The organism is Streptomyces sp. NPDC048419, assembly GCF_043200415.1.
Taxonomy (GTDB): Bacteria; Actinomycetota; Actinomycetes; order Streptomycetales; family Streptomycetaceae; genus Streptomyces.
In genome coordinates, this window is the sequence record NZ_JBICXT010000011.1 from 1 (window position 1) to 50,668 (window position 50,668).

Sequence of the window (50,668 nt, forward strand, 5' to 3'; positions counted from 1 at the left end):
TTGACGCCCGGCACGGTGGTGAACTCGTGCAGGACACCGTCGACACGGATGGACGTGACCGCCGCACCCGGAATCGAGGAGAGGAGCGTGCGGCGCAGGGAGTTGCCGAGGGTGTAGCCGAAGCCCGGCTCCAGCGGCTCGATCACGAACCGGGAGCGGAACTCGTCGACGACCTCTTCGGCCAGCGAGGGACGCTGAGCGATCAGCATGAAGTGAATCCTTCAGTTCAGGGGCACCCACTATTTGATGCCCTGAGGTACTTCAAGGGTACGGGCGGTACGGCTCCATACAGTGCCGTACCGCCCGAGACCCCGAAACCAGCGGAGCGCTGCGCGTCAGACGCGGCGGCGCTTCGGCGGACGGCAGCCGTTGTGCGGGGTCGGGGTGACGTCCTGGATGGAGCCGACCTCGAGGCCCGTGGCCTGCAGGGAGCGGATGGCGGTCTCACGACCGGAACCCGGGCCCTTGACGAACACGTCGACCTTGCGCATGCCGTGCTCCTGGGCGCGGCGGGCGGCCGACTCGGCAGCCATCTGCGCGGCGAACGGCGTGGACTTCCGGGAGCCCTTGAAGCCGACGTGGCCGGCGGAGGCCCAGGAGATCACGTTGCCGGACGGGTCCGTGATGGAGACGATCGTGTTGTTGAACGTGCTCTTGATGTGCGCGTGGCCGTGAGCGACGTTCTTCTTTTCCTTGCGGCGCACCTTCTTGGCAGCGCCCTGACGACCCTTGGGGGGCATCTACAAACTCCTACGGGGAGGTGGTCGGTCCTACAGCGAAGACCGCTGATGAAGCGTTGTCCGCCGAGGACTACTTCTTGCCCGGCTTCTTCTTGCCGGCGATGGCGCGACGCGGGCCCTTGCGGGTGCGGGCGTTCGTGCTGGTGCGCTGACCGCGGACGGGCAGACCGCGACGGTGACGGAGACCCTGGTAGCAGCCGATCTCGACCTTGCGGCGGATGTCGGCCTGGATCTCGCGACGGAGGTCACCCTCGGTCTTGATGTTGTTGTCCACGTACTCGCGGATCGCGACCAGCTGCTCTTCGCTCAGGTCACGAACACGGGTGTTCGGGTCGATGCCCGTCTCCGCCAGCGTCAGCTGCGAAAGGGTCCGGCCGATGCCGAACACGTAGGTGAGGGCGACCTCCACGCGCTTTTCGCGCGGGATGTCAACACCGGAAACGCGTGCCACTTCAATGGCTCCTGGTGATCTTCGGAGGTCTTCCGCAGAACCGTTTCCCAGCCGCCGTACCAGGTACGAACTGGGTCCCCGGCCTCCGAGCCGGGGGTGTCAGGCGCCTTCGGCACCTGGGATCTGCGTATGAACAATTCAGCTCGCGTCGCGCGAATCTCTGCGATGTCGATGCAGAGGGATAGGTCGTGCGTCAGCCCTGGCGCTGCTTGTGGCGCGGGTTGTCGCAGATGACCATGACCCGACCGTGACGGCGGATCACCCTGCACTTGTCGCAGATCTTCTTGACGCTCGGCTTGACCTTCATGGGATTGAGGTTCTCCGGGTCAGTGCCACCACCCCGTGTGAGCGGGATGCGGGCAAGATCTACTTGTAGCGGTAGACGATCCGGCCACGCGTCAGGTCGTAAGGAGACAACTCCACCACGACCCGGTCGTCAGGGAGGATGCGGATGTAGTGCATACGCATCTTGCCGCTGATGTGTGCCAGGACCTGGTGGCCGTTCTGGAGCTCGACCTTGAACATGGCGTTCGGCAGAGACTCGACGACAGTGCCCTCGATCTCGATGGCACCTTGCTTCTTGGCCACGCTTCGCCCTTCGAATCGACTACCTTGATCGACTCTCGATGCTTTCCCTTACGGGCGCATGCGGACATGCGGGTGCACGAGAGCCGACGAGTCAGTCTACGTCAGGGCACCCGGAAAGACGAATCGAGCAAGTCTGCCCCAGCATGGAGATCGTTATGCGAGAGGATCCGGCGCAGCCGTGATTCCGAGCTCCGCCAGCTTCGCCTTGCCGCCGTCCGGGGACGTGAGGACCAGGGGGCCCTCCTCGGTCAGCGCGACCGAGTGCTCCCAGTGGGAGGACCAGGTGCCGTCCGTGGTGATGACCGTCCAGTCGTCGGAGAGGACCTCGGTCTTCGGGGTGCCGAGGGAGACCATCGGCTCGATCGCGAGGCAGAAGCCGGGGACCAGCTTGGGGCCCTTGCCGCGGCGGCGGTCGACGTAGTTCAGCAGGTGCGGGTCCATGTGCATCTCGGTGCCGATGCCGTGGCCGCCGTAGTCCTCGATGATCCCGTACTTGCCGCCGCCCGGCTTCGGCTGGCGGCGGATGTAGGTCTCGACGGCGCGGGAGACGTCGACGAGGCGGTTGCCCTGCTTCATCGCCGCGATACCGGCCCACATGGACTCCTCGGTGACCCGGGAGAGCTCGATCAGCTCCGGAGCGTGACCCGAGCCCACGAAGGCGGTGTACGCCGCGTCCCCGTGCCAGCCGTCGATGATCGCGCCGCAGTCGATGGAGATGATGTCGCCGTCCTTCAGGACGACCTCGTCGGACGGGATGCCGTGGACGACGACCTCGTTGACAGAGGTGCAGATCGTCGCGGGGAAGCCGCCGTAGCCGAGGAAGTTGGGCTTGGCGTCGTGCTCGGCGAGTACCTTGCGCGCGACCTGGTCCAGGTCCTTGGTGGAGGCGCCGGGCACCGCCGCTTCACGCGTCGCCGCGTGGATGGCGGCGACGACCAGCCCCGCCTCGCGCATCTTGGCGATCTGCTCGGGGCTCTTGATCTGCACCATGGGGTCCTGCGCTCTCCGTCACTTCGACTGCCGGTTACCAACACAACACTACGGCCGTGACGCCCCTTCGGGTGCCACGGCCGTAACAGGCGGACGACTACTTGCCCTCGTCCTCGCGCTTGAGTGCTTCCAGCGCCCGCTGCGTGACCTCGTCCACCGGGCCCAGGGAGGAGATCGTGACGACCAGGCCCTGCGCCTTGTAGTAGTCGATGATCGGCTCGGTCTGCGTGTGGTAGACCTCGAGCCGCTTGCGGACGGTCTCCTCGGAGTCGTCGTCGCGCTGGTAGAGCTCCCCGCCGCAGACGTCGCAGACGCCTTCCTTCTTCGCGGGGCTGTACGTCACGTGGAACACGTGCGCGGAGTCGTTACGGCAGATGCGCCGGCCGGCGATCCGCTTGACGACCTCTTCCTCGGGGACCTCGAGGTCGAGCACGGCGTCCAGCTTGATGGTCTCGGTCTTGAGCAGCTCGTCGAGCGCCTCGGCCTGCGAGACGTTGCGCGGGAAACCGTCGAGCAGGAAGCCGTTCTCCGCGTCCGGCTGCTCCATGCGGTCCTTGGCCATCGCGATGGTCACCTCGTCGGGGACGAGGTTGCCGGCGTCCATGTAGGACTTCGCGAGTTTCCCGAGCTCCGTCTGCCGGCTGATGTTCGCTCGGAACAGATCGCCCGTGGAGATGTGGGGGATCGACAGCTTCCCGGCAAGACGCGTGGCCTGAGTGCCCTTTCCAGCACCCGGCGGCCCGACGAGGACGATTCGCATCAGCGGAGGAACCCTTCGTAATTGCGCTGCTGAAGCTGGCTCTCGATCTGCTTCACCGTCTCAAGACCCACACCCACGATGATCAGGATGCTCGTCCCGCCGAAGGGGAAGTTACCGGATGCCCCGAACCCGACCAACGCCATCGTTGGTACAAGAGCGATCAGCCCCAGATACAGCGAACCCGGCCAGGTGATCCGGTTGAGTACGTAGCTGAGGTACTCAGCGGTCGGTCGGCCAGCCCGGATGCCCGGGATGAAGCCACCATACTTCTTCATGTTGTCGGCGACTTCTTCGGGGTTGAAGGAGATCGCCACGTAGAAGAACGCGAAGAAAACGATCAGCAAGAAGTAGCTGACCAGGTAAATCGGATGGTCGCCCTTGGTGAGGTTCTGTTCGACCCAGGTCTTCCAGCCGGCCTTGCTGCCGGAGAACTGAGCGACCAGGGCCGGGATGTAGAGCAGCGACGACGCGAAGATGACGGGAATCACACCCGCCTGGTTGACCTTCAGCGGGATGTAGGTCGACGTACCGCCGTAGGAACGGCGGCCGATCATCCGCTTCGCGTACTGAACGGGGATGCGCCGCTGGGCCTGCTCGACGAAGACCACCAGACCGACCATGACCAGGCCGACCAGGATGACGGTGCCGAACTCGATCCAGCCGCCCGCCAGGGTGCCCTGCTTCTTGATGGCCCACAGCGCGGAGGGGAAGGTTGCGGCGATCGAGATGAACATCAGGATCGACATGCCGTTGCCGATACCGCGGTCGGTGATCAGCTCGCCGAGCCACATCACCACGGCCGTACCGGCGGTCATGCAGATGACCATCGTGACGGTGGTGAAGATCGCCTGGTCCGGGACGATGCTGGACGCGACCGTGCAGCCGGAGAAGAGGGCGCCGCTGCGGGCGGTGGCCACCAGGCCCGTGCCCTGCAGGATGGCGAGCGCCACCGTGAGGTAACGGGTGTACTGAGTGATCTTCGCCGTACCGGCCGAGCCCTCCTTCTTGAGGGCTTCGAGTCGCGGGATCACCACGGTCAGCAGCTGGAGAATGATGCTCGCCGTGATGTACGGCATGATGCCGAGCGCGAAGACCGTGATCTGCAGCAGCGCGCCGCCGCTGAACATGTTGACCAGACCGAACAGGCCCTGGTTGCCGGACGCCTGGTCGACACAGCTCTGGACGGCCTGGTAGTTGACGCCGGGGATCGGGATGTGTGTACCGACCCGGTACACCACGATGATGGCGAGCGTGAAGAGCAGCTTCTTGCGCAGGTCGGGCGTCCTGAACGCCCGGGCGAACGCGGTGAGCACGGTGCCTCCTGCGACCCCCGCGCAAAGCGTCAAGGGTGACGGTCTTGAGGTTCGACGGATACAAAGAAGAACAGTGCTGGCTACCTTACCGGCGGCACAGCTTCCCGTGGAACGACCAACCGGGGATACCCCTTTGTGGGATATCCCCGGTCGGGATCGTTCAGGTCATCGAGTGGTCGCCTGAGTGACTCAGACGAGCTCGGTGACGGTGCCGCCGGCGGCGGTGATCTTCTCCTTGGCGGAGCCGGAGACGGCGTCGACCGTCACCTGCAGCGCCACGGAGATCTCGCCCTGGCCGAGGACCTTGACGAGGCTGTTCTTGCGAACGGCACCCTTGGCCACCAGGCCCTCGACGGTGACTTCGCCACCCTCGGGGTAGAGCGCGGCCAGCTTGTCGAGGTTCACGACCTGGAACTCGGTCTTGAACGGGTTCTTGAAGCCCTTCAGCTTCGGAAGACGCATGTGGAGGGGCATCTGCCCACCCTCGAAGCGCTCCGGAACCTGGTAGCGGGCCTTCGTGCCCTTGGTACCACGACCGGCCGTCTTACCCTTCGACGCCTCACCACGACCGACACGGGTCTTGGCGGTCTTGGCGCCCGGGGCGGGACGGAGGTTGTGGATCTTGAGCGGGTTGTTCTCCGCCATGATCAGTCGACCTCCTCGACCGTCACGAGGTGACGGACATGGCGCACCATGCCGCGGAACTCGGGGCGGTCCTCCTTGACGACCACGTCACCCAGGCGCTTGAGGCCCAGGGAACGCAGGGTGTCACGGTGGTTCTGCTTGCTGCCGATGTAGGACTTGACCTGCGTAATCTTGAGCTGCGCCATGATTACGCACCCGCCCCGGCGCGTGCACGGAGAAGAGCCGCGGGAGCGACGTCCTCGAGCGGCAGGCCACGGCGGGCCGCGACCTCCTCGGGACGCTGCAGGCCCTTGAGGGCCTCCACGGTCGCGTGCACGATGTTGATCGCGTTGTCGGAGCCGAGCGACTTCGACAGGATGTCGTGGATACCGGCGCACTCGAGCACGGCGCGCACCGGGCCACCGGCGATAACACCGGTACCGGGGGACGCGGGCTTGAGCAGCACGACGCCGGCAGCCTTCTCACCCTGGATCGGGTGCGGGATGGTGCCCTGGATACGGGGGACCTTGAAGAAGTGCTTCTTGGCCTCCTCAACACCCTTGGCGATGGCGGCCGGCACCTCCTTGGCCTTGCCGTAACCGACACCCACGGTGCCGTCACCGTCGCCCACCACGACCAGCGCGGTGAAGCTGAAGCGACGACCACCCTTCACAACCTTGGCGACGCGGTTGATCGCGACGACGCGCTCAACGTACGCGGTCTTCTCGGCGGCGGCGTTGCCACCGTCGCGACCCTTCCGGTCCCGCCGCTCGCCGCCACCGGCACCGCCACCGCGGCGCTGGGGTCCAGCCATTGGAATTACCTCTCTCTGTTTCCGCTAGCTACGGAACCGACTCAGAACTTGAGTCCGGCTTCGCGGGCGGCGTCCGCCAGGGCAGCGATGCGCCCGGCGTACTGGTTACCACCACGGTCGAACACGACAGCCTCGACGCCGGCAGCCTTGGCGCGCTCGGCGACCAGGGCGCCGACCTGCTTGGCCTGCGCGGACTTGTCGGCCTCGCCACCGCGGATCGACGTGTCCAGGGTGGACGCCGACGCCAGGGTGTGACCCTTGATGTCGTCGATCACCTGGGCCACGATGTGGCGGTTCGAGCGGGTAACGACCAGACGCGGACGCTCCGCCGTTCCGTTGATGTTCTTACGGATCCGGATGTGGCGGCGCTTGATCGCGGCGCGCTTGTAGGCGTCGCCCTTGAGGATCTTCTGTCCGTATGCCATGGCTTACTTACCCGCCTTTCCGACCTTGCGGCGGATGACTTCGCCCTCGTACTTGACGCCCTTGGCCTTGTACGGGTCGGGCTTGCGCAGCTTGCGGATGTTGGCCGCAACCTCGCCGACCTTCTGCTTGTCGATGCCCTCGACCTGGAAGCGGGTCGGGTTCTCCACCTTGAAGGTGATTCCCTCGGGCGCCTCGACGGTGATCGGGTGGCTGTAGCCGAGAGCGAACTCGAGGTTCGAACCCTTGGCCTGCACGCGGTAACCGACACCGCTGATCTCGAGCTTCTTCACGTAACCCTGGGTCACGCCGGTGATCATGTTCGCCACCAGCGTGCGGGACAGGCCGTGCAGGGCCTTGCTCTGACGCTCGTCGTTGGGGCGGGTGACGTTCAGAACGCCGTCCTCACCCTTGGCGATCTCGATCGGCGCCACGACGGTGTGGGTCAGCGTGCCCTTGGGGCCCTTGACCGAGACCGTCTGGCCGTCGATGGTGACGTCCACGCCGGCGGGAACCGTGATGGGGAGCTTGCCAATACGCGACATAGCTGTTTCCTCCGTTCCCTTCCGCTACCAGACGTAGGCGAGGACTTCCCCGCCTACGCCCTTCTTGCCGGCCTGCTTGTCGGTGAGGAGCCCGTGCGACGTGGAGATGATCGCCACGCCGAGGCCGCCGAGCACCTTCGGCAGGTTGGTGGACTTCGCGTACACCCGGAGACCGGGCTTGGAGATCCGCTTGATGCCCGCGATGGAGCGCTCACGGTTCGGGCCGAACTTCAGCTCGAGGACGAGGTTCTTGCCGACCTCGGCGTCCTCGACCTTCCAGCCCGTGATGAAGCCCTCCTGCTGGAGGATCTCCGCGATGTGAGACTTGATCTTGGACGCCGGCATCGTCACAGAGTCGTGGTACGCCGAGTTCGCGTTCCGCAGACGAGTCAGCATGTCTGCGATCGGATCAGTCATGGTCATGAATTGGCCTTCGGCCTCTCTCGCCGGGGTTTCCAGGTGCCCATCCCTCTCCTCGATCCGAGACGAGGCGGGTGCGGTGCGGTGGACCTACGGCGTAGTAAGTCGTACGGGCGACCGTCAGGCGCCCAACCCTCCAAGCCTAAGCCATGGAGGGGAGGGCGCCTGACACGCCCATTGCTTACCGAGAGCCCTGAGAATCCCTAAAAGGGGGATTACCAGGAGCTCTTGGTCACGCCCGGCAGCTCGCCACGGTGAGCCATCTCACGAAGGCACACGCGGCACAGGCCGAACTTGCGGTACACGGAGTGGGGACGGCCGCAGCGCTGGCAGCGCGTGTAGCCACGCACGCCGAACTTGGGCTTGCGAGCAGCCTTCGCGATCAGAGCCTTCTTCGCCATCTCGCTCACGCCTCCTTGAAGGGGAAGCCGAGGTGACGAAGGAGCGCACGGCCCTCAGCGTCGTTGGTCGCCGTGGTGACCACGGTGATGTCCATGCCCCGGGTACGGTCGATCTTGTCCTGGTCGATCTCGTGGAACATGACCTGCTCGGTGAGACCGAAGGTGTAGTTGCCACGGCCGTCGAACTGCTTGGGGGACAGACCACGGAAGTCGCGGATGCGCGGAAGCGCGAGCGACAGGGTGCGGTCCAGGAACTCCCACATGCGGTCGCCACGGAGCGTGACGTGGGCACCGATCGGCTGACCCTCACGCAGCTTGAACTGCGCGATGGACTTGCGGGCCTTGGTGACGGCCGGCTTCTGACCGGTGATGGTGGTCAGGTCGCGGATCGCGCCCTCGATCAGCTTCGAGTCACGGGCGGCGTCGCCGACACCCATGTTGACCACGATCTTGACGAGGCCGGGGATCTGCATGACGTTCTCGTACTTGAACTCGTCACGCAGCTTGCCCGCGATCTCCTCGCGGTACTTCGTCTTGAGACGCGGAGTGGTGGTGGTAGCCATCAGATGTCCTCACCCGTCCGCTTGGCAACGCGGATCTTGTTGCCCTCGTCGTCGAAGCGGTAACCGACACGCGTGACGACCTTGTTGCCGTCCTTCTCCACGACCAGCTGAACGTTGGACACGTGGACAGGGGCCTCGGTGGTCACGATGCCGCCGGCCTGCGAACCGCTGGCGGTCGGGCCGGCCTTGGTGTGCTTCTTGACCCGGTTGACACCCTCGACCAGGACGCGGTCCTCGCGGGGGTAGGCCGCGATGACCTTGCCCTGCTTGCCCTTGTCCTTGCCGGTGATGACCTGAACCAGGTCGCCCTTCTTGATCTTCATGCTTACAGCACCTCCGGCGCGAGCGAGATGATCTTCATGAACTTCTTCTCGCGCAGCTCACGCCCGACCGGGCCGAAGATGCGGGTGCCGCGAGGGTCGCCGTCGTTCTTCAGAATGACGGCGGCGTTCTCGTCGAAGCGGATGTACGAGCCGTCCGGACGGCGGCGCTCCTTGACGGTGCGAACGATGACCGCCTTGACGACGTCACCCTTCTTCACGTTGCCACCGGGGATCGCGTCCTTGACGGTGGCGACGATGACGTCACCGATGCCCGCGTAGCGGCGACCGGAGCCACCGAGCACACGGATGCAAAGGATTTCCTTCGCACCAGTGTTGTCGGCGACACGAAGTCGCGACTCCTGCTGGATCACGTCTATCTCCTGTTTGTCTGCCGGTTCCCGGCAGGGGCTCCCCCCAAGGGGGTGGCGCCCCTGCCGAGCCTGGCGGAACTGTCCTGCGGAGCAACTGCCCCGCAGGAATTGCTACTTGGCCTTCTCGAGGATCTCTACGACGCGCCACCGCTTCGTGGCGGACAGCGGCCGGGTCTCCGCGAGGAGGACACGGTCGCCGACGCCGGCGGCGTTCTGCTCGTCGTGCGCCTTGAGCTTGTTCGTACGGCGGATGACCTTGCCGTACAGCGCGTGCTTCACACGGTCCTCGACGGCGACGACGACGGTCTTGTCCATCTTGTCGCTGACGACGAGACCCTCACGGGTCTTGCGGAAGCCGCGCGCGGCCTTCGTCTCTTCAGTCACGTTGCTCTCGCTCATCAGGCGCTCTCCACCGTCTCGATGCCCAGCTCGCGCTCACGCATCAGGGTGTAGATCCGCGCGATGTCCTTGCGGACGGCCTTGAGCCGACCGTGGTTCTCGAGCTGACCCGTCGCCGCCTGGAAGCGGAGGTTGAACAGCTCTTCCTTGGCTTCGCGGAGCTTCGCCAGAAGCTCCTCGTCACCCAGTTCGCGCAGCTCGGACGCCTTGGTACCGGCCGACATCACGCTTCACCTGCCTCGCGCTTGACGATCCGGCACTTCATCGGCAGCTTGTGGGCCGCACGGGTAAGCGCCTCACGGGCGATCTTCTCGTTGGGGTACGACAGCTCGAACATCACGCGTCCGGGCTTGACGTTGGCGATCCACCACTCCGGCGAACCCTTACCGGAACCCATGCGGGTCTCGGCAGGCTTCTTGGTGAGGGGACGGTCCGGGTAGATGTTGATCCAGACCTTGCCACCACGCTTGATGTGACGCGTCATGGCGATACGAGCGGCCTCGATCTGACGGTTCGTCACATACGCCGGGGTGAGCGCCTGGATGCCGTACTCGCCGAACGCAACCGTCGTGCCACCCTTGGCAGCGCCGCTGCGTCCCGGGTGGTGCTGCTTGCGGTGCTTGACCCTACGGGGGATCAGCATTTCGGTCAGGCCTCCGTTCCGGTGCTCTCAGCCGGAGCGGACGCGGGAGCCTCGGCCTTGGGGGCCTCGGCGCCGGCAGCCTGCTGCGGCTTGCGACCGCGCCGCTCGCCACCACGGCCACCACGGGCCGGGCGGTCGGCACCACCACGGGCCGGGCGGTTACCCGCACGGGCCGCAGCGTTCTCGGCGCGGACCTCGGCGATGTTCTTGACGTCGCCCTTGTAGATCCAGACCTTCACGCCGATGCGGCCGAAGGTCGTCTTGGCCTCGAAGAAGCCGTAGTCCACGTTCGCGCGGAGCGTGTGCAGGGGCACGCGGCCCTCGCGGTAGAACTCCGAGCGGGACATCTCGGCGCCGCCGAGGCGACCGCCGCACTGGATCTTGATGCCCTTGGCGCCGGCCTTCATCGCCGACTGCATGCTCTTACGCATGGCGCGGCGGAAGGAGACGCGGGAGGAGAGCTGCTCGGCAACGGCCTGGGCAACCAGCTGAGCGTCGGTCTCGGGGTTCTTGACCTCGAGGATGTTCAGCTGGACCTGCTTGCCCGTGAGCTTCTCGAGGTCACCGCGGATGCGGTCGGCCTCGGCGCCACGGCGGCCGATGACGATGCCCGGACGAGCGGTGTGGATGTCCACACGCACGCGGTCACGGGTGCGCTCGATCTCCACCTTCGAGATACCGGCGCGCTCCATGCCGGACGTCATCATCCGACGGATGGCGACGTCTTCCTTGACGTAGTCCTTGTACAGCTTGTCGGCGTACCAACGCGACTTGAAGTCGGTCGTGACACCGAGCCGGAACCCATGCGGGTTAACCTTCTGGCCCATTACCGGGTTCCTTCCTTGCTGCTGACGACCACGGTGATGTGGCTGGTCCGCTTGCGGATCCGGTAGGCACGGCCCTGGGCACGCGGCCGGAACCGCTTCAGGGTCGGGCCCTCGTCGACGTACGCCTCGGAGATGAAGAGGCTGTCGGCGTCGGTGTGGTCGTAGTTGTGCGCGGCGTTGGCGATGGCGCTGTCCAGCACCTTGCCGACGGGCGCGGAGGCTGCCTGCGGAGCGAATCGCAGAACAGCCTGAGCCTCCGTGGCATCCATGCCACGGATAAGGTCCACCACGCGGCGGGCCTTCATGGGCGTAACGCGGATGTACCGCGCCTGGGCCCTGGCTTCCATGGTTGTCCCTCTCAGTTACTTACGTGTCTGAATGCGATCCGCTGCTAGCGGCGCTTCGACTTCCGGTCGTCCTTGACGTGACCCCGGAAGGTGCGCGTCGGCGAGAACTCGCCGAGCTTGTGGCCGACCATCGACTCGGTGACGAACACCGGGATGTGGGTCTTGCCGTTGTGCACCGCGATCGTGTGGCCGAGCATGGCCGGGACGATCATCGAGCGACGGGACCAGGTCTTGATGACGTTCTTGGTGCCGGCTTCGTTCTGGGCGTCCACCTTCTTTACGAGGTGGTCGTCGACGAAGGGCCCCTTCTTGAGACTGCGCGGCATCTAAACCCGCTCCTAGCGCTTCTTGTTCGTCTTGCGGCGGCGGACGATGTACTTGTTCGACGCCTTCTTGGGCGAACGAGTACGACCCTCCTTCTGACCCCAGGGGCTGACCGGGTGGCGACCACCGGAGGTCTTGCCCTCACCACCACCGTGGGGGTGGTCAACCGGGTTCATCGCCACACCGCGAACGGTCGGGCGGACGCCCAGCCAGCGCTTGCGGCCGGCCTTGCCCCAGTTGATGTTGCTCTGCTCGGCGTTGCCGACCTCGCCGACCGTGGCGCGGCAGCGCTGGTCGACCAGGCGGATCTCACCGGACGGCATGCGGAGGTGGGCCATCGAGCCCTCCTTCGCGAGCAGCTGCACGGAGGCACCGGCGGAACGGGCGAACTTGGCGCCACCGCCCGGACGAAGCTCCACGGAGTGGATCGTCGTACCGACCGGGATGTTGCGCAGCGCCAGGTTGTTCCCGGGCTTGATGTCGGCGCCCGGACCGTTCTCGATCCGGTCGCCCTGGCTCAGACCCCGCGGCGCCAGGATGTAGCGCTTCTCGCCGTCCGCGTAGTGGAGCAGCGCGATGCGCGCGGTGCGGTTGGGGTCGTACTCGATGTGCGCGACCTTCGCCGGCACGCCGTCCTTGTCGTGACGACGGAAGTCGATCACTCGGTAGGCGCGCTTGTGGCCACCGCCCTGGTGGCGGACGGTCACACGACCGGAATTGTTACGGCCGCCCTTGCTGTGCAGCGGGCGAACCAGCGACTTCTCCGGCGTGGACCGCGTGACCTCGACGAAGTCGGCGACGCTGGAGCCACGACGGCCCGGCGTAGTCGGCTTGTACTTGCGGATTCCCATTTCTCAGTCCTCGTCCGATATCGGACGATCCGACCCGCTTACGCGGTCGGACCGCCGAAGATGTCGATACGGTCGCCCTCGGCGAGGGTCACGATCGCGCGCTTGGTGGCGGCACGCTGGCCGAAACCCGTACGGGTCCGCTTGCGCTTGCCCTGGCGGTTGATCGTGTTGACCCCGGTGACCTTGACCGAGAAGACCGCCTGGACGGCCTGCTTGATCTGGGTCTTGTTGGCACTCGGGTCGACGATGAACGTGTACTTGTTCTCGTCGAGAAGCGCGTAGCTCTTCTCGGAGACGACCGGCTTGAGCAGCACGTCACGGGGGTCCGTGTACGACTTGCTCAGCGGGGTCTCGACGGTGTTCTTGCCCTCGGCCTCGTGGCGGCGCGCCTTGGCGACGCGCGCGGCCTTGGCCGCCTTGGCGGCCTTCGAGGCAATGCTCGGGTGACGCGTAGCCATCAGGCCTCGCTCCCTTCGGTGTCAGCGGCCTTGGGGCCAGACACGAAGGACTCGAAAGCGGCCTGGGTGAAGACCACGTCGTCCGAGACGAGAACGTCGTACGTGTTCAGCTGGCCCGGCTCCAGGATGTGGACCTGGGGCAGGTTGCGGGCGGACAGCCACGCGGCCTCGTCGGCGCGGTCGACGACCAGGAGCAGGTTCTTGCGCTCCGAGATCTTGCCGAACAGCGTCCTGGCGGCCTTCGTGGAGGGGGTCTCGCCCGCGATCACGCCGGAGACGACGTGGATGCGGTTGTGGCGGGCCCGGTCGGTGAGGGCGTGGCGCAGGGCCGCGGCCTTCATCTTCTTCGGGGTCCGCTGCGAGTAGTCACGCGGCTGCGGGCCGTGGACGACGCCACCGCCGGCGAACTGCGGGGCGCGGGTCGAACCCTGACGGGCGCGGCCGGTGCCCTTCTGGCGGTACGGCTTCTTGCCGCCACCACGGACTTCACCGCGACGCTTGGTCTTGTGCGTGCCCTGGCGGGCAGCGGCGTTCTGCGCGACGACGACCTGGTGGATCAGCGGGATGCTGATCTTCTCCACGCCGAAGATCTCCGCGGGGAGCTCGACGCTACCGGTCTTCTCGCCTGCAGGCGAAAGGATGTCAACAGTGCTCATCGGTACCTCAGGCCCCCTTGGCCGCGGTGCGGACCAGGACGAGGCCGCCGTTCGGACCGGGAACCGCGCCCTTGATGAGCAGCAGACCCTTCTCCGCGTCAACGGCGTGGACGGTCAGGTTCTGGGTGGTGACCCGCTCGTTGCCCATGCGACCCGCCATGCGGAGGCCCTTGAACACACGGCCCGGGGTGGCGCAGCCACCGATGGAACCGGGAGAGCGGTGCTTGCGCTGGGTGCCGTGACCGGCGCCGAGGCCCTTGAAGTTGTGACGCTTCATGACACCGGCGAAGCCCTTGCCCTTGCTCTTGCCGGTGACGTCGACCTTCACGCCCGCCTCGAAGACCTCGGCGGAGATCTCCTGGCCGAGGGTGTACTCGGAGGCATCCGCGGTGCGGATCTCGACGAGGTGACGGCGGGGGGTGACGTCGGCCTTGGCGAAGTGGCCCTTGAGGGGCTTGTTCACCTTGCGCGGGTCGATCTCGCCGAAGGCGATCTGGACCGACTCGTAGCCGTCCGAGTCATTCGTACGGACCTGGGTGACGACGTTCGGGCCGGCCTTGACGACGGTGACCGGAACAACACGGTTGTTCTCGTCCCACACCTGCGTCATGCCGAGCTTCTCGCCCAGGATGCCCTTGATCTGCTTAGCCATTCTCAGATCACCGGCCCTCAGAGCTTGATCTCGATGTCGACACCGGCCGGGAGGTCGAGTCGCATCAGAGAGTCAACGGTCTTGGGCGTCGGGTCGAGGATGTCGATCAGGCGCTTGTGCGTGCGCATCTCGAAGTGCTCGCGCGAGTCCTTGTACTTGTGCGGCGACTTGATGACGCAGTACACGTTCTTCTCAGTGGGCAGCGGCACCGGGCCCGCGACCGACGCACCAGTACGCGTCACCGTCTCGACGATCTTCTTCGCCGAGGAGTCGATGACCTCGTGGTCGTAGGCCTTGAGCCGGATGCGGATCTTCTGTCCCGCCATGGCTACTCAGTAGTCCTGTCTCTCGTAACGCTCTGGAACCCGGTGTTCCGTAGATCTCTGCCTCCGACCCACGCGGTCGGGTGTGTCGCGCTCTCGCTGACACAGATGTCCCTTGTCCGAACATCCCCGCTGGGAGAGCGCGGCCCTTTCGGAACCGCAGGCCGGGGACGAAGGGTCCACCGGGTGCCTGGCCGGCGCCGCACTGACACTTCCCGGAAGATTCCCGTACGTCCGTCCCAGCGCTGCCTTACGGCAGTTGGGACGACGAGTACTGTGGGACTCGCTTCCAGTCCTCCCGGCGGGAGGCGCGCAGCATCAACACTCGACCGAGCAACTCGGACAGTCTGCCATATGGGGCAGGGGCCTGGCCAATCGAGCCGGAGACAATACCCCGAGGGTGACGCAGGTCAAACCCGCACCCTCCCCGGACCCCCAGCGCGTTCATCCTTGTGAACAAGAATCCATCACTCGTCTATTGACGTGTCCATAGCAAGCGCTTACGGTCCCGTTCCAGAACCGAGAAAGCGCTTTCTCCCTGCACGGCAGCCCTGGTCTCTGACGAACCCGGAGGCACCACCATGCAAGTGAGACCCGTCATCGCGTGCGTCAGCCTGCTGGCAGGCGCGCTCGTCGCGCTGTCCGGCGCTCCGGCGCAGGCCGCGAGCTCCACCCAGTACGTGTCGCCCGGCGGCACCGCCGGCGCGGCCGGAACGCAGTCCGCCCCGACGACGCTCGCCACGGCGATCAGCCGCATCGCGCCCGGCGGCACCATCTATCTGCGCGGCGGCACCTACGCCTACTCCTCCACGATCACGATCCCGGCCGGCAGCGACGGCACCTCAGGCGCACGCACCACCCTGAGTGCCTACCCGGGCGAGACCCCGGTGCTCAACTTCTCGGCGCAGAGCGAGAGTTCGTCCAACCGTGGCCTCCAGCTCAATGCGAACTACTGGCACCTGTACGGCCTCACCGTCGAGCACGCCGGCGACAACGGCATCTACGTCGCCGGCAGCAACAACGTCGTCGAGCGCACGGTGACCGCGTACAACCACGACACCGGGCTGCAGCTCGGCCGGATCTCCTCCGGCACGCCGAGCTCCCAGTGGCCGTCGAACAACCTCGTGGTGAGCTCGGAGTCGCACGACAACGCCGACTCCGACGGCGAGGACGCCGACGGCTTCGCGGCGAAGCTGACCACCGGCACCGGGAACGTCTTCCGCTACGACGTCTCCCACCACAACATCGACGACGGCTGGGACCTCTACACCAAGACCGACACCGGCGCCATCGGCCCGGTGACCATCGAGTACTCGCTCTCCTTCGGCAACGGCACCCTCAGCGACGGCAGCCAGAGCGGCGACGGCGACCGCAACGGCTACAAGCTCGGCGGCGACGACATCGCCGTGAACCACGTGGTCCGGCACAGCATCGCCTACGGCAACGGCCACCACGGGTTCACCTACAACAGCAACCCCGGCACGATGACGATCTCGAACAACGCGAGCATCGACAACGCCGAGCGCAACTTCTCCTTCGACAAGGGCACGTCGGTGTTCCGCACCGACACCTCGTGCCGGTTCACCGTCGACGGCTCGAACGACAAGACGGTCGGCGACGCCGACAGCTCCAACCAGTTCTGGACCGGCACCAACGGCTCCCGCTGCTCCTCCTACAGCGGCACCCTCGGCTGGTCCTTCGCCTCGGACGGTCATCTGGCCGTGACGTTCGGCGGCAAGGTGGTGACGCCCTGAGGAAGGGCGTAGGGGCCCGCGCGACCGCCTCGTACGGGCCCCTACGCCTCTGCGCTGCGAAGCCGCGCGAAGGACGTGTCCAGACCCCGTTTCAGCAGTCTCGCCACCGGCCGCTCCACGAACCGGTGCACGAGCCAGCTCAGGACCAGGAACCCGGTGATCACCAGGGCGACCAGCAGTCGGGGGTCCGTGGTGTCCCGGAGCCGGCTGATCAGCGTCGTACCGGCGACGTAGTGGATCAGATACAGCGGATACGTGAGGCTGCCCGCGGTGACCAGCCACTTCCAGCGGATGCGGTCCGTCGCGCCGAGCGCGATCGCGACCATGGCGAGCAGGAACAGGGTGAAGAGCACCACGCATCCCCGCCAGCCGGAGACGTGCTCGAAGTCGTCGATCCTGAGCCCCAGTTCGCGCTGACCCATCAGCCAGGCCATCGCCAGGACGCCCCACAGCAGCAGGTCCTGGCCGAAGCGGTGCATGAGGTAGAGGGCGAGGCCGGCGATGAAGAACCAGGCGCCGTCCGGGTTGGCGGCCAGCGTCAGCAGATGGAAGTCCGCGACCGGCGCCAGCATCGCCGCCGCGCCCCACACGCAGCAGAAGATCACGACCTTGCGGTACGTCAGACCGGTGGCGACCACGGCCATGAAGAGCAGGTAGAAGCGGAGCTCGGACCAGAGCGTCCAGTAGACGCCGTCGACGCTGTCCACGCCCGAACCGGACTGGAGCATCGTGAGGTTCAGCAGGATGTCGCGCACCTTCAGCCGGTCCCAGACGCCGGGCACGACCACCACGAAGACCGTGGTGAAGACGATGCCGAACCAGTACGCCGGGTAGAGCCGGATCACCCGGGAGACGAAGAACTGCCGCGGGGTGCGCCCCCAGCACGACATGCAGATGACGAAACCGCTGATCACGAAGAAGATCTCGACGCCGATCCAGCCGTAGGTGGCGAGGTGGTACACCGTCGGCATGATCTCGGAGACCGGCCGGTCCCAGACCGCGTTGGCCGGCTGGTCCACACGCCAGCTGCCGGCGTAGTGGTGCACGGCGACCATCAGCGCGGCGACCAGCCGCAGACCGTCGATGGCGTACAGCCGTGGGCGCTCACGGCGCAGTGGGGCGGCGGTCCTGAGGACCTGCACCCTGCGCAGCTGCTGCGTCGGCCGGTCGACCATGACGGACATCGACGATCATCCCCTGTCTGACTGTTCGGGCCCCCTCACGCTAGGGCCTCACATGCGCCCCAAAGCAATCAGACAGGAACATTCGGCACATGGTTGACGGTGAGTTGGTGCAAGTCTCGACCAGCTGTCCCGCGGAGTTCGCCGAGCCTTCACAGGACAACCGAAAGGGCCCGTACGACCGAAGTCGTACGGGCCCTTCAGAGACCTGCCGGGTCAGCCCTTGCGGGCCAAGATCACTTGTTGATCTTGGTGACCTGGCCGGCGCCCACGGTCCGGCCACCCTCACGGATGGCGAACTTCAGGCCCTCCTCCATGGCGACGGGCTGGATGAGCTCCACCTTCATCTCGGTGTTGTCACCCGGCATGACCATCTCGGTGCCCTCGGGGAGGGTCACGACGCCGGTCACGTCCGTCGTACGGAAGTAGAACTGCGGGCGGTAGTTGTTGAAGAACGGCGTGTGGCGGCCACCCTCGTCCTTGGACAGGATGTAGGCCTGGGCCTCGAACTCGGTGTGCGGGGTGACCGAACCGGGCTTGATGATGACCTGGCCGCGCTCGACGTCCTCGCGCTTGATGCCGCGGAGCAGCAGACCGACGTTCTCACCGGCCTGGCCCTCGTCGAGCAGCTTGCGGAACATCTCGATGCCGGTGACCGTGGTGGTGGTCTTCTCCTGCTTGATGCCCACGATGTCAACGGTCTCGTTGACCTTGAGGACACCACGCTCGATACGGCCGGTGACGACCGTACCGCGACCGGTGATCGTGAAGACGTCCTCGATCGGCATGAGGAACGGCTTGTCGACGTCACGCTCGGGCTGCGGGATGTTCTCGTCCACGGCCTTCATCAGCTCGAGGACGGTGTTGCCCCACTCCTTGTCGCCCTCGAGGGCCTTGAGCGCCGAGACCTTGACGACCGGCAGGTCGTCGCCCGGGAACTCGTACTCGGAGAGAAGCTCACGCACCTCGAGCTCGACGAGCTCCAGGATCTCCTCGTCGTCCACCATGTCGGCCTTGTTCAGGGCGACGACGATGTACGGAACGCCGACCTGGCGGGCCAGGAGCACGTGCTCCTTGGTCTGCGGCATCGGGCCGTCGGTGGCGGCGACAACGAGAATGGCGCCGTCCATCTGCGCCGCACCCGTGATCATGTTCTTGATGTAGTCAGCGTGACCGGGGCAGTCGACGTGCGCGTAGTGACGCGTCTCCGTCTGGTACTCGACGTGCGCGATGGAGATGGTGATACCGCGCTGGCGCTCTTCGGGAGCCTTGTCGATCTGGTCGAACGCCGAGGCCTCGTTCAGGTCCGGGTACGCGTCGTGCAGCACCTTGGTAATGGCGGCCGTGAGGGTCGTCTTACCGTGGTCGATGTGACCGATGGTGCCGATGTTGACGTGCGGCTTAGTCCGCTCGAACTTCGCCTTCGCCACTGGGGTCCTCCTGTGGAGTGGTTCTGGTACGCCTTACTTCATCGGCGCCAGGTGATCTTTGCTGTTAGTGCCCGGGCCCCGGGGCATTCCCCCACGATTGGGGAGGAATGCCCCGGCAGGCTCCGGAGTCAAGCCTAAGGCGTGTGAACGCGGTGCGTTAACGCGGTGCGTTACTCGCCCTTGGCCTTCGCGATGATCTCCTCGGCGACGTTCCGCGGAACCTCGGCGTAGGAGTCGAACTGCATGGAGTAGCTGGCCCGGCCGGACGTCTTGCTGCGCAGGTCGCCGACGTAACCGAACATCTCCGAGAGGGGCACGAGGCCCTTCACGACGCGGGCACCGGCCCGCTCCTCCATGGCCTGGATCTGGCCACGGCGGGAGTTGATGTCGCCGATGACCTCACCCATGTAGTCCTCGGGCGTGGTGACCTCGACGGCCATCATCGGCTCGAGCAGCACGGGGCTGGCCTTGCGCGCGGCCTCCTTGAAGGCCTGCGAACCGGCGATCTTGAAGGCGAGCTCGGAGGAGTCGACCTCGTGGTAGCCACCGTCGATCAGCGTGACGCGCACGCCGGTCATCTCGTAGCCCGCGAGGATGCCGAACTGCATGGCCTCCTGCGCACCGGCGTCCACCGAAGGGATGTACTCCTTCGGGATACGGCCACCGGTCACCTTGTTCACGAACTCGTACGAGGCGTCGCCGCCCTCGATGGGCTCGATCGCGATCTGCACCTTGGCGAACTGACCGGTACCACCGGTCTGCTTCTTGTGGGTGTAGTCCACGCGCTCGACGGCCTTGCGGATCGTCTCGCGGTACGCGACCTGCGGCTTGCCGACGTTGGCCTCGACCCGGAACTCACGGCGCATACGGTCGACCAGCACCTCGAGGTGCAGCTCGCCCATACCGCCGATGATGGTCTGGCCGGTCTCCTCGTCCGAGTGGACCTGGAAGGACGGGTCCTCCTCGGCCAGGCGCTGGATCGCGACGCCCAGCTTCTCCTGGTCGCCCTTCGACTTGGGCTCGATGGCGACCTGGATGACCGGCGCCGGGAAGTCCATGGACTCCAGGATCACCGGGTTCTTGTCGTCGCACAGCGTCTCGCCGGTCGTGGTCTGCTTCAGACCCATGACCGCGACGATGTCGCCGGCGCCCACCGACTCGATCTCCTCACGCTTGTTCGCGTGCATACGGTAGATCTTGCCGATGCGCTCCTTGCGGCCCTTGACGGAGTTCAGCACGGCCGTGCCGGACTCCAGGCGGCCCGAGTAGACCCGGACGAAGGTGAGCTTGCCGAGGTGCGGGTCGCTCATGATCTTGAACGCCAGCGCCGACAGCGGCTCCTCGTCGGACGGCTTGCGCTTGACGACCGTCTCCGGGTCCTTCACGTCGTGGCCCTCGATGGCCTCGACGTCCAGGGGGGAGGGGAGGTAGCGCACGACCGCGTCGAGCAGGGGCTGAACGCCCTTGTTCTTGAACGCGGTGCCGCAGAACACCGGGGTGACCGTGGTGTCCTGGGACTTGCCGGACGCGATGGTGATACGACGGATCGCGGCGTACAGCTGCTCCACGGTGGGCTCGGTGCCCTCCAGGTACAGCTCCATGATCTCTTCGTCGTTCTCGGCCACGGCCTCGAGCAGCTTGCCGCGGTACTCCTCGGCGGCCTCGATGTGCGTGTCCGGGATGTCGACGGTGTCGTACATCTCGCCCTTGGTGGCCTCGGCGGACCACACGAGGGCCTTCATCGTCACGAGGTCGACGACGCCCTTGAAGTCGGCCTCGGCACCGATCGGCAGCTGCATCACGATCGGCTGAGCGCCCAGGCGGTCAGAGATCATGTCGACACAGCGGTGGAACTCGGCACCGGTGCGGTCGAGCTTGTTGACGAAGCAGATGCGCGGAACGCCGTAGCGGTCCGCCTGACGCCACACCGTCTCGGACTGCGGCTCGACACCGGCGACGCCGTCGAACACCGTCACGGCACCGTCGAGCACGCGCAGGGACCGCTCCACCTCGACGGTGAAGTCGACGTGACCCGGGGTGTCGATGATGTTGATGGTGTGGTCGACGTCTTCCATCGGCCAGTGACAGGTGGTGGCAGCAGAGGTGATCGTGATGCCACGCTCCTGCTCCTGCTCCATCCAGTCCATGGTGGCGGCGCCGTCGTGGACCTCACCGATCTTGTAGGAGACGCCGGTGTAGAACAGGATCCGCTCGGTGGTGGTCGTCTTGCCCGCGTCGATGTGGGCCATGATCCCGATGTTGCGGACCTTGGCCAGGTCAAGTGAAGTGGTAGCCATAAGGCTTCAGTCTTCTCTCGGTCTCGATGTGGGTAGCGACTACCAGCGGTAGTGCGCGAAGGCCTTGTTGGACTCGGCCATCTTGTGCGTGTCCTCGCGCTTCTTCACAGCGGCGCCAAGGCCGTTGGAGGCGTCGAGAAGCTCGTTGAGCAGACGCTCGGTCATGGTCTTCTCGCGACGGGCGCGGGAGTAGCCGACGAGCCAGCGCAGCGCGAGCGTGTTGGCACGACCGGGCTTGACCTCGATCGGAACCTGGTACGTCGCACCACCGACACGGCGGGACTTGACCTCGAGGGTCGGCTTGATGTTCTCCAGCGCGCGCTTCAGCGTGATGATCGGGTCGTTGCCCGTCTTCTCACGCAGACCTTCCATGGCGCCGTAGACGATGCGCTCGGCGGTGGAGCGCTTGCCGTTCAGCAGCACCTTGTTGATGAGCGACGTCACCAGAGGAGAACCGTAGACCGGGTCGATGATGACCGGGCGCTTCGGGGCGGGGCCCTTACGAGGCATTTCTACTTCTCCTTCTTGGCGCCGTAGCGGGAACGGGCCTGCTTGCGGTTCTTGACACCCTGGGTGTCGAGGGAGCCACGGATGATCTTGTAGCGAACACCCGGCAGGTCCTTCACACGGCCGCCGCGCACGAGCACGATGGAGTGCTCCTGCAGGTTGTGTCCCTCACCCGGAATGTAAGCGGTGACCTCGATCCCGCTGGTCAGACGCACACGCGCGACCTTACGCAGGGCCGAGTTCGGCTTCTTCGGGGTGGTCGTGAACACACGCGTGCAGACGCCACGACGCTGAGGGGAACCCTCGAGTGCGGGCGTCTTGTTCTTCTCGACCTTGTCCTGCCGGCCCTTACGGACCAGCTGCTGGATCGTAGGCACTACTTCTCCGGTTTCTGTGTGCCGAATGGTGAAGCTAACCTGGAACGTCGCCGACCCACGCGGTCGGGTGTGTCGAATCCGGCGGACTTCCGCCGCGAGGCGAAAAGAGCACAGATTACGGTGGCCGCTCACAGCTCGTTATGCGGTTTGAAGGCACGCACGAGAGCCAGGGCACACCCCAGGCACAAGGTCTGAGCGTACCTACCTCATTCGCTGCGGTCAAAACAAATGGGCCTCACCCGCATCGCCGTGCGTTCCATGTCAAGACCATGCACGCTTTGGATCTTCGATTCGCCGCGGCGGCGACCGTCATCCGGAGGCGAGAGCCACCGCGAGGAGCAGCGTCAGCACCAGCGCCCAGCCGGCGGTGGACAGCCAGCCCAGCACCAGTCCGGTCAGCACGAGGCCCTCGCCGGCCTCTCCGGTGCGCTCCATCTCGTTCCGTGCCGTGTGCCCCAGGATGACGGCCGGTATGCCCGTCAGGCCCATCGTCGGCAGGCACAGCAGGCCGCAGACGGCGGCTCCGATCGCCTTGGCGTTCGTCTGCCGCCGTACGACGGGCTGGAACGTCTGCGGCACGGCCACGGCGGCCGCAGGCTGCGGCACAGGGCCCGCGGGCAGGTCGGCGACGAGCACGGCCAGCTCCCCCACCGTGCGCGCCGCATAGGCACGCGCGACCCGCTTCTCGAACTCGTGATGCTCCAGCCGCCCCTCCCCGTACCCGGCCCTGAGCACGTCTACGGCCCGCTCACGGTCGGCGTGGGAGGCAAGCATGGACGGGGGGCTCTGGGCGTGCCACGGCTGCCACTGCGTCGGGTACGACACGGACACCTCCCCCAGAGGCGGCTGAATGCCTTCATCATGCTCCAACGCACCGTTTTCGGCATCGGTTCCCGCAGGGGTTCCTCGTCTCCCCGCCGCCGGCACGCCGAAGGGCGGCCACCCCGGAAGGTGACCGCCCCTCGACTCGGATCAAACCGCTCGCCTACTGGTTGTACGGACCGTAGTCGTAGTCCTCCAGCGGGACGGCCTGGCCGGAGCCGGTGCCGAAGGGCGAGTAGTCGATGTCGTCGTAGCCGACGGCCGAGTACATCGCGGCCTTGGCCTCCTCGGTCGGCTCGACCCGGATGTTGCGGTAGCGGGACAGACCCGTACCGGCCGGGATGAGCTTACCGATGATGACGTTCTCCTTGAGGCCGATGAGCGAGTCGGACTTGGCGTTGATCGCCGCGTCGGTGAGGACTCGCGTCGTCTCCTGGAAGGACGCCGCCGACAGCCAGGACTCCGTGGCCAGCGAGGCCTTGGTGATGCCCATGAGCTGCGGACGACCGGAGGCCGGGTGACCGCCCTCCTGGACCACACGACGGTTCTCGGTCTCGAACTTCGAGCGCTCGACCAGCTCGCCGGGCAGCAGCTCGGCGTCGCCGGACTCGATGATCGTCACACGGCGGAGCATCTGCCGGATGATGATCTCGATGTGCTTGTCGTGGATCGACACACCCTGCGAGTTGTAGACCTTCTGGACCTCGCCGACCAGGTGGACCTGGACGGCACGCTGACCCAGGATGCGCAGCACGTCGTGCGGGTTGGTGGCACCCACGGTGAGCTTCTGGCCCACCTCGACGTGCTCGCCCTCGCTGACCAGAAGACGGGCGCGCTTCGAGATCGGGAACGCCGTCTCGTCGCTGCCGTCGTCCGGGGTGACGACGATCTTCTTGGTCTTCTCGGTCTCCTCGATCCGCACGCGGCCGTTGGCCTCGGAGATCGGGGCGACACCCTTCGGGGTACGGGCCTCGAAGAGCTCGACGACACGCGGCAGACCCTGGGTGATGTCGTCACCGGCCACACCACCGGTGTGGAAGGTACGCATCGTCAGCTGGGTGCCGGGCTCACCGATGGACTGGGCGGCGATGATGCCGACCGCCTCACCGATGTCGACCAGCTTGCCCGTGGCCAGCGAGCGGCCGTAGCACATGGCGCAGGTGCCGACCTGGGACTCGCAGGTGAGGATCGAGCGGGTCTTGACCTCTTCGATCTCGTTGGCGACCAGCTGGTCGATGAGCACGTCACCGAGGTCCACGCCCGCCGGGGCGAGCACCTTGCCGTCGACCACGATGTCCTCGGCGAGGCAGCGCGCGTACACGCTGGTCTCGACGTCCTCCGCCTTGCGCAGGACGCCGTCGGCGCCACGGTCGGCGATCTTGAGGCGCAGACCGCGGTCGGTGCCGCAGTCCTCCTCGCGAATGATGACGTCCTGGGAGACGTCGACCAGACGACGGGTGAGGTAACCGGAGTCGGCGGTACGCAGGGCGGTGTCCGCAAGACCCTTACGGGCACCGTGCGTGGAGATGAAGTACTCCAGCACGGACAGTCCCTCACGGAACGACGCCTTGATCGGACGCGGGATCGTCTCGTTCTTCGCGTTCGACACCAGACCACGCATACCGGCGATCTGACGCATCTGCATCATGTTTCCTCGGGCACCCGAGTCAACCATCATGAAGATGGGGTTCGTCTTCGGGAAGTTCGCGTTCATCGCCTCGGCGACCTCGTTGGTCGCCTTGGTCCAGATCGCGATGAGCTCCTGCGTGCGCTCGTCCTTGGTGATCAGACCGCGCTCGTACTGCTTCTGGACCTTCTCGTCCTGCGCCTCGTAGCCCTTGACGATCTCCTTCTTCGCCTCGGGAACGACGATGTCGGAGATGGCCACGGTGACGCCGGAGCGGGTCGCCCAGAAGAAGCCGGCCGCCTTCAGGTTGTCGAGCGTCGCCGCCACGATGACCTTGGGGTAGCGCTCGGCGAGGTCGTTGACGATCTCGGAGAGCTGCTTCTTGCCGACCTCGTAGTCGACGAACGGGTAGTCCTCGGGCAGCAGCTCGTTGAAGAGCGCACGGCCCAGCGTGGTCTTCAGCCGGAAGCTGTCACCCTGCTGCCACTCGGGGTCGCCCTCCTCCTGCGCCGGAGGCGTCCAGCCGCGCGGCGGGATGGTGCCCACCGGGAAGCGGATGTCCACCTTCGACTGCAGCGAGAGCTCGCCGGCGTCGAACGCCATGATCGCCTCGGCCGCGGAGCCGAAGGACCGGTCCTCGCCCTTGACGTTGCGCAGCGCCCCGTCGGTGGTCAGGAAGAACAGACCGAGGACCATGTCCTGGGTCGGCATCGTGACCGGACGGCCGTCGGCGGGCTTGAGGATGTTGTTCGAGGACAGCATCAGGATGCGGGCCTCGGCCTGCGCCTCCGCGGACAGCGGCAGGTGCACGGCCATCTGGTCACCGTCGAAGTCCGCGTTGAACGCGGTGCAGACGAGCGGGTGGATCTGGATGGCCTTGCCCTCGACCAGCTGCGGCTCGAAGGCCTGGATGCCGAGGCGGTGCAGGGTGGGAGCACGGTTGAGCAGCACCGGGTGCTCGGCGATGACCTCTTCGAGGACGTCGTACACGACGGTGCGGCCGCGCTCCACCATGCGCTTGGCGCTCTTGATGTTCTGCGCGTGGTTGAGGTCCACGAGCCGCTTCATCACGAACGGCTTGAAGAGCTCCAGCGCCATGGCCTTGGGCAGACCGCACTGGTGCAGCTTCAGCTGCGGGCCGACGACGATGACGGAACGCGCCGAGTAGTCGACTCGCTTGCCGAGCAGGTTCTGACGGAAGCGGCCCTGCTTGCCCTTGAGCATGTCGGACAGCGACTTCAGCGGACGGTTGCCGGGGCCCGTCACCGGGCGGCCGCGACGGCCGTTGTCGAAGAGCGCGTCGACGGCCTCCTGGAGCATGCGCTTCTCGTTGTTCACGATGATCTCGGGCGCACCGAGGTCGAGAAGGCGCTTCAGGCGGTTGTTGCGGTTGATCACACGGCGGTACAGGTCGTTCAGGTCGGAGGTCGCGAAGCGGCCACCGTCCAGCTGCACCATCGGGCGAAGGTCCGGCGGGATGACCGGGACGCAGTCGAGGACCATGCCCTTGGGGCTGTTGCTCGTCTGCAGGAACGCGGAGACGACCTTCAGCCGCTTCAGCGCACGGGTCTTCTTCTGGCCCTTGCCGGTGCGGATGATCTCGCGGAGCTTCTCGGCCTCCTCCTCGAGGTCGAAGGACTCCAGGCGCTTCTGCAGCGCCGCGGCACCCATCGAACCGTCGAAGTACGTGCCGAAGCGGTCGCGCAGCTCGCGGTAGAGCAGCTCGTCGCCCTCGAGGTCCTGGACCTTGAGGTTCTTGAACCGGGTCCACACCTCGTCGAGGCGGTCGATCTCGCGCTGCGCACGGTCGCGCAGCTGCTTCATCTCGCGCTCGGCACCCTCGCGCACCTTGCGGCGCACGTCGGCCTTGGCACCCTCGGCCTCCAACTCGGCCAGGTCGGACTCGAGCTTCTTGGCGCGGGCCTCCAGGTCGGAGTCCCGGCGGTTCTCGACCTGCTGCCGCTCGACGGAGACGTGCGCCTCCAGGGAGGGCAGGTCGCGGGTGCGGCGCTCCTCGTCGACGTACGTGATCATGTACGCCGCGAAGTAGATGACCTTCTCGAGGTCCTTGGGCGCCAGGTCCAGCAGGTAGCCGAGGCGCGACGGGACACCCTTGAAGTACCAGATGTGCGTGACGGGGGCAGCCAGTTCGATGTGGCCCATCCGCTCACGGCGCACCTTGGCGCGAGTCACCTCGACGCCGCAGCGCTCACAGATGATGCCCTTGAAGCGGACACGCTTGTACTTGCCGCAGTAGCACTCCCAGTCCCGGGTCGGACCGAAGATCTTCTCGCAGAAGAGTCCGTCCTTTTCGGGCTTGAGGGTGCGGTAGTTGATGGTCTCGGGCTTCTTGACCTCGCCGTGGCTCCACTGACGGATGTCGTCAGCGGTGGCCAGGCCGATCCGGAGCTCGTCGAAGAAGTTGACGTCGAGCACTATGCGTCAATCCCTCTCAGGGTTGTAAGTCTGGGGGTCTGATACGGGGGTCCAGGGGCCGGCCGGAGGTTCCTCACCAGGGCCTCCGGCCGGACTCCCGTCAGACCTCTTCGACGCTGCTCGGCTCACGCCGGGACAGGTCGATGCCGAGCTCCTCCGCAGCGCGGAAGACATCCTCGTCGGTGTCACGCATCTCGATGGACATACCGTCGCTGGACAGCACCTCCACGTTCAGGCAGAGCGACTGCATCTCCTTGATGAGCACCTTGAAGGACTCGGGGATGCCGGGCTCGGGGATGTTCTCGCCCTTGACGATGGCCTCGTAGACCTTCACGCGGCCGGTGACGTCGTCGGACTTGATGGTCAGCAGCTCCTGGAGGGCGTAGGCGGCGCCGTATGCCTCCAGCGCCCACACCTCCATCTCGCCGAACCGCTGGCCACCGAACTGGGCCTTACCACCCAGCGGCTGCTGGGTGATCATCGAGTAGGGGCCGGTCGAGCGGGCGTGCAGCTTGTCGTCGACCAGGTGGTGGAGCTTCAGGATGTACATGTAGCCGACCGAGATCGGCTCCGGGAACGGCTCGCCGGAGCGGCCGTCGAACAACGGTGCCTTACCGGTCGGGAGCACCATGCGCTCGCCGTCGCGGTTCGGGATCGTGTGGTTCAGCAGACCGGCCAGCTCGTCCTCACGCGCACCGTCGAAGACGGGGGTGGCGACGTTGGTGCCGGGCTCGACCTTGTCGGCCGCGATGGCCTGCAGTCGCTGCGCCCAGTCGTCCGCGAGGCCGGAGACGTCCCAGCCGCGGCTGGCGAGCCAGCCGAGGTGGATCTCCAGGACCTGTCCCGGGTTCATTCGGGACGGGACACCCAGCGGGTTCAGGATGATGTCGACCGGAGTTCCGTCCTCGAGGAACGGCATGTCCTCGATGGGCAGGATCTTCGAGATGACACCCTTGTTGCCGTGTCGGCCGGCGAGCTTGTCACCGTCGGTGATCTTGCGCTTCTGCGCCACGTACACGCGCACCAGCTGGTTCACACCGGGGGGAAGCTCGTCGCCCTCCTCGCGGTCGAAGACGCGGACGCCGATGACCTTGCCGGTCTCGCCGTGCGGCACCTTCAGCGAGGTGTCACGCACCTCACGGGCCTTCTCACCGAAGATCGCGCGCAGCAGGCGCTCCTCCGGCGTCAGCTCGGTCTCGCCCTTCGGGGTCACCTTGCCGACGAGGATGTCGCCGGCGATGACCTCGGCGCCGATGCGGATGATGCCGCGCTCGTCGAGGTCGGCGAGGACCTCCTCGGAGACGTTCGGGATGTCCCGGGTGATCTCCTCGGGGCCGAGCTTGGTGTCACGGGCGTCGACCTCGTGCTCCTCGATGTGGATCGAGGAGAGGACGTCGTCCTGTACGAGGCGCTGCGACAGGATGATCGCGTCCTCGTAGTTGTGACCCTCCCACGGCATGAACGCCACGAGCAGGTTCTTGCCGAGGGCCATCTCGCCGTTCTCGGTGGCCGGACCGTCGGCCAGGACCTGGCCCTCGATGATCCGGTCGCCCTCGTTGACGATGACCTTCTGGTTGACCGAGGTGCCCTGGTTGGAGCGGGCGAACTTGGCCAGGCGGTACGTGATGTACGTGCCGTCGTCGTTGGCGGTGGTGATGTAGTCCGCGGAGACCTCCTGGACCACACCCGCCTTCTCGGCCTTGACCACGTCGCCGGCGTCGACGGCGGAGCGGTACTCCATGCCGGTACCGACGAGCGGGGACTCGCTCTTGATCAGCGGCACGGCCTGACGCATCATGTTCGCGCCCATGAGGGCACGGTTGGCGTCGTCGTGCTCGAGGAACGGGATCATGGCGGTCGCGACCGACACCATCTGGCGCGGCGAGACGTCCATGTAGTCCACGTCGTCACCGGCGACGTAGTCGACCTCGCCGCCACGGCGGCGGACCAGGACACGGTTCTCGGCGAAGCGCATGTCGTCCGAGAGCGTGGCGTTGGCCTGCGCGATGACGAATCGGTCCTCTTCGTCGGCCGTCAGGTAGTCCACCTCGTCGGTGACCTGACCGTCGACGACCTTGCGGTACGGGGTCTCGACGAAACCGAACGCGTTGACCCGGCCGTAGGAGGCGAGCGAGCCGATCAGACCGATGTTCGGGCCTTCGGGCGTCTCGATCGGGCACATGCGGCCGTAGTGCGAGGGGTGCACGTCACGGACCTCGAAGCCGGCCCGCTCACGGGAAAGACCACCCGGGCCAAGGGCCGACAGGCGGCGCTTGTGGGTGAGACCCGACAGCGGGTTGTTCTGGTCCATGAACTGCGACAGCTGGCTGGTGCCGAAGAACTCCTTGATGGAGGCGACGACCGGCCGGATGTTGATCAGGGTCTGCGGCGTGATCGCCTCGACGTCCTGCGTGGTCATGCGCTCACGGACGACGCGCTCCATACGAGCCAGACCCGTGCGGACCTGGTTCTGGATGAGCTCGCCGACGCTGCGCAGACGACGGTTGCCGAAGTGGTCGATGTCGTCGGTCTCGACGACAATGTCCGTGCCGCTGTCCCCGGTGGTCTCGGTCTCGCCGGCGTGCAGCTTCACCAGGTACTTGATCGTCGAGATGATGTCCTCGACGGTCAGGATGCCCGCGTCCAGCGGAGCGTCCGCACCCAGCTTCTTGTTGACCTTGTAGCGGCCGACCTTGGCGAGGTCGTAGCGCTTGGGGTTGAAGTACAGGTTCTCCAGCAGCGTCTGCGCGGCCTCACGCGTCGGGGGCTCGCCCGGGCGCAGCTTGCGGTAGATGTCGAGCAGCGCGTCGTCCTGGCCCTGGGTGTGGTCCTTCTCCAGGGTGGCGCGCATCGACTCGTACTCGCCGAACTCCTCGAGGATCTGCTCGGTGGTCCAGCCGAGAGCCTTCAGGAGAACGGTGACGGACTGCTTGCGCTTGCGGTCGATGCGGACACCGACCATGTCGCGCTTGTCGATCTCCATCTCCAGCCAGGCACCCCGGGACGGGATGATCTTGGCCGAGAAGATGTCCTTGTCGGACGTCTTGTCGATGGAGGAGTCGAAGTAGACACCCGGCGAACGGACCAGCTGCGACACCACGACACGCTCGGTGCCGTTGATGACGAAGGTGCCCTTGTTGGTCATGAGCGGGAAGTCGCCCATGAAGACCGTCTGGGACTTGATCTCGCCGGTCTCGTTGTTGGTGAACTCGGCCGTGACGAAGAGCGGGGCCGCGTACGTGAAGTCGCGCTCCTTGCACTCGTCGATGCTGTTCTTCGGCGGCTCGAAACGGTGGTCGCGGAACGTCAGCGACATCGACCCGGAGAAGTCCTCGATCGGGGAGATCTCCTCGAAGATCTCCTCCAGACCGGACTTGGTGGGGACATCCTGACCGGACTCCAGAGCCTCCTCGACCCGACTCTGCCAGGCGGTGTTGCCGAGCAGCCAGTCAAAGCTCTCGGTCTGCAGCGCGAGCAGGTTGGGAACCTCGAGAGGCTCCTTGATCTTTGCAAAAGAGATGCGCAGCGGGGCAGTGCTGGCGGCATTGTTCGTATTCGCGGTCGAGGCATTGCGCGAGGCGGCCAAGAGGGGGTCCTTCCGAGGGCTCGGACTCACTACGCGCGTACCGGTCCCTCTCCGACGCACAGAGACAGATTCCTCTGAAATGACGGCTTGGCCAGGTCAGAGGTGTTCTGATCGTCGGTGCTGAGGCGAGGGCAGACCCCTGGTGACGGGCAGGGGGCAGCTAACAGGCAGCGCAAAGGGTCAGTGTAGCCACTTGGCACACTGATGTCCAGCCCCGATTTTCTGTGACCCTCGTTGTCCTCAACGCCCTCGGCATGCCTGCCCTCGATGCACGTTGATACTGCCCTCTTCGTCGCCGATCCATGCCTCGGATTCGGATCCTTGTGACGACGCGTCCTGAGAATTGCGCGCTGCGTGCGGTTCGTCAAGGCCCCCATGGCCCAAACCACATGCCACCTGGGGTGCTTGGAGGCACGACGAAGATCACCATACTCCGCACACCCACCGGTGCAAGGCAGCCGCCGCCCGACGCCCAGGAACGCCGAAGAGCGACCACCCGGATGGATGATCGCTCTTTCGCGCTCAGGCGTTACAGGCTCTGTGAGCCTGAAAGGTCTTACTTGACCTCGACGGAGGCGCCGGCGCCCTTGAGGGACTCGGCGGCCTTCTCGGCGGCGTCCTTGGCGACCTTCTCGAGAACGGGCTTCGGGGCGCCGTCCACGAGGTCCTTGGCCTCCTTCAGACCCAGGGAGGTCAGCTCACGCACGACCTTGATGACCTGGATCTTCTTGTCGCCGGCACCCGTGAGGATGACGTCGAACTCGTCCTGCTCCTCGGCCTGGTCGGCGCCGGCACCGGCACCACCCGCGGGGGCGGCGACGGCGACCGCGGCGGCGGCAGCGGTGACGTCGAACTTGTCCTCGAACGCCTTCACGAACTCGGAGAGCTGGATGAGGGTCATGCCCTCGAACTCGGCGAGCAGTTCGTCCTGGGTGAGAGCCACGATGGCTTTCCTTCCACTAATTCGGCTGGTGCCGTATGTACATGTCTGGCGGGCGTACGTCCGGCCCGCTACGACCGCTTCCTCGGGCCCTGGGCCTCAGGCGGCGGTCATTTCGCGAGCCGAGTTACTCGGCACCGCCCTGCTCGTCCTGCTTGGCGCGAAGGGCGTCCACGGTGCGGACGAGCTTCGACGGGAGCGCCTGGAAGACCTGAGCAGCCTGCGTCTGCTTGCCCTTCATGGCACCCGCCAGCTTGGCGAGCAGAACCTCGCGGGACTCGAGGTCCGCAAGCTTCTTGATCTCGTCGGCGGACAGCGCCTTGCCGTCAAGGACACCGCCCTTGATGACGAGGTTCGGGTTGTCCTTGGCGAAGTCACGAAGACCCTTGGCCGACTCCACCGGGTCACCGGTGACGAAGGCGACCGCCGTCGGACCGTTGAACAGGTCGTCGAGCGTGTTGATCCCGGCCGCGTTGGCCGCGATCTTGGTCAGCGTGTTCTTCACCACGGCGTACTCGGAGTTCTCACCGAGCGAACGGCGCAGCGTCTTGAGCTGGGCCACGGTGAGACCCCGGTACTCGGTCAGCACAGCGGCGTTCGAGCTGCGGAACTTGTCCGTGAGCTCGGCTACCGTGGCAGCCTTGTCGGGCGTCGGCATAGAGCGTCGGCCTCCTTCCGGGTGATGAGGACCGCTCAAAAGGAGGCTGGGAAAACGAAACGCCCCGGCGCAGGCGCACGGGGCGTAGCTCGACCGATATCCCCATGGAGTGGGGTTCCGGGAGCACTTCCACAGTCACCTGCGCGGGTCGTCCGCCATTCAGCGGATCCTTCGGCCACCGGGCCCTCTTGCGAGCGCACGGCAACGACCAGCGGTCTTTGGCTTCTGTAGGAGAGTACGTGACCGGCTCGCCGTCAGGCAAATCCGGTCCTACGGCGCTCAGCCGCTCTGGGCCTGCTTCATCATCTCGGCCAGGTCGGCGGTGTCCTTGGCGGGCGGGGCCGTGACGGTCACCGGCTTGTTGTAGTCGAGGAAGGTGATGGTCATGTCCATCGGCCCCTTGTCGGCGTCGCCGCGCATCCGGAACTGCTTGGTGTGGTCGTCGCCATCGATCCACATGTCCATGGTCATCGAGTCGATGCCCATCTTCTGGTACTGCTCGAGGCTCTTCTCGCGCTGCTCACGGACGGTCTTGTTCTCACCCTTGAGGGAGGCCTTGAGATCGGCGACGGTGACCGTGCCCTTGTAGTGGGTGGTCTTCACGCCCTCGACGGTCTCGGTGCCGACCTTCTTCACGTCCTTGGAGCCGGTGAGGAAGGTGGATTCGCTGGCCGGGTTCTTGTCGGCCTGGCCGGCGCCCAGCTGGTCGGCGTTCAGCTCCTTGTCGGAGCCGAGGGCGGACATGTCGAACTTGATCCAGCTCTTGCCGTCCATCTCCTTGGACATCTCGGCGTTCCCGCCGATGTACATGGCCTTGCCGACGAGCCGGATCTCGACCGGACCGTCGGTGGCCTGGTCCTGCGCCGTCATCTTCATGCTCATGGCCAGCGGCTTCATGCTCATCGCCGCCTCGCCGGAGACCTGCCCCTCGCCGGGGACCTTGCCGGTCATCCGGTAGCGCAGAGACGTGATGTCCTCGGTGTTCTTGGCGGCCTTGGCGACGGCCGCCGCGGGCGTCATCGCCGGCGACTGCTCCGCCTTGTCGCCCTTCTGGCAGGCGACCGCTCCCCCGGCGAACAGCAGGGCCACGAGGCCGGCACCCATCGCTCTGCGACGTACCGGACCACGAACGGCAGACTCCATCGATTCCCCCCAAAGGAATACATGGCTGATACACAGTAAGGACGCGAGCCTAACCCCAAGAGGTGGCAAAGGTCATCTCAATTCCCGTGTGAATCACGCGCACCAACCGTCTCAGGAGCCACTGCCATTCAGGTTCTGCTTCTTCAGCAGCTCCCTGAAGTCCTCGGTGTCGCCCGCCGGCGGCCTCCTGGCGGACGCCTTCACGCCGTAGTCGCTGTAGTACGCGGTCTGGCTGTACTCACCGGCCGACATCCGGCCCTTCTCCGTCTTCTTGACCAGCAGGTCCTTGCCGTCGACCCATATGTCCACGCTCTCCGTGCTGACGCCGGCCTGGGTGAGCTGCTTCCTCAGTCCGGCCAGCTGGCTCGCGGAGAGGCTGGAGTTCTTGCCGGCGAGGTCGGCGACGTCCACCGTGCCCGAGTAGTGCGTGGTGTCCACGCCGCGCACCGTCTCGCTGCCGACCTTCTTGACGTCCCCGGAGGCGAGCAGCAGCTTCACCGACTGGTTGGGCGTCGTGTTCTGCATCTGGTCCTTGAGGTAGGCGCCGGAGCTGCCGCCGAGTTCGGCGAGGTCGTCGTAGCCGTACCGGATCCAGTGCTTGCCGCCCGCCTGCTGGGCGAACTTCTCGCCCATCTTGGCGTAGTAGGCGTCGGGCAGATAGCGGGCCTGCATCGAGGTGGTGCCGAGCCGGCGCATGGTGTCCGCCATGGTCCCGCCGGTGTACGTGATGGTGAGGTTGCCGGTGAGTCCGTCGGCCCAGCCGAGGGCGCCGTCGGCCGTCATGGACATCAGCGAGCCCATCGTGGTCGTCGACTCGACCTTGGCGGAGTCGGCGCCGTCGGTGGACTTCTCGGCACTACGCAGCGCGGCCATGGGGCTGACGTGCGTCGCGCCCCGGCCGGACGCCTTGTCGTCCTTGCCGCCCCCCGAGGAGTCCGAGGAGCTACAGGCCGCCACCCCCGACAGTGCGGTCAACACCGCGACGGCAAGGCCCACTTGGCGCGCTGTCGTGCTCTTCATCCGTCCCCCACCCCTATGCGGTCACTGTGCCTGCACGCTAACGCAGGGCACAGACACGTATCAGGAAAAGGGACGGGCCCCGCACCTCGAAAGGTTGCGGGGCCCGTCCGGAAACTCGCGTACGCGCGGCTGCCGTCAGAATCAGACGGCGGCCGGGTCCTCCTCGACGAGGAGGTTGCGGGTGCGGTTCGAGTCGACCGGAATGCCGGGGCCCATCGTGGTGCTGATGGCGGCCTTCTTGATGTAGCGACCCTTGGCGGCGGACGGCTTCAGACGGAGGATCTCCTCCAGCGCGGCGCCGTAGTTCTCCACCAGCTTGTCGTCCTCGAACGACGTCTTGCCGATGATGAAGTGCAGGTTCGAGTGCTTGTCGACGCGGAACTCGATCTTGCCGCCCTTGATGTCGTTGACGGCCTTCGTCACGTCCGGGGTCACGGTGCCGGTCTTGGGGTTCGGCATGAGACCACGGGGACCGAGCACGCGGCCGAGGCGGCCGACCTTGCCCATGAGGTCCGGGGTGGCGACGACGGCGTCGAAGTCCAGACGGCCCTTCGACACCTCGTCGATCAGCTCGTCGGCACCGACGATGTCGGCGCCCGCGGCACGCGCGGCCTCGGCACGGTCACCGGTCGCGAAGACCAGGACCCGGGCGGTCTTACCGGTGCCGTGCGGAAGGTTCACGGTGCCACGGACCATCTGGTCGGCCTTGCGCGGGTCGACACCCAGGCGGAAGGCGACCTCGACGGTGCCGTCGAACTTGGTCGTGGAGGTCTCCTTGGCGAGACGGACGGCCTCGAGCGGGGCGTAGAGCTTCTCCCGGTCGATCTTCTCGTCCGCAGCGCGGAGAGACTTGCTGCGCTTGCTCACTGCTTCTCCTGGTGATTCTTAGGAGTCGTGGTCCGGGCCGAGCAGGCCCCGCCACTTCTACTGGTTTACGGGGGAGTTGGGGCTCAGCCCTCGACCGTGACGCCCATGGAACGCGCGGTGCCCGCGATGATCTTCGCGGCGGCGTCCAGGTCGTTGGCGTTGAGGTCGGGGAGCTTCGTCGTGGCGATCTCGCGGACCTGCGCCTCGGTGATCTTGGCGACCTTGGTCTTGTGCGGCTCGCCGGAGCCCTTCTCGATGCCCGCGGCCTTGAGGATCATCTTGGCGGCCGGCGGCGTCTTGGTGATGAAGGTGAAGGAGCGGTCCTCGTAGACCGTGATCTCCACCGGGATCACCCAGCCACGCTGCGACTCGGTCGCGGCGTTGTACGCCTTGCAGAACTCCATGATGTTGACGCCGTGCTGACCCAGCGCGGGGCCGACCGGCGGAGCCGGGTTGGCGGCACCGGCCTGGATCTGGAGCTTGATGAGCCCCGTGACCTTCTTCTTCTTGGGAGGCATTACTCTCCGGGTCCTTTCGGTTCGGGTCCTGCCTGTCTCCGGGGACCACCCGAACGCAGGCATACCGCACAACGATAACGGGTATGGATGTGCGGCCAAAAACCGAGCAGGTCAGGCGTGCTGCGAACAGCCCACCTGACCTGGTCGGAAGCTCTTTTCCGGAAGAAGCTAGTTCTTCTGGATCTGGTCGAAGGAGAGCTCGACCGGCGTCTCGCGGCCGAAGATCTCCACCAGGCCCTTGACCTTCTTCGAGTCGGGGTTGATCTCGTTGATGGTCGCCTGGAGCGTGGCGAAGGGGCCGTCGGTGACGGTGACCGAGTCGCCGACCTCGAAGTCCAGCACCTGGACCTCGACCTTGCGCTGCGGGGCGGGCTTGCCCTCGGCCTCGGCGGCCTCGCGGGCGGCCTTCTCCTCGGCCTCCGGGGCGAGCATCTTGACGATCTCGTCCAGGGTCAGCGGGTAGGGGTCGTAGGCGTTGCCCACGAAGCCGGTGACGCCGGGGGTGTTGCGGACGACGCCCCAGGACTCGTTCGTCAGGTCCATGCGGACGAGGACATAGCCCGGGAGCTTGTTCTGCTTGATCGTCTTGCGGTCGCCGTTCTTGATCTGGACGACCTCTTCCTGCGGCACCTCGGCCTGGAAGATGTAGTCCTCGACGTTCAGCGAGACGGCGCGCTGCTCCAGGTTGGTCTTCACGCGGTTCTCGTAGCCGGCGTAGGTGTGGATGACGTACCACTCGCCGGGCAGGGTGCGAAGTTCCTCGCGGAGGGCCACGACGGGGTCGACCGGCTCGGTCTCCTCCTCGACGGCCTCTTCCTCGGCCTCGGCAGCGTCGTCGTCGGCGGCCTCGCCATCGGCGGCTTCCTGCTCGTCCACGACCTGCAGAGCGGCTTCCTCGGCGGGCTCGCCCGCCTCGGCCTCGGCAGCCTCGAACTCGTCCTGCTCGTCCGCGCCCTCGACGATGTCCAGCTCGTCGTCCACGGACTGGTCCGGCTCGATGGCGTCGTCGTTCAGGTTCGTGTCAGACACGGTGGCTGCTTCTTCCTGGATACATAGGGGTGGAACATGCGAAAGGGGCGCCGGGTACCTCGGCGCCCTTCGCTCTCGGCTCAGCCGAAGACGTACTTGGCCGCGTGGTTGAGTCCATAGTCAATCACTGTGACCAGGCCGATCATGATGACGACGAAGACGATCACCACACTGGTGTACGTCGTCAGCTGGTTACGCGTCGGCCAGACGACCTTGCGGAGCTCGGCGACGACCTGGCGGTAGAAGAGGGCAAGCCTCTTGAGCGGACCCTTCTTGGCCCGCTTGCCGCCCTTGCGGGCCTTCTTCGGCTCCTGCGCCTCGTCCTGGGCGTCAGGCGTGTCGATGGAGCCCACGGCGTCCGCCATTCGTCCTCACCTGTTCCCGGGTCGTGGCCGTGCCGCGCCCGGTCTGAGCCGCACGGCGTTGCAATGCTGTACGTACATGGGCACACCTGGCGAAGGTGTGTGTAGCAGGGCCGGAGGGACTTGAACCCCCAACCGCCGGTTTTGGAGACCGGTGCTCTACCAATTGAGCTACGACCCTTTGCGTGTCCCCCAACGTACCGCATCCGGACGGGTGCTCGGTGTGCACCGCCCGCGGCGCGGCAGCTGATGGCCAACGAGGTGAGAGTGTACGTGGTCCGAAGCGCCCCGTCGAACAGAAAGCGCCCGTGGGGGCCTTGGGAGAACGGGATCGCCGGGAAAGGGGCGGAAGATCACCCAGGCCATCGATGGATTCCGGACGGGTGTTCAGTGACAGACCCCTGGATGTTCAGTCTGTGAAACCCGCGTGCCGCGCGGGTTTCCGGTCTGAAACGATGGGCCCCATGAGCGCTGCAACCCCTCCCACCGAGCGCCGGGTCTCCGCCCGAGTCGGCGCGATCTCCGAGTCCGCCACCCTCGCCGTGGACGCCAAGGCCAAGGCCCTCAAGGCCGCCGGGCGTCCGGTGATCGGCTTCGGCGCCGGTGAACCCGACTTCCCGACTCCGGACTACATCGTCGCGGCCGCGATCGAGGCCTGCAGTAACCCGAAGTACCACCGGTACACCCCGGCCGGCGGTCTGCCCGAGCTCAAGGCCGCGATCGCAGCGAAGACGCTGCGCGACTCCGGCTGGGAGCCCGACGTCTCGCAGATCCTCGTCACCAACGGCGGCAAGCAGGCGATCTACGAGGCGTTCGCCGCGATCCTCGACCCCGGCGACGAGGTCATCGTGCCGGCGCCGTACTGGACGACGTACCCGGAGTCGATCCGGCTGGCGGGCGGCGTCCCGGTGGAGGTCGTCGCCGACGAGACGACCGGCTATCGCGTGAGCGTGGAGCAGCTGGAGGCGGCCCGTACGAAGAAGACGAAGGTCGTCCTCTTCGTCTCGCCGTCCAACCCGACCGGCGCCGTGTACTCCGAGGCCGAGACCGAGGCGATCGGCCGCTGGGCCGTCGAGCACGGCCTGTGGGTGCTGACCGACGAGATCTACGAGCACCTGGTCTACGGCGACGCGGTCTCCGTGTCCCTGCCGGCGCTGCTGCCGGAGCTGCGCGACAAGTGCGTCGTGGTCAACGGCGTCGCGAAGACGTACGCCATGACGGGCTGGCGCGTGGGCTGGGTCATCGGCCCGAAGGACGTGGTCAAGGCCGCGACCAACCTGCAGTCGCACGCCACGTCGAACGTCTCGAACGTGGCGCAGGTGGCCGCCCTGGCCGCCGTCTCCGGCGGCCTGGAGGCCGTGGCGGAGATGCGTGAGGCCTTCGACCGCCGCCGCAGGACCATCGTGCGGATGCTCAACGAGATCGACGGCGTGGTCTGCCCGGAGCCCGAGGGCGCCTTCTACGCGTACCCGTCGGTCAAGGGCCTGCTCGGCAGGGAGATCCGCGGCAAGCGCCCGCAGGACACGGTCGAGCTCGCCGCGCTGATCCTTGAGGAGGCCGAGGTCGCGGTCGTCCCGGGTGAGGCGTTCGGCACGCCGGGTTACCTGCGGCTGTCGTACGCCCTGGGGGACGAGGACCTCGTCGAGGGCGTCAGCCGGATCCAGAAGCTGCTGGCGGAGGCCAAGGCCTGACGTTCGCGGCACACGGGGACTGATTCGCCGGTTTCGGCGGGTCGGTCCCTGTTTGTCTGGGTTCCTTTGGTTTCCTTTGGGTTTCTTTGTGCGAGCAAGACCACGTACGTGGAATCCGCTTTCGGGACGGCCGGGACGTGCGGCAGGATCCTGGAATGGAGCGTGTACGTGATGTCTCTGAGCTGCCGAAGGCCCATCTGCATCTGCATTTCACCGGGTCGATGCGGCCCAACACCGTCCTGGAGCTGGCCGACAAGTACGGCGTGCGGCTGCCCGAGACGCTGTCCGAGGCGCTGACCAGCGGGGAGCCGCCGAAGCTGCGGGCGACGGACGAGCGGGGCTGGTTCCGTTTCCAGCGGCTGTACGACGCCGCGCGCTCGTGCCTGCGGCAGCCGGAGGACATCCAGCGACTGGTGCGGGAGGCCGCCGAGGAGGATCTGCAGGACGGCTCGGGCTGGCTGGAGATCCAGGTGGACCCGACGTCGTACGCACCCCGTCTGGGTGGTCTGATCCCGGCGCTGGAGATCATCCTGGACGCGGTCGAGACGACCATGCGGGACACGGGCCTGGGCATGCGGCTGCTGGTCGCCGCGAACCGAATGAAGCATCCGCTGGACGCCCGCACGCTGGCCCGGCTGGCCGTGCGGTACGCGGAGCGGGGCGTGGTCGGCTTCGGTCTGTCGAACGACGAACGCCGCGGCATGGCGAGGGACTTCGACCGGGCGTTCGCGATCGCCCGCGAGGGCGGGCTGCTGTCGGCCCCGCACGGCGGCGAGCTGACCGGCCCCGCCTCGGTCCGCGACTGCCTGGACGACCTGCGCGCCCACCGCATCGGGCACGGCGTGCGGGCGGCGGAGGACCCCCGGCTGCTGGAGCGTCTGGCGCGCAAGGGCGTGACGTGCGAGGTGTGTCCCGCCTCGAACGTGGCCCTGGGTGTGTACGAGAAGCCGGAGGACGTGCCGCTGCGGACGTTCCTCGACGCCGGCGTCCCGATGGCGCTCGGCGCCGACGACCCCCTTCTGTTCGGCTCCCGGCTGGCCGCCCAGTACGACATCGCGCGACGCCACCACGGCTTCACGGACGGGGAGTTGGCGGAACTGGCCCGTCAGTCGGTACGGGCCTCGGCGGCACCGGAGGACGTGAAGGTGAAGCTGCTCTCGGGCGTCGACGCCTGGCTCAGCGCCCCGGCCGTCTGAAGTGGGCGTAGGGCGGATAGGGCTTGAAGCAGATCAGCACCTCGACGGGGTGTCCGCCGCCGGGCGGCTGGATCAGGCTCGGCAGCGCCGCCATCAGCGCGGATCGCCCGGTGTGGACGCGTTTCTGACGCGGCCCCCAGCCCGCCGCGTACGCCAGGGTCGTGGCCGCCCCGGCGAAGACGCCCCGGCTGCCGAACAGGAAGAACGTGCGGGCGTGCGTGGCGTGCCGCAAGTCCTCGCGGAAGTCGGCGCGGTCCCACTCCTCGCGCCATGACCCGGCGTCCCGGGCGGTGCGTGCCTCGTCGGTGCGTGCGGTCAGGGGCGTGCCCTGCCGCAGTCCGCGGCGCAGATCGGGCCACTTGCTGGGGCGCAGGCCGGACGAGTGGTGGGCCAGGACCAGGTCGACCGGCTCGCCCCAGCCCTCGTCGGCCGGGATCCCGTCACGCAGCGGCACATGGACGATCGTGCGGCGGGAGCAGGCGGCGAAGGAGAACAGGCCCGCGAGCCGGCTGAGCCCGTCGTGATCGCCCAGCAGCAGGCCGATCGGGTCCGGTGCGCTCAGGGAGGTGTGGCGCAGGGTCTCACGGGGCTGGACCACCCGGTGTTCGTGCGGGCCGAGGCGGGGGCGGAACTCGTGAAGCCTCAGGCGCATGGGGTGCCTGGGAGGTACGGCCGTGCGGCGTGACGAGGTGTGTCATGCCCCCAGCGTTCCGGTCAGGCCCGGGCCTCGGCAACGGAGATTCCGGCGGTCAGCGTGCGGGCCAGGCGCCGGGCGAAGTCGTCGGCCGGCGGCGGGCCGGTCTCCGTCGACTCGTACGCGAACGCCCGCTGGGCGCAGGCGCCCAGGAGCAGGGAGGCGGCGGCGAAGGTGTCGGCGTCGGGGCGGACGCGCCCGAGCTCCTGCTCGGCCCGCAGATAGGTGTCCAGCCCCTGGATCGGCTTGTGCGGACCCGTGCCCATCTCCCGCATCGCGTCGTCGTGCCGCCGCTTGAGCTGGGTCTCGGCATACAGGGAGGCGGCGATCGGGAAGCTCTGCTCGTAGAACAGGGCGGCCTGGCGGGTGATCTCGGTGAGGTTCTCCTCCAGCGTGCCCCGGCCGGGCTCGGCGGCGAGGCTGCTGAGCAGGGGCGTCAGCCGGGGCAGCCGCTCCGACAGGACCCGGATGAACAGGTCCTCCTTGCCGGCGAAGTACTTGTAGAGCGCCGCCTCGGAGCAGCCGGCCTCCCTGGCGATCTCCTTGGTGGTGGTGCGGGCCAGCCCGACGGTGAGCATCAGCTCGTGAGCGGCATCGAGGATGCGGACACGGGCCGGCTTCGTCTCCATGGCACGTCCAATCGGGCTTGACGGGTGGGTGAGTGTTTACCCACTCTAGTGGGAGGCAGGGGTGAGTGAATACTCACCCACCGACTGCGAGCACGGGAGCACTCATGAAACTCACCGTTTTCGGCGCCACCGGTGGCATCGGCCGGGAGATCGTCCGCCAGGCCCTGGACGCGGGCCACGAGGTCACGGCGGTGGTACGGGATCCGGCGCGGCTGTCCGTGACGGGCGAGCGGCTGGAGGTGTTCCGGGACGACCTGGGCGACCCGGAGGCCGTACGCCCGGCGGCGGCCGGCCGGGACGTGGTCCTGTCCGGGCTCGGGGCGCGCAGCCGCAAGGACGCGGGGGTCGCGGCCCGGCTCACGCGTACGGTCCTGCGCGCCATGGAGGCCGAGGGGGTGCGGCGGCTGCTCGTGGTGAGCGCCGGGCCGGTCGGGCCGGCGCCCGAGGGTGAAGGGCTGCTCGACCGCACCGCGCGCGGGATCGTCTCCGCGCTGCTCAAGGACGTCTACGCCGATCTGGGCGAGATGGAGGCCGAGTTGGCGCGCAGCGCCACCGACTGGACGGCCCTGCGGCCGCCGCGCCTGCAGAACAAGCCGGTCACGGGGGTGTACCGGACGGTGGTCGGCGGCTTCCCGGCCGGGGGCCGGTTCATCGCCCGGGCGGACGTGGCCCACGCGATGCTGGCGATGGCCGGGGACCCGGGGACGGTGAAGCAGGGGGTGGGCGTCGCGTATTGAGAGCGCCTACGACGGCGGTCTGCGACCGCGGCCGGCAAAGACGCTCCGCGCGGCCCCCTACAGGCTGACCCCGACCGTCACCGGCTCGTTGACCAGCGTGATCCCGAAGGCGTCGCGGACGCCGGCGACGACCTCGCGGGCGAGGGCGAGCAGGTCCTCGGTGGTGGCCGCGCCCCGGTTGGTGAGGGCGAGGGTGTGCTTGGTGGAGATGCGGGCGGGGCCGGCGCCGTAGCCCTTGGTGAAGCCGGACTTGTCGATCAGCCAGGCGGCGGAGGTCTTGGTGCGGCCCTCCCCCGCCGGGTAGGCGGGCGGCTGGACGCCGTCGCCGAGGCGCTCCTCCACGCGCGCGTGGAACGCGGCGAACTGCGCGTCGGTGAGGATCGGGTTGGTGAAGAAGGAACCGGCCGACCAGGTGTCGTGGTCCTCGGGGTCCAGGACCATGCCCTTGCCGGAGCGCAGCTTGAGGACGGTCTCGCGGGCCGCGGCCAGCGGCACGCGGTCGCCGGGCTCGACGCCGAGGGCGCGCGCGGTCTCGGCGTACCTGATCGGACCGGAACGGCCGTCCGCGTCCTCCAGCTCGAAGCGGACGCGCAGGACGACGTACCGCTCGGGGTCGGACTTGAAGCGGCTGTGGCGGTAGGAGAAGGCGCAGTCGGCGTTCGGGACCGTGACCGTCTCGCGGGTGCGTCGGTCGTAGGCGACTACCTCGGTGATGGTGGAGGAGACCTCCTGGCCGTACGCCCCCACGTTCTGGATGGGGGTCGCGCCCGCCGAGCCGGGGATGCCGGCCAGGCACTCGACGCCGGCGAGGCCGGCCTCCACGGTGCGCGCGACGGCGTCGCTCCACACCTCGCCGGCGGCCAGCTCCAGGCGCCTGCCGGTCTGCTCGAAGCCCTTGGTGGCGATGACGAGTGCGGTGCCCGCGAAGCCCTTGTCGCCGATGACCAGGTTCGAGCCGCCGCCGATCACCAGCAGCGGCGTACCGGTGTCGTCGGCCTCGCGGACGGCGGCGATCACCTCGGCGTCGGTCGTCGCGGTGAGCAGCCGGGTCGCGGGGCCGCCCAGCCGGAAGGTGGTCAGGGGGGCGAGAGGGGCGTCGTGGAGTTCCTGCACGGGCCCAAGACTACGAGACGCCACCGACAGCCCCGGCAGCGCTCGGGCGGCGGAGCGGCCACGCGCGCGTACGGCCCCGCCGGGGTGGGGCGGGGCCGTACGCACGCGTGCTCAGCTCAGGCGCCGGAACGCCTCCGTCCAGTCCAGCGGCAGTTCGTCGCCGGAGGTCGTCCAGCCGGCGAACTTGGAGTCCCGCATCTGGGTGGCCAGGCCGCCGGAGGCCGGGGCGTGCACGCCGGAGCGGGCGAACTCCTTGAGCGCCTTCGGCGACTCCCAGGCGGAAAGGGTCCAGAAGGTCCGCTTCAGGGGCTGCGCCTTCAGGGAGGCTCCGTAGGCGCCGGGCGCGCGGCTGACCTGCCGCCACACGCCGGGCGTGCGGACCAGGAAGCGGAGCGCTCCCCAGAGGGTGCGGGTCTCGAAGCGGGAGGCGAAGACGTGCACCTCGGCGTCGTGCGGCGGGGGGTTCGGCACGGTCCAGGGCAGGGTGGGCATGGCTGCTCCTCGGGGTCGGGCGGGTCGGGGAGTTCAGTGGGACGCCGTCTCGAGCACCGGCTCCGCCGTCGGCCCCGCGGTCGTCGCGAGCTGTGCGGCGCGCCGCCGGGTGGGGATCAGCAGGGCCGCCACCCCGGCGAGCGCGACGACAAAGGAGCCGGTCACCAGCGCGGGCTTCAGTCCGTCGACGAAGGCCTGGCCGGACTCGTAGCCGCCCTGCGCCGAGAAGATCGACGACATGATCGCGATGCCGAGTGCGCCGCCGACCTCGCGCAGGGCGTTGTTGGCGCCGGAGGCGATGCCCTGTTCCTTGGGGAGGACGCTGGACATGACCAGGTTGGCCGCCGGGGCGAAGTACAGCGCCATGCCGATGCCGCTCAGGATCAGGCCGGGCAGCTGGGCGGCGTAGGAGACGCCGGTCGTCGCCACGGTGGCGATCCAGCCGAGGCCCGCGGCCTGCAGGAAGAGCCCGGTGGCGACGACGGGTCGGCCGCCGATGCGGTCGGAGAGGATGCCGGCGATCGGCGCGACGAGCATCGGCATGCCGGTCCAGGGCAGCATCCTGAGGCCCGCCTCGGTGGGCGAGTAGCCGAGGACGCCCTGCATGAACTGGCTGAGCAGGAAGATCGAGCCGAACATCCCGAGGAACATCAGCAGGCTCGCGGCATTGATCCCGGCGAAGGCGCGGGAGCGGAACAGCCGCATCGGGAGCATGGGGTTCTTGGCGCGCAGGCTGTAGAGGACGAACCCGAACAGCAGCGCCGATCCGGCGAACAGGCCGGTCATCACCAGCGGGGCGGTCCAGCCGTCGGCGGGCCCGCGGACCAGGCCGTAGACGATCCCGAAGAGGCCGCCGCTGGCGAGCAGGGTGCCGGGGATGTCGAGCGGGGCGCCGGTGCCGTGGGACTCGGCGAGGCGCAGCCGGGCGAGCGGCAGCACGGCGATGCCCAGCGGGACGTTCAGCCAGAAGATCCAGTGCCAGGAGACGTGCTCGGTGAGGCTGCCGCCGATCAGCGGTCCGGAGGCCACGGCGAGACCGTTGACGGCGCCCCATATCCCGTACGCCATCCCGCGCTTGGCGGCGGGCACGGCGGCGGTCAGCAGGGTGAGCGTCAGGGGCATCATGATGGCCGCGCCGACGCCCTGGACGGCGCGGGCGGCGATCAGGGAGTCGATCCCGGTGGCCATGGCCGCCGCGGCGGAGGCGCCGGTGAAGACGATGAGGCCGACGAGGAACATCCGGCGACGGCCGAAACGGTCGCCGAGCGCCGCGCCGAACATCAGCAGGACGGCGAAGGTGAGCGTGTACGCGCTCACCGTCCACTCCAGATCACCCAGCGCCCCGCCGAGGTCGTTGCGGATGGAGGGCAGTGCGGTGGTGACGACGAGGTTGTCGAGGGCCGCCATGAATCCGGCGACGCTGGTGATGACGAGGGCCCAGACGGTTCCCCCGCGACGTGCGGTCTGCTGTGACATCGCTCCCCCAGCGGGTGAGTCGGCCGCTGCTGCGGTTCAGTTTGGTTAGTTAGTGATGACTAATTTTCGCGGACATGGAGAGGCGCCTGCGACACCCTTCCCGTGGGCTACTTCCCCAGCCGGCCCTTGAGCCGCGCCTCCGGGAACAGCCCTTCCCAGACCCGGTGCTCGGGCGGAAAGCCCATCGCCACCAGGCAGTTGATGAGCATTCCGTACGCCATGAACGTCGTCGTCTCCTCGACCTCGGCACCGAGCGGCAGATGGACCGTGTCCCACAACCGCATCCAGCCCGCCCGCACCTCCTCGCCGAGTTCGTGGTCGCCGGCCTGCTCGGCGGCGGCCACGGTGACGTACATCTGCATCTGCATCAGCAGCCGCTCGGGGCGCTCGGCGATGACCTCGGTGTACGCGTTCGCCATGGCGAGCAGGGCGTCTTCACCCTCCAGCCCCTCGGCGGCCTCCTCGAACGTGCGGATGGTGTCCTGCATGCAGCGCTGGGCCACCGCGAGGAAGATCGCCTTCTTGCCCGGGAAGAGACGGAAGAGATACGGCTGCGAGACCCCGACCCGCTTGGCGATCGCCTCGGTCGAGGTGCCGTAGTAGCCGCCGCGGGCGAACTCGGTGGTCGCCGCACGAATGACGCTCTCGCGCCTCTCTTCTGCACTCATCCTGGCCATGCAAGTAAGTTAGTACTCAATCACTAACTACGTCAAGGGCCGCCGGAACACCTCTCCCCCTTCACCCGTTGTCGCAGGTAGGGGGACTCACACCAGTAAGGGGCGCCCCCCAATGGAGGACGCCCCTTACAACCAGCTCAAGATGTGCCGCTCAGGCCAGCTGCACGACCGCCCGCGACATCCCCAGCACCTTCTGGCCGCCGCTGGTCGCCGTGAGGTCCACGCGGACCCTGTTGTCGTCGAGCTTGACGGCGACCTTGCCGCTGACCTCGATCGTGGCGCCCTGGTCGTCGTTCGGGACGACGACGGGCCTGGTGAAGCGGACGCCGTACTCGACGACCGCGCCCGGGTCGCCGGTCCAGTCGGTGACCACCCGGACCGCCTCCGCCATGGTGAACATGCCGTGCGCGATGACGTCCGGCAGTCCGACCTCGTTGGCGAACTTCTCGTTCCAGTGGATCGGGTTGAAGTCCCCGGAGGCGCCCGCGTACTGGACGAGCGTGGCGCGGGTCACGGTGAAGGTCTGGGCGGGCAGTTCGGTGCCGACCTCGACGCCGTCGTAAGCGATCTTCGCCGTCATCGGTTCCTCACGCCTCCTCTGCCGCACGGGCGACCAGTTTCGTCCAGGCGGTGACGACGTGCTCGCCCGCCTCGTCGTGGACCTCGCCGCGAATGTCCAGGATCTCGTTGCCGGCCATGGACTTGACGGCCTCGATGGTCGAGACGACGGTCAGCCGGTCCCCGGCGCGCACCGGGCGGACGTAGGCGAACTTCTGGTCACCGTGCACGACGCGGCTGTAGTCCAGGCCGAGTTGCGGGTCCTCGACGACCTGTCCGGCGGCCTTGAAGGTGATGGCGAAGACGAAGGTCGGCGGGGCGATCACGTCGGGGTGACCGAGGGCCTTGGCGGCCTCCGGGTCCGTGTACGCCGGATTGGGGTCCCCCACCGCTTCCGCGAACTCGCGGATCTTCTCCCGGCCCACCTCGTAGGGCTCGGTGGGCGGGTAGCTCCGCCCCACGAAGGACTGGTCGAGCGCCATGGCTCGGCACCTCCTGGTGTCTGCCTGTCGATGTCCGGCTGGTGCCGGGGTCCGGTCGGCCGTCGGTCGGCCGGCCTACTTCCGGCCGATCGAGCAAGAGCTGCCAGGCGAGCAGCAAGTGCTGTCGTCCGATCAGCAACTGCTTCCGGCCGACCGGTCATTGCTATCAGTCGGCCTTTGATCGCTGTCGGTCGCCCCATGGTTACTCATGGTCGATCCATGACGGAGCGGAACCGGACGGTAACCGGGGCCGAAACGACGTGAGGCCGCCCCCCGACTGCGGGGGCGGCCTCACGAACGAGCCTGATTTATCGCGTCTCGCGGTGCGCGGTGTGCGCATTGCAACGCGGGCAGTGCTTCTTCATCTCAAGACGGTCCGGGTTGTTACGCCGGTTCTTCTTGGTGATGTAGTTCCGCTCCTTGCACTCCACGCAGGCCAGCGTGATCTTCGGGCGGACGTCGGTGGCAGCCACGTGAGTGCTCCTTGACGAACGGATGGAAATGGATTAACGCATAGAAGAGTAGCCGATCGAAGGACCGACCCCACAATCGGCTACCGTCAGTAGCGGTGACCGGACTTGAACCGGTGACACAGCGATTATGAGCCGCTTGCTCTACCGACTGAGCTACACCGCTGAGATGCACACTCCGCGAACGGTGTCTGCACCAGAGCCCCAATGCGGAATCGAACCGCAGACCTTCTCCTTACCATGGAGACGCTCTACCGACTGAGCTATTGGGGCGAGCGATGAAGACATTACACGCTCCGCCGCCGTTCGCCCAAATCCGTTTCGCGGCCCCCGTCCCGGCCCGTTCCACGACCTGTCACGGCCCCCGCCCAGACCCGTTTCGCCGCTCCCCCGCGGGCCCCTGCGGCCCCTGCCGTACGGCGGACCACACCGGTACGACTATTGCGCTCCTCCCCGACTCGCGCGGACCGCCGTCCTACGCTCGTCTCACTCTGCGTGATCTTGCGTCTTGCCGCACAGTCCCCGAGCACCTGGAGCGCGATGCCCGAGAGCCAGCCGCCGCCCCACTCGTGGTCCTCCTCCTCGGGCGCCTCGGGCAGTTCGGGTTCCGCGGGTCAGGGGGGCGATCCGTCCGCGCTGCTGCTGTGCGGAGCGCGCCTGACCGACGGCCGGACCGTGGACGTACGGCTGGGCGGCGGACGTATCGAGGCGGTCGGCACGGCCGGCAGCCTGGCCGCGGGTGGGCCGCAGGGCTGCGGCACGCGCGTGGACCTCACCGGGTATCTGCTCCTGCCGGCCCCGGCCGAGCCGCACACCCATCTGGACAGCGCGTTGTCGGCCGAGGGCGACGGCCCGGTGTCGTACGACTCCAAGGACGTCCAGCGCCGGGCCACCGAGGCGGCGTTGCTTCAGCTGGGGCACGGGGCGACCGCACTGCGCGCGCACGTGCGCGTGGGCGATGTCCAGGGGCTGGGGCCGCTCGCCGCCGTACTGCAGGCGCGGCGTTCGCTGCGCGGGCTGACGGAGCTGACGACGGTGGCGATGCCGAGGGTGCTGACGGGCGTGGCCGGGGCGGACGGGCTGGCGATGCTGCGGGACGCGCTGAAGATGGGCGCCTCCGTGGTGGGCGGCTGTCCGGACCTGGACCCGGATCCGACCGGGTACGTGGAGGCGGTCCTCGAGGTCGCCTCCGAGCACGGCTGCCCCGTCGACCTGCACACCGACGCCGACGATCCGGCCCGGCTCGCCCGGCTCGTCGCGATGGCCGCCGGGCTGCGGCCCGGGGTGACGCTGGGCCCGTGCGGCGGCCTCGCCGGCCTGCCCGCCGAGTTGATCCGGCGCACGGCGGACCAGCTCGCGGCGGCCGGGGTGACGGTGGCGTGTCTGCCGCAGGGCGGCTGCGACGGCTCCGATCTGCGTGAGACGGCGCCGGTACGGCTGCTGCGGGCGGCCGGTGTGCGGGTGGCGGCGGGCAGCGGCGCCCTGCGCGACCTGTCGAACCCGGTGGGACGCGGGGACCCGTTGGAGGCGGCCTACCTGCTGGCCTCGCGGTACGGGCTGCGGCCCGAGGACGCGTACGACGCGGTGAGCTCGTCGGCGCGGGCCGTCATGGGGCTGCCCGAGGTACGCGTGGAGGCGGGTTTCCCGGCCGAGCTGCTGGCCCTGCGCGGCGACCGGCTGGCCGGGGCGCTGTCGCTGGCCTACAGCCGGATCGTGGTGCACCGGGGCCGGGTGGTGGCGCGGACGAGCGCGGTGCGGGAGTACTGCAACTCGGAGTCGGCCGCGACGGAGTTGGGACTGCCTCGGCAGGGCCGGGGGAAGTTGTCGTAGAAGGGGTGCCCACGACTCACCGGCAAGGCAGCGTGAACCTCGCCCCTACGACAACTCGCCTACGGCAACTTCCCTCACGACGTGCGCTTCGCATGCGCTCCCTGGGTCGTGGCTCAAGTCGTGCGGCGGATGCGGTCGTCCGGGCGTACGGTCGAAGACATGCGCATTGTCATCGCTGGTGGTCATGGTCAGATCGCGCTGCGGCTGGAGCGGCTGCTCGCCGCGCGCGGCGACGAGGTGGCGGGCATCATCCGTCACGCCCAACAGGGGGACGACCTGCGGGAAGCCGGTGCCGAACCGGTTCTGCTCGATCTGGAGTCGGCGTCGGTCGAGGAGGTGGCGGCGCATCTGCGCGGCGCCGACGCGGCCGTCTTCGCGGCGGGCGCGGGCCCCGGCAGCGGGGCGTCCCGCAAGGACACGGTGGACAAGGGCGCGGCGATCCTGTTCGCGGACGCGGCGGTTCGGGCCGGCGTGCGGCGCCATGTGGTCGTCTCGTCGATGGGCGCCGACCCCGCGCACCAGGGGGACGACATCTTCGACGTGTACCTGCGCGCGAAGGGCGAGGCGGACGCGTACGTACGGCGGCTCGACGCGCTGGACGTGACGATCCTGCGCCCCGGGATGCTGACGAACGACGCCGGCACCGGTCTGGTCCGGCTGGAGGCGCACACCGGCCGCGGCCCGATCCCGCGCGACGATGTGGCCGCCGTACTGGCGGAGTTGGTGGACAACTCGGCGACGTCCGGCCTGACCCTGGAGGTGGTCGGTGGTTCGGCGCCGGTGTCGGTGGCGGTGAAGTCGGTCGCGGGGAACTGAGGGGCCGTATCGACCACGGCAGCCCTGTCAGCGCCTAGAACAGGGGCAGTTGGCCCGGGATCTCGGGGACGACGTAGCCGTCCAGCGCCGGTTGGGCCGCGTCGGTTCGGGCCTGGCGGCGGGAGCCGGGGCAGGAGAGCAGTACGCCGTTCTCGCGCGCGCCGGGCGGGTCGTGCCGCGCGAACCGGCCGGCGACGACGGCGATCTCGCGACGGCATTCGGGGCAGCGTCTGCGACGAGTGGACATGGGGTCAGTGTGCCCCGCGTGGTCGCTCGTCGTGCGTGGGGCACACGCGCGGGCCGGTCGCGGTCGGTCGAGGCGCTCGCGGTCGGCCGGTGTGATCACGGTTGTCGCGGTCGGTCGAGGCGCTCGCGGTCGTCGCGGTCAGACGACGCGGTCGCGGTCATCGCGGTCAGACGAGGCGGTCGCGGTCATCGCGGTCAGAC

59 protein-coding genes, 3 tRNA genes and 2 pseudogenes are annotated in these 50,668 nt (G+C 67.5%); 6 read left to right on the forward strand and 58 right to left on the reverse strand.

Annotated features, from left to right (window positions below):
• From ACGFYN_RS22805 to rpsJ, 29 genes and pseudogenes are all read right to left on the reverse strand, one after another.
• A pseudogene (locus ACGFYN_RS22805) lies at positions 1-209 on the reverse strand (DNA-directed RNA polymerase subunit alpha); the annotation flags it as partial.
• Between the two features lie 126 nt (positions 210-335).
• Entirely contained in the window at positions 336-740 is a 405-nt protein-coding gene (gene rpsK, locus ACGFYN_RS22810) for a 30S ribosomal protein S11 (RefSeq protein ID WP_003956432.1), read from the reverse strand.
• Positions 741-810: 70 nt separating this feature from the next.
• Complete coding sequence (gene rpsM / locus ACGFYN_RS22815; RefSeq protein WP_037680379.1) at positions 811-1,191, reverse strand: 30S ribosomal protein S13; 381 nt, start codon at positions 1,189-1,191, stop codon at positions 811-813.
• Positions 1,192-1,384: 193 nt separating this feature from the next.
• On the reverse strand, positions 1,385-1,498 hold the full coding sequence (gene rpmJ, locus ACGFYN_RS22820; protein ID WP_003974245.1) for a 50S ribosomal protein L36: 114 nt from the start codon (positions 1,496-1,498) through the stop codon (positions 1,385-1,387).
• A 59-nt stretch (positions 1,499-1,557) separates the two neighbouring features.
• Positions 1,558-1,779 (reverse strand): translation initiation factor IF-1, encoded by a 222-nt coding sequence (gene infA / locus ACGFYN_RS22825; RefSeq protein ID WP_003948620.1) that lies wholly within the window; start codon positions 1,777-1,779, stop codon positions 1,558-1,560.
• A 153-nt stretch (positions 1,780-1,932) separates the two neighbouring features.
• Positions 1,933-2,769 carry a type I methionyl aminopeptidase gene (gene map / locus ACGFYN_RS22830; protein WP_393867686.1) on the reverse strand — a complete coding sequence of 279 codons (837 nt, stop codon included), beginning with the start codon at positions 2,767-2,769 and terminating at the stop codon, positions 1,933-1,935.
• Between the two features lie 97 nt (positions 2,770-2,866).
• Complete coding sequence (locus ACGFYN_RS22835) at positions 2,867-3,529, reverse strand: adenylate kinase (RefSeq protein ID WP_393867687.1); 663 nt, start codon at positions 3,527-3,529, stop codon at positions 2,867-2,869.
• Entirely contained in the window at positions 3,529-4,842 is a 1,314-nt protein-coding gene (secY, locus tag ACGFYN_RS22840; protein WP_393867688.1) for a preprotein translocase subunit SecY, read from the reverse strand. The genes ACGFYN_RS22835 and secY overlap by 1 nt, the downstream gene beginning before the upstream one ends.
• A gap of 189 nt (positions 4,843-5,031) precedes the next feature.
• On the reverse strand, positions 5,032-5,487 hold the full coding sequence (rplO, locus tag ACGFYN_RS22845; protein ID WP_003974249.1) for a 50S ribosomal protein L15: 456 nt from the start codon (positions 5,485-5,487) through the stop codon (positions 5,032-5,034).
• A 2-nt stretch (positions 5,488-5,489) separates the two neighbouring features.
• Positions 5,490-5,672 (reverse strand): 50S ribosomal protein L30, encoded by a 183-nt coding sequence (rpmD, locus tag ACGFYN_RS22850; protein ID WP_276110728.1) that lies wholly within the window; start codon positions 5,670-5,672, stop codon positions 5,490-5,492.
• Between the two features lie 2 nt (positions 5,673-5,674).
• Entirely contained in the window at positions 5,675-6,280 is a 606-nt protein-coding gene (rpsE, locus tag ACGFYN_RS22855) for a 30S ribosomal protein S5 (RefSeq protein WP_266598918.1), read from the reverse strand.
• Between the two features lie 41 nt (positions 6,281-6,321).
• Positions 6,322-6,705 carry a 50S ribosomal protein L18 gene (gene rplR, locus ACGFYN_RS22860; protein ID WP_393867689.1) on the reverse strand — a complete coding sequence of 128 codons (384 nt, stop codon included), beginning with the start codon at positions 6,703-6,705 and terminating at the stop codon, positions 6,322-6,324.
• 3 nt (positions 6,706-6,708) lie between these two features.
• Entirely contained in the window at positions 6,709-7,248 is a 540-nt protein-coding gene (gene rplF, locus ACGFYN_RS22865; RefSeq protein ID WP_389423037.1) for a 50S ribosomal protein L6, read from the reverse strand.
• A gap of 24 nt (positions 7,249-7,272) precedes the next feature.
• Positions 7,273-7,671 carry a 30S ribosomal protein S8 gene (rpsH, locus tag ACGFYN_RS22870; protein WP_007384075.1) on the reverse strand — a complete coding sequence of 133 codons (399 nt, stop codon included), beginning with the start codon at positions 7,669-7,671 and terminating at the stop codon, positions 7,273-7,275.
• A gap of 212 nt (positions 7,672-7,883) precedes the next feature.
• On the reverse strand, positions 7,884-8,069 hold the full coding sequence (locus ACGFYN_RS22875; protein ID WP_003948630.1) for a type Z 30S ribosomal protein S14: 186 nt from the start codon (positions 8,067-8,069) through the stop codon (positions 7,884-7,886).
• A 5-nt stretch (positions 8,070-8,074) separates the two neighbouring features.
• Positions 8,075-8,632: a 50S ribosomal protein L5 gene (gene rplE / locus ACGFYN_RS22880; RefSeq protein ID WP_020135807.1), complete on the reverse strand. Its 558-nt coding sequence runs from the start codon at positions 8,630-8,632 to the stop codon at positions 8,075-8,077.
• Positions 8,632-8,955, reverse strand: a complete 324-nt coding sequence (rplX, locus tag ACGFYN_RS22885; RefSeq protein ID WP_129307392.1) for a 50S ribosomal protein L24 — start codon at positions 8,953-8,955, stop codon at positions 8,632-8,634. Before rplX ends, rplE begins: the two co-directional genes overlap by 1 nt.
• A gap of 2 nt (positions 8,956-8,957) precedes the next feature.
• Positions 8,958-9,326, reverse strand: a complete 369-nt coding sequence (gene rplN, locus ACGFYN_RS22890; protein WP_003998823.1) for a 50S ribosomal protein L14 — start codon at positions 9,324-9,326, stop codon at positions 8,958-8,960.
• Positions 9,327-9,437: 111 nt separating this feature from the next.
• Positions 9,438-9,725, reverse strand: coding sequence for a 30S ribosomal protein S17 (gene rpsQ / locus ACGFYN_RS22895; RefSeq protein WP_016434628.1), 288 nt, complete (start codon positions 9,723-9,725; stop codon positions 9,438-9,440).
• Positions 9,725-9,949, reverse strand: coding sequence for a 50S ribosomal protein L29 (gene rpmC, locus ACGFYN_RS22900; protein WP_003998824.1), 225 nt, complete (start codon positions 9,947-9,949; stop codon positions 9,725-9,727). The genes rpsQ and rpmC overlap by 1 nt, the downstream gene beginning before the upstream one ends.
• Entirely contained in the window at positions 9,949-10,368 is a 420-nt protein-coding gene (rplP, locus tag ACGFYN_RS22905; protein WP_007494765.1) for a 50S ribosomal protein L16, read from the reverse strand. Before rplP ends, rpmC begins: the two co-directional genes overlap by 1 nt.
• Positions 10,369-10,373: 5 nt before the next feature.
• Positions 10,374-11,195: a 30S ribosomal protein S3 gene (gene rpsC, locus ACGFYN_RS22910; protein ID WP_003998826.1), complete on the reverse strand. Its 822-nt coding sequence runs from the start codon at positions 11,193-11,195 to the stop codon at positions 10,374-10,376.
• Positions 11,195-11,542 carry a 50S ribosomal protein L22 gene (gene rplV / locus ACGFYN_RS22915; protein WP_189958136.1) on the reverse strand — a complete coding sequence of 116 codons (348 nt, stop codon included), beginning with the start codon at positions 11,540-11,542 and terminating at the stop codon, positions 11,195-11,197. Before rplV ends, rpsC begins: the two co-directional genes overlap by 1 nt.
• Before the next feature lie 44 nt (positions 11,543-11,586).
• On the reverse strand, positions 11,587-11,868 hold the full coding sequence (gene rpsS, locus ACGFYN_RS22920) for a 30S ribosomal protein S19 (protein ID WP_030567256.1): 282 nt from the start codon (positions 11,866-11,868) through the stop codon (positions 11,587-11,589).
• 12 nt (positions 11,869-11,880) lie between these two features.
• Positions 11,881-12,717, reverse strand: coding sequence for a 50S ribosomal protein L2 (rplB, locus tag ACGFYN_RS22925; protein WP_393867690.1), 837 nt, complete (start codon positions 12,715-12,717; stop codon positions 11,881-11,883).
• A 38-nt stretch (positions 12,718-12,755) separates the two neighbouring features.
• The gene (rplW, locus tag ACGFYN_RS22930; protein WP_384252220.1) at positions 12,756-13,175 is read right to left on the reverse strand and encodes a 50S ribosomal protein L23; all 420 of its coding nucleotides are present in this window, start codon (positions 13,173-13,175) and stop codon (positions 12,756-12,758) included.
• Entirely contained in the window at positions 13,175-13,831 is a 657-nt protein-coding gene (gene rplD, locus ACGFYN_RS22935) for a 50S ribosomal protein L4 (protein ID WP_393867691.1), read from the reverse strand. The genes rplW and rplD overlap by 1 nt, the downstream gene beginning before the upstream one ends.
• A gap of 7 nt (positions 13,832-13,838) precedes the next feature.
• Positions 13,839-14,483 (reverse strand): 50S ribosomal protein L3, encoded by a 645-nt coding sequence (rplC, locus tag ACGFYN_RS22940; protein ID WP_030619125.1) that lies wholly within the window; start codon positions 14,481-14,483, stop codon positions 13,839-13,841.
• A 17-nt stretch (positions 14,484-14,500) separates the two neighbouring features.
• Positions 14,501-14,809, reverse strand: coding sequence for a 30S ribosomal protein S10 (gene rpsJ / locus ACGFYN_RS22945; protein WP_003948644.1), 309 nt, complete (start codon positions 14,807-14,809; stop codon positions 14,501-14,503).
• A gap of 662 nt (positions 14,810-15,471) precedes the next feature.
• Here rpsJ and ACGFYN_RS22950 point away from each other — a divergent pair.
• A pseudogene (locus tag ACGFYN_RS22950) lies at positions 15,472-16,560 on the forward strand (right-handed parallel beta-helix repeat-containing protein); the annotation flags it as partial.
• A 41-nt stretch (positions 16,561-16,601) separates the two neighbouring features.
• Here the strand turns inward: ACGFYN_RS22950 and ACGFYN_RS22955 are convergent.
• The 17 genes from ACGFYN_RS22955 to ACGFYN_RS23035 form a co-directional block, all read right to left on the reverse strand.
• Positions 16,602-17,744, reverse strand: coding sequence for an acyltransferase family protein (locus tag ACGFYN_RS22955; RefSeq protein WP_393867692.1), 1,143 nt, complete (start codon positions 17,742-17,744; stop codon positions 16,602-16,604).
• 233 nt (positions 17,745-17,977) lie between these two features.
• Positions 17,978-19,171 (reverse strand): elongation factor Tu, encoded by a 1,194-nt coding sequence (tuf, locus tag ACGFYN_RS22960; protein WP_030046358.1) that lies wholly within the window; start codon positions 19,169-19,171, stop codon positions 17,978-17,980.
• A 170-nt stretch (positions 19,172-19,341) separates the two neighbouring features.
• Complete coding sequence (gene fusA, locus ACGFYN_RS22965; RefSeq protein ID WP_393867693.1) at positions 19,342-21,468, reverse strand: elongation factor G; 2,127 nt, start codon at positions 21,466-21,468, stop codon at positions 19,342-19,344.
• Between the two features lie 39 nt (positions 21,469-21,507).
• Positions 21,508-21,978, reverse strand: coding sequence for a 30S ribosomal protein S7 (gene rpsG, locus ACGFYN_RS22970; RefSeq protein ID WP_003992340.1), 471 nt, complete (start codon positions 21,976-21,978; stop codon positions 21,508-21,510).
• A 2-nt stretch (positions 21,979-21,980) separates the two neighbouring features.
• Positions 21,981-22,352 (reverse strand): 30S ribosomal protein S12, encoded by a 372-nt coding sequence (gene rpsL, locus ACGFYN_RS22975; protein ID WP_003948652.1) that lies wholly within the window; start codon positions 22,350-22,352, stop codon positions 21,981-21,983.
• 309 nt (positions 22,353-22,661) lie between these two features.
• Positions 22,662-23,126, reverse strand: coding sequence for a DUF1707 and DUF4190 domain-containing protein (locus tag ACGFYN_RS22980; protein WP_393867926.1), 465 nt, complete (start codon positions 23,124-23,126; stop codon positions 22,662-22,664).
• A 211-nt stretch (positions 23,127-23,337) separates the two neighbouring features.
• The gene (locus ACGFYN_RS22985; RefSeq protein ID WP_393867694.1) at positions 23,338-27,237 is read right to left on the reverse strand and encodes a DNA-directed RNA polymerase subunit beta'; all 3,900 of its coding nucleotides are present in this window, start codon (positions 27,235-27,237) and stop codon (positions 23,338-23,340) included.
• A 100-nt stretch (positions 27,238-27,337) separates the two neighbouring features.
• A complete protein-coding gene (rpoB, locus tag ACGFYN_RS22990) occupies positions 27,338-30,823 on the reverse strand; it encodes a DNA-directed RNA polymerase subunit beta (protein ID WP_393867695.1) in 3,486 nt (1,161 codons plus the stop codon).
• 556 nt (positions 30,824-31,379) lie between these two features.
• The gene (gene rplL / locus ACGFYN_RS22995) at positions 31,380-31,769 is read right to left on the reverse strand and encodes a 50S ribosomal protein L7/L12 (RefSeq protein ID WP_393867927.1); all 390 of its coding nucleotides are present in this window, start codon (positions 31,767-31,769) and stop codon (positions 31,380-31,382) included.
• Between the two features lie 121 nt (positions 31,770-31,890).
• Positions 31,891-32,421 (reverse strand): 50S ribosomal protein L10, encoded by a 531-nt coding sequence (gene rplJ, locus ACGFYN_RS23000; RefSeq protein WP_393867696.1) that lies wholly within the window; start codon positions 32,419-32,421, stop codon positions 31,891-31,893.
• 279 nt (positions 32,422-32,700) lie between these two features.
• On the reverse strand, positions 32,701-33,564 hold the full coding sequence (locus ACGFYN_RS23005; protein ID WP_393867697.1) for an LppX_LprAFG lipoprotein: 864 nt from the start codon (positions 33,562-33,564) through the stop codon (positions 32,701-32,703).
• A 111-nt stretch (positions 33,565-33,675) separates the two neighbouring features.
• Entirely contained in the window at positions 33,676-34,584 is a 909-nt protein-coding gene (locus ACGFYN_RS23010; protein ID WP_393867698.1) for a hypothetical protein, read from the reverse strand.
• A 141-nt stretch (positions 34,585-34,725) separates the two neighbouring features.
• Positions 34,726-35,451: a 50S ribosomal protein L1 gene (gene rplA / locus ACGFYN_RS23015; RefSeq protein ID WP_393867699.1), complete on the reverse strand. Its 726-nt coding sequence runs from the start codon at positions 35,449-35,451 to the stop codon at positions 34,726-34,728.
• A gap of 83 nt (positions 35,452-35,534) precedes the next feature.
• Complete coding sequence (gene rplK, locus ACGFYN_RS23020) at positions 35,535-35,969, reverse strand: 50S ribosomal protein L11 (protein ID WP_030317334.1); 435 nt, start codon at positions 35,967-35,969, stop codon at positions 35,535-35,537.
• 168 nt (positions 35,970-36,137) lie between these two features.
• Positions 36,138-36,998: a transcription termination/antitermination protein NusG gene (gene nusG, locus ACGFYN_RS23025; RefSeq protein ID WP_393867700.1), complete on the reverse strand. Its 861-nt coding sequence runs from the start codon at positions 36,996-36,998 to the stop codon at positions 36,138-36,140.
• A gap of 80 nt (positions 36,999-37,078) precedes the next feature.
• Complete coding sequence (gene secE, locus ACGFYN_RS23030; RefSeq protein ID WP_393867701.1) at positions 37,079-37,363, reverse strand: preprotein translocase subunit SecE; 285 nt, start codon at positions 37,361-37,363, stop codon at positions 37,079-37,081.
• Between the two features lie 105 nt (positions 37,364-37,468).
• A tRNA-Trp gene (locus tag ACGFYN_RS23035) sits at positions 37,469-37,541 on the reverse strand.
• A 283-nt stretch (positions 37,542-37,824) separates the two neighbouring features.
• On the opposite strand from ACGFYN_RS23035, the gene ACGFYN_RS23040 reads away from it, so the two are divergent.
• On the forward strand, positions 37,825-39,051 hold the full coding sequence (locus tag ACGFYN_RS23040; protein ID WP_393867702.1) for a pyridoxal phosphate-dependent aminotransferase: 1,227 nt from the start codon (positions 37,825-37,827) through the stop codon (positions 39,049-39,051).
• A gap of 155 nt (positions 39,052-39,206) precedes the next feature.
• Positions 39,207-40,247, forward strand: coding sequence for an adenosine deaminase (locus ACGFYN_RS23045; protein ID WP_393867703.1), 1,041 nt, complete (start codon positions 39,207-39,209; stop codon positions 40,245-40,247).
• Here the strand turns inward: ACGFYN_RS23045 and ACGFYN_RS23050 are convergent.
• The gene (locus ACGFYN_RS23050; protein ID WP_393867704.1) at positions 40,228-40,899 is read right to left on the reverse strand and encodes a hypothetical protein; all 672 of its coding nucleotides are present in this window, start codon (positions 40,897-40,899) and stop codon (positions 40,228-40,230) included. The two genes, ACGFYN_RS23045 and ACGFYN_RS23050, sit on opposite strands and share 20 nt — an antisense overlap.
• A 62-nt stretch (positions 40,900-40,961) precedes the next feature.
• The gene (locus ACGFYN_RS23055) at positions 40,962-41,570 is read right to left on the reverse strand and encodes a TetR/AcrR family transcriptional regulator (protein WP_393867705.1); all 609 of its coding nucleotides are present in this window, start codon (positions 41,568-41,570) and stop codon (positions 40,962-40,964) included.
• A gap of 104 nt (positions 41,571-41,674) precedes the next feature.
• Here ACGFYN_RS23055 and ACGFYN_RS23060 point away from each other — a divergent pair, with 104 nt between their 5' ends.
• The gene (locus ACGFYN_RS23060; protein WP_393867706.1) at positions 41,675-42,307 is read left to right on the forward strand and encodes an NAD(P)-dependent oxidoreductase; all 633 of its coding nucleotides are present in this window, start codon (positions 41,675-41,677) and stop codon (positions 42,305-42,307) included.
• Between the two features lie 57 nt (positions 42,308-42,364).
• On the opposite strand, the gene ACGFYN_RS23065 is transcribed toward ACGFYN_RS23060, so the two are convergent.
• The 9 genes from ACGFYN_RS23065 to ACGFYN_RS23105 all read right to left on the reverse strand — a co-directional run bounded on the left by ACGFYN_RS23065 (position 42,365) and on the right by ACGFYN_RS23105 (position 47,848).
• Positions 42,365-43,420 (reverse strand): UDP-N-acetylmuramate dehydrogenase, encoded by a 1,056-nt coding sequence (locus ACGFYN_RS23065; RefSeq protein WP_393867707.1) that lies wholly within the window; start codon positions 43,418-43,420, stop codon positions 42,365-42,367.
• A gap of 111 nt (positions 43,421-43,531) precedes the next feature.
• A complete protein-coding gene (locus ACGFYN_RS23070; RefSeq protein ID WP_393867708.1) occupies positions 43,532-43,912 on the reverse strand; it encodes a DUF3291 domain-containing protein in 381 nt (126 codons plus the stop codon).
• Between the two features lie 33 nt (positions 43,913-43,945).
• Complete coding sequence (locus ACGFYN_RS23075) at positions 43,946-45,388, reverse strand: DHA2 family efflux MFS transporter permease subunit (RefSeq protein ID WP_393867709.1); 1,443 nt, start codon at positions 45,386-45,388, stop codon at positions 43,946-43,948.
• A gap of 107 nt (positions 45,389-45,495) precedes the next feature.
• A complete protein-coding gene (locus tag ACGFYN_RS23080; protein ID WP_393867710.1) occupies positions 45,496-46,065 on the reverse strand; it encodes a TetR/AcrR family transcriptional regulator in 570 nt (189 codons plus the stop codon).
• Between the two features lie 151 nt (positions 46,066-46,216).
• Positions 46,217-46,645, reverse strand: coding sequence for a MaoC family dehydratase (locus tag ACGFYN_RS23085; protein ID WP_393867711.1), 429 nt, complete (start codon positions 46,643-46,645; stop codon positions 46,217-46,219).
• Between the two features lie 7 nt (positions 46,646-46,652).
• Positions 46,653-47,105 carry a MaoC family dehydratase N-terminal domain-containing protein gene (locus ACGFYN_RS23090; protein WP_393867712.1) on the reverse strand — a complete coding sequence of 151 codons (453 nt, stop codon included), beginning with the start codon at positions 47,103-47,105 and terminating at the stop codon, positions 46,653-46,655.
• Positions 47,106-47,413: 308 nt separating this feature from the next.
• Positions 47,414-47,578, reverse strand: coding sequence for a 50S ribosomal protein L33 (gene rpmG / locus ACGFYN_RS23095; RefSeq protein WP_003948671.1), 165 nt, complete (start codon positions 47,576-47,578; stop codon positions 47,414-47,416).
• 90 nt (positions 47,579-47,668) lie between these two features.
• Positions 47,669-47,741, reverse strand: a tRNA-Met gene (locus tag ACGFYN_RS23100).
• A 34-nt stretch (positions 47,742-47,775) separates the two neighbouring features.
• Positions 47,776-47,848: transfer RNA gene (locus tag ACGFYN_RS23105), tRNA-Thr, on the reverse strand.
• 267 nt (positions 47,849-48,115) lie between these two features.
• Here ACGFYN_RS23105 and ACGFYN_RS23110 point away from each other — a divergent pair.
• Together ACGFYN_RS23110 and ACGFYN_RS23115 are read left to right on the forward strand one after the other, a co-directional pair.
• Positions 48,116-49,405, forward strand: a complete 1,290-nt coding sequence (locus ACGFYN_RS23110) for an amidohydrolase family protein (protein WP_393867928.1) — start codon at positions 48,116-48,118, stop codon at positions 49,403-49,405.
• Positions 49,406-49,564: 159 nt separating this feature from the next.
• Positions 49,565-50,221 carry an NAD(P)H-binding protein gene (locus ACGFYN_RS23115; protein WP_393867713.1) on the forward strand — a complete coding sequence of 219 codons (657 nt, stop codon included), beginning with the start codon at positions 49,565-49,567 and terminating at the stop codon, positions 50,219-50,221.
• A 34-nt stretch (positions 50,222-50,255) separates the two neighbouring features.
• Here ACGFYN_RS23115 and ACGFYN_RS23120 read toward each other — a convergent pair whose 3' ends face one another.
• Entirely contained in the window at positions 50,256-50,468 is a 213-nt protein-coding gene (locus ACGFYN_RS23120) for a hypothetical protein (protein WP_393867714.1), read from the reverse strand.
• Between the last annotated feature and the right edge of the window lie 200 nt (positions 50,469-50,668).

Bases quoted from the DNA above. Each gene is read 5' to 3' on its own strand.
- rpsK (WP_003956432.1), bottom strand. From the start codon at position 740: ATGCCCCCCAAGGGTCGTCAGGGCGCTGCCAAGAAGGTGCGCCGCAAG.
- rpmJ (WP_003974245.1), bottom strand. From the start codon at position 1,498: ATGAAGGTCAAGCCGAGCGTCAAGAAGATCTGCGACAAGTGCAGGGTG.
- map (WP_393867686.1), bottom strand. From the start codon at position 2,769: ATGGTGCAGATCAAGAGCCCCGAGCAGATCGCCAAGATGCGCGAGGCG.
- ACGFYN_RS22835 (WP_393867687.1), bottom strand. From the start codon at position 3,529: ATGCGAATCGTCCTCGTCGGGCCGCCGGGTGCTGGAAAGGGCACTCAG.
- rplO (WP_003974249.1), bottom strand. From the start codon at position 5,487: ATGGCGGAGAACAACCCGCTCAAGATCCACAACCTCCGTCCCGCCCCG.
- rpmD (WP_276110728.1), bottom strand. From the start codon at position 5,672: ATGGCGCAGCTCAAGATTACGCAGGTCAAGTCCTACATCGGCAGCAAG.
- rpsE (WP_266598918.1), bottom strand. From the start codon at position 6,280: ATGGCTGGACCCCAGCGCCGCGGTGGCGGTGCCGGTGGCGGCGAGCGG.
- rplR (WP_393867689.1), bottom strand. From the start codon at position 6,705: ATGGCATACGGACAGAAGATCCTCAAGGGCGACGCCTACAAGCGCGCC.
- rplF (WP_389423037.1), bottom strand. From the start codon at position 7,248: ATGTCGCGTATTGGCAAGCTCCCCATCACGGTTCCCGCCGGCGTGGAC.
- rpsH (WP_007384075.1), bottom strand. From the start codon at position 7,671: ATGACCATGACTGATCCGATCGCAGACATGCTGACTCGTCTGCGGAAC.
- ACGFYN_RS22875 (WP_003948630.1), bottom strand. From the start codon at position 8,069: ATGGCGAAGAAGGCTCTGATCGCGAAGGCTGCTCGCAAGCCCAAGTTC.
- rplE (WP_020135807.1), bottom strand. From the start codon at position 8,632: ATGGCTACCACCACCACTCCGCGTCTCAAGACGAAGTACCGCGAGGAG.
- rplX (WP_129307392.1), bottom strand. From the start codon at position 8,955: ATGAAGATCAAGAAGGGCGACCTGGTTCAGGTCATCACCGGCAAGGAC.
- rpsQ (WP_016434628.1), bottom strand. From the start codon at position 9,725: ATGAGCGAGAGCAACGTGACTGAAGAGACGAAGGCCGCGCGCGGCTTC.
- rpmC (WP_003998824.1), bottom strand. From the start codon at position 9,949: ATGTCGGCCGGTACCAAGGCGTCCGAGCTGCGCGAACTGGGTGACGAG.
- rplP (WP_007494765.1), bottom strand. From the start codon at position 10,368: ATGCTGATCCCCCGTAGGGTCAAGCACCGCAAGCAGCACCACCCGGGA.
- rpsC (WP_003998826.1), bottom strand. From the start codon at position 11,195: ATGGGCCAGAAGGTTAACCCGCATGGGTTCCGGCTCGGTGTCACGACC.
- rplV (WP_189958136.1), bottom strand. From the start codon at position 11,542: ATGGAAGCCAGGGCCCAGGCGCGGTACATCCGCGTTACGCCCATGAAG.
- rpsS (WP_030567256.1), bottom strand. From the start codon at position 11,868: ATGCCGCGCAGTCTCAAGAAGGGGCCCTTCGTCGACGACCACCTCGTA.
- rplB (WP_393867690.1), bottom strand. From the start codon at position 12,717: ATGGGAATCCGCAAGTACAAGCCGACTACGCCGGGCCGTCGTGGCTCC.
- rplW (WP_384252220.1), bottom strand. From the start codon at position 13,175: ATGGCTACGCGTCACCCGAGCATTGCCTCGAAGGCCGCCAAGGCGGCC.
- rplD (WP_393867691.1), bottom strand. From the start codon at position 13,831: ATGAGCACTGTTGACATCCTTTCGCCTGCAGGCGAGAAGACCGGTAGC.
- rplC (WP_030619125.1), bottom strand. From the start codon at position 14,483: ATGGCTAAGCAGATCAAGGGCATCCTGGGCGAGAAGCTCGGCATGACG.
- rpsJ (WP_003948644.1), bottom strand. From the start codon at position 14,809: ATGGCGGGACAGAAGATCCGCATCCGGCTCAAGGCCTACGACCACGAG.
- ACGFYN_RS22955 (WP_393867692.1), bottom strand. From the start codon at position 17,744: ATGTCCGTCATGGTCGACCGGCCGACGCAGCAGCTGCGCAGGGTGCAG.
- fusA (WP_393867693.1), bottom strand. From the start codon at position 21,468: ATGGCTACCACTTCACTTGACCTGGCCAAGGTCCGCAACATCGGGATC.
- rpsG (WP_003992340.1), bottom strand. From the start codon at position 21,978: ATGCCTCGTAAGGGCCCCGCCCCGAAGCGCCCGGTCATCATCGACCCG.
- ACGFYN_RS22980 (WP_393867926.1), bottom strand. From the start codon at position 23,126: ATGCTTGCCTCCCACGCCGACCGTGAGCGGGCCGTAGACGTGCTCAGG.
- rplJ (WP_393867696.1), bottom strand. From the start codon at position 32,421: ATGCCGACGCCCGACAAGGCTGCCACGGTAGCCGAGCTCACGGACAAG.
- ACGFYN_RS23005 (WP_393867697.1), bottom strand. From the start codon at position 33,564: ATGGAGTCTGCCGTTCGTGGTCCGGTACGTCGCAGAGCGATGGGTGCC.
- ACGFYN_RS23010 (WP_393867698.1), bottom strand. From the start codon at position 34,584: ATGAAGAGCACGACAGCGCGCCAAGTGGGCCTTGCCGTCGCGGTGTTG.
- rplK (WP_030317334.1), bottom strand. From the start codon at position 35,969: ATGCCTCCCAAGAAGAAGAAGGTCACGGGGCTCATCAAGCTCCAGATC.
- secE (WP_393867701.1), bottom strand. From the start codon at position 37,363: ATGGCGGACGCCGTGGGCTCCATCGACACGCCTGACGCCCAGGACGAG.
- ACGFYN_RS23040 (WP_393867702.1), top strand. From the start codon at position 37,825: ATGAGCGCTGCAACCCCTCCCACCGAGCGCCGGGTCTCCGCCCGAGTC.
- ACGFYN_RS23045 (WP_393867703.1), top strand. From the start codon at position 39,207: ATGGAGCGTGTACGTGATGTCTCTGAGCTGCCGAAGGCCCATCTGCAT.
- ACGFYN_RS23050 (WP_393867704.1), bottom strand. From the start codon at position 40,899: ATGCGCCTGAGGCTTCACGAGTTCCGCCCCCGCCTCGGCCCGCACGAA.
- ACGFYN_RS23055 (WP_393867705.1), bottom strand. From the start codon at position 41,570: ATGGAGACGAAGCCGGCCCGTGTCCGCATCCTCGATGCCGCTCACGAG.
- ACGFYN_RS23060 (WP_393867706.1), top strand. From the start codon at position 41,675: ATGAAACTCACCGTTTTCGGCGCCACCGGTGGCATCGGCCGGGAGATC.
- ACGFYN_RS23070 (WP_393867708.1), bottom strand. From the start codon at position 43,912: ATGCCCACCCTGCCCTGGACCGTGCCGAACCCCCCGCCGCACGACGCC.
- ACGFYN_RS23075 (WP_393867709.1), bottom strand. From the start codon at position 45,388: ATGTCACAGCAGACCGCACGTCGCGGGGGAACCGTCTGGGCCCTCGTC.
- ACGFYN_RS23080 (WP_393867710.1), bottom strand. From the start codon at position 46,065: ATGGCCAGGATGAGTGCAGAAGAGAGGCGCGAGAGCGTCATTCGTGCG.
- ACGFYN_RS23085 (WP_393867711.1), bottom strand. From the start codon at position 46,645: ATGACGGCGAAGATCGCTTACGACGGCGTCGAGGTCGGCACCGAACTG.
- ACGFYN_RS23090 (WP_393867712.1), bottom strand. From the start codon at position 47,105: ATGGCGCTCGACCAGTCCTTCGTGGGGCGGAGCTACCCGCCCACCGAG.
- ACGFYN_RS23110 (WP_393867928.1), top strand. From the start codon at position 48,116: ATGCCCGAGAGCCAGCCGCCGCCCCACTCGTGGTCCTCCTCCTCGGGC.
- ACGFYN_RS23115 (WP_393867713.1), top strand. From the start codon at position 49,565: ATGCGCATTGTCATCGCTGGTGGTCATGGTCAGATCGCGCTGCGGCTG.
- ACGFYN_RS23120 (WP_393867714.1), bottom strand. From the start codon at position 50,468: ATGTCCACTCGTCGCAGACGCTGCCCCGAATGCCGTCGCGAGATCGCC.